Source organism: Pseudophaeobacter sp. 1A16562, from assembly GCF_041008785.1.
GTDB classification, from domain to species: domain Bacteria; phylum Pseudomonadota; class Alphaproteobacteria; order Rhodobacterales; family Rhodobacteraceae; genus Phycobacter; species Phycobacter gallaeciensis_A.
On sequence record NZ_JAXGFT010000001.1, the window covers coordinates 226,675 to 283,381 of the forward strand.

The 56,707-nt window shown below is 63.4% G+C and carries 55 protein-coding genes (2 of these 55 running past the window's edge); 18 read left to right on the plus strand and 37 right to left on the minus strand.

The features are described 5' to 3' along the window. A protein-coding gene (locus tag SM764_RS01080; RefSeq protein WP_368947223.1) for a pyridoxal-phosphate dependent enzyme crosses the window boundary here: on the minus strand, positions 1–761 show its 5' portion. The gene continues 331 nt to the left of window position 1, outside the view; the window shows 761 of its 1,092 coding nt (coding positions 1–761); its start codon is at positions 759–761; the stop codon falls past the left edge of the window. A gap of 203 nt (positions 762–964) precedes the next feature. Between SM764_RS01080 and SM764_RS01085 the strand changes: the two genes are divergently transcribed. Then, positions 965–1,450 carry an Lrp/AsnC family transcriptional regulator gene (locus SM764_RS01085; RefSeq protein WP_274827682.1) on the plus strand — a complete coding sequence of 162 codons (486 nt, stop codon included), beginning with the start codon at positions 965–967 and terminating at the stop codon, positions 1,448–1,450. Here SM764_RS01085 and SM764_RS01090 read toward each other — a convergent pair. The 4 genes from SM764_RS01090 to SM764_RS01105 are packed head-to-tail and all read right to left on the minus strand — an operon-like array spanning position 1,447 to position 5,379. After that, positions 1,447–2,220 (minus strand): SDR family NAD(P)-dependent oxidoreductase, encoded by a 774-nt coding sequence (locus tag SM764_RS01090; protein WP_369000800.1) that lies wholly within the window; start codon positions 2,218–2,220, stop codon positions 1,447–1,449. The two genes, SM764_RS01085 and SM764_RS01090, sit on opposite strands and share 4 nt — an antisense overlap. Next, complete coding sequence (locus tag SM764_RS01095; protein ID WP_369000801.1) at positions 2,217–3,167, minus strand: SDR family oxidoreductase; 951 nt, start codon at positions 3,165–3,167, stop codon at positions 2,217–2,219. Before SM764_RS01095 ends, SM764_RS01090 begins: the two co-directional genes overlap by 4 nt. After that, a complete protein-coding gene (locus SM764_RS01100; RefSeq protein ID WP_369000802.1) occupies positions 3,164–4,066 on the minus strand; it encodes a bile acid:sodium symporter family protein in 903 nt (300 codons plus the stop codon). Before SM764_RS01100 ends, SM764_RS01095 begins: the two co-directional genes overlap by 4 nt. Next, entirely contained in the window at positions 4,063–5,379 is a 1,317-nt protein-coding gene (locus SM764_RS01105) for a flavin-containing monooxygenase (protein ID WP_369000804.1), read from the minus strand. Before SM764_RS01105 ends, SM764_RS01100 begins: the two co-directional genes overlap by 4 nt. Before the next feature lie 79 nt (positions 5,380–5,458). Here SM764_RS01105 and SM764_RS01110 point away from each other — a divergent pair, with 79 nt between their 5' ends. Next, positions 5,459–6,118: a TetR/AcrR family transcriptional regulator gene (locus SM764_RS01110; RefSeq protein ID WP_368947229.1), complete on the plus strand. Its 660-nt coding sequence runs from the start codon at positions 5,459–5,461 to the stop codon at positions 6,116–6,118. 9 nt (positions 6,119–6,127) lie between these two features. On the opposite strand, the gene SM764_RS01115 is transcribed toward SM764_RS01110, so the two are convergent. Then, a complete protein-coding gene (locus SM764_RS01115) occupies positions 6,128–7,132 on the minus strand; it encodes a LacI family DNA-binding transcriptional regulator (RefSeq protein WP_065272610.1) in 1,005 nt (334 codons plus the stop codon). Between the two features lie 187 nt (positions 7,133–7,319). Between SM764_RS01115 and gap the strand changes: the two genes are divergently transcribed. After that, entirely contained in the window at positions 7,320–8,348 is a 1,029-nt protein-coding gene (gene gap, locus SM764_RS01120; RefSeq protein WP_369000805.1) for a type I glyceraldehyde-3-phosphate dehydrogenase, read from the plus strand. 106 nt (positions 8,349–8,454) lie between these two features. On the opposite strand, the gene SM764_RS01125 is transcribed toward gap, so the two are convergent. The 4 genes from SM764_RS01125 to SM764_RS01140 all read right to left on the minus strand — a co-directional run bounded on the left by SM764_RS01125 (position 8,455) and on the right by SM764_RS01140 (position 12,002). Beyond that, positions 8,455–10,176, minus strand: a complete 1,722-nt coding sequence (locus tag SM764_RS01125) for a SulP family inorganic anion transporter (RefSeq protein WP_368947231.1) — start codon at positions 10,174–10,176, stop codon at positions 8,455–8,457. A 75-nt stretch (positions 10,177–10,251) separates the two neighbouring features. Then, positions 10,252–10,512 (minus strand): helix-turn-helix domain-containing protein, encoded by a 261-nt coding sequence (locus tag SM764_RS01130; protein WP_274831365.1) that lies wholly within the window; start codon positions 10,510–10,512, stop codon positions 10,252–10,254. Positions 10,513–10,704: 192 nt separating this feature from the next. After that, positions 10,705–11,355, minus strand: a complete 651-nt coding sequence (locus SM764_RS01135) for a ChrR family anti-sigma-E factor (RefSeq protein ID WP_274827672.1) — start codon at positions 11,353–11,355, stop codon at positions 10,705–10,707. Continuing rightward, positions 11,352–12,002 (minus strand): sigma-70 family RNA polymerase sigma factor, encoded by a 651-nt coding sequence (locus SM764_RS01140; protein ID WP_065272605.1) that lies wholly within the window; start codon positions 12,000–12,002, stop codon positions 11,352–11,354. Before SM764_RS01140 ends, SM764_RS01135 begins: the two co-directional genes overlap by 4 nt. A 152-nt stretch (positions 12,003–12,154) precedes the next feature. On the opposite strand from SM764_RS01140, the gene SM764_RS01145 reads away from it, so the two are divergent. The 9 genes from SM764_RS01145 to SM764_RS01185 all read left to right on the plus strand — a co-directional run bounded on the left by SM764_RS01145 (position 12,155) and on the right by SM764_RS01185 (position 21,215). Further along, positions 12,155–13,450 carry an NAD(P)/FAD-dependent oxidoreductase gene (locus SM764_RS01145; protein WP_369000806.1) on the plus strand — a complete coding sequence of 432 codons (1,296 nt, stop codon included), beginning with the start codon at positions 12,155–12,157 and terminating at the stop codon, positions 13,448–13,450. Further along, positions 13,447–14,214 (plus strand): DUF1365 domain-containing protein, encoded by a 768-nt coding sequence (locus SM764_RS01150; RefSeq protein ID WP_369000807.1) that lies wholly within the window; start codon positions 13,447–13,449, stop codon positions 14,212–14,214. The genes SM764_RS01145 and SM764_RS01150 overlap by 4 nt, the downstream gene beginning before the upstream one ends. Then, positions 14,214–15,371 (plus strand): class I SAM-dependent methyltransferase, encoded by a 1,158-nt coding sequence (locus SM764_RS01155; RefSeq protein WP_369000808.1) that lies wholly within the window; start codon positions 14,214–14,216, stop codon positions 15,369–15,371. Before SM764_RS01150 ends, SM764_RS01155 begins: the two co-directional genes overlap by 1 nt. Next, entirely contained in the window at positions 15,364–15,891 is a 528-nt protein-coding gene (locus SM764_RS01160; protein WP_369000809.1) for a chalcone isomerase family protein, read from the plus strand. The genes SM764_RS01155 and SM764_RS01160 overlap by 8 nt, the downstream gene beginning before the upstream one ends. Beyond that, positions 15,891–17,111, plus strand: a complete 1,221-nt coding sequence (locus SM764_RS01165; protein ID WP_369000810.1) for an MFS transporter — start codon at positions 15,891–15,893, stop codon at positions 17,109–17,111. The genes SM764_RS01160 and SM764_RS01165 overlap by 1 nt, the downstream gene beginning before the upstream one ends. Then, on the plus strand, positions 17,108–17,656 hold the full coding sequence (locus SM764_RS01170) for a DUF3833 domain-containing protein (protein ID WP_369000811.1): 549 nt from the start codon (positions 17,108–17,110) through the stop codon (positions 17,654–17,656). Before SM764_RS01165 ends, SM764_RS01170 begins: the two co-directional genes overlap by 4 nt. A gap of 1 nt (position 17,657) precedes the next feature. Then, positions 17,658–18,377 carry an SDR family NAD(P)-dependent oxidoreductase gene (locus SM764_RS01175; protein ID WP_369000812.1) on the plus strand — a complete coding sequence of 240 codons (720 nt, stop codon included), beginning with the start codon at positions 17,658–17,660 and terminating at the stop codon, positions 18,375–18,377. A 10-nt stretch (positions 18,378–18,387) separates the two neighbouring features. Next, positions 18,388–19,116, plus strand: coding sequence for an SDR family NAD(P)-dependent oxidoreductase (locus SM764_RS01180; RefSeq protein WP_369000813.1), 729 nt, complete (start codon positions 18,388–18,390; stop codon positions 19,114–19,116). A gap of 146 nt (positions 19,117–19,262) precedes the next feature. Then, positions 19,263–21,215: a sensor histidine kinase gene (locus tag SM764_RS01185; RefSeq protein ID WP_065272597.1), complete on the plus strand. Its 1,953-nt coding sequence runs from the start codon at positions 19,263–19,265 to the stop codon at positions 21,213–21,215. A 31-nt stretch (positions 21,216–21,246) separates the two neighbouring features. On the opposite strand, the gene SM764_RS01190 is transcribed toward SM764_RS01185, so the two are convergent. The 10 genes from SM764_RS01190 to SM764_RS01235 form a co-directional block, all read right to left on the minus strand. After that, positions 21,247–22,608, minus strand: a complete 1,362-nt coding sequence (locus tag SM764_RS01190; RefSeq protein WP_274827663.1) for a sigma-54-dependent transcriptional regulator — start codon at positions 22,606–22,608, stop codon at positions 21,247–21,249. Next, a complete protein-coding gene (locus SM764_RS01195; protein ID WP_257784210.1) occupies positions 22,605–22,730 on the minus strand; it encodes a hypothetical protein in 126 nt (41 codons plus the stop codon). The genes SM764_RS01190 and SM764_RS01195 overlap by 4 nt, the downstream gene beginning before the upstream one ends. A 4-nt stretch (positions 22,731–22,734) precedes the next feature. Beyond that, positions 22,735–24,036, minus strand: a complete 1,302-nt coding sequence (locus SM764_RS01200; RefSeq protein WP_369000814.1) for a c-type cytochrome — start codon at positions 24,034–24,036, stop codon at positions 22,735–22,737. A 21-nt stretch (positions 24,037–24,057) separates the two neighbouring features. After that, positions 24,058–25,278 (minus strand): formate dehydrogenase subunit gamma, encoded by a 1,221-nt coding sequence (locus tag SM764_RS01205; protein ID WP_369000815.1) that lies wholly within the window; start codon positions 25,276–25,278, stop codon positions 24,058–24,060. Between the two features lie 97 nt (positions 25,279–25,375). After that, a complete protein-coding gene (fdh3B, locus tag SM764_RS01210; protein ID WP_065272593.1) occupies positions 25,376–25,969 on the minus strand; it encodes a formate dehydrogenase FDH3 subunit beta in 594 nt (197 codons plus the stop codon). Positions 25,970–25,981: 12 nt separating this feature from the next. Next, on the minus strand, positions 25,982–28,876 hold the full coding sequence (locus SM764_RS01215; protein WP_065272592.1) for a formate dehydrogenase subunit alpha: 2,895 nt from the start codon (positions 28,874–28,876) through the stop codon (positions 25,982–25,984). Positions 28,877–28,991: 115 nt separating this feature from the next. After that, entirely contained in the window at positions 28,992–29,183 is a 192-nt protein-coding gene (locus SM764_RS01220) for a twin-arginine translocation pathway signal protein (protein WP_065273715.1), read from the minus strand. A 59-nt stretch (positions 29,184–29,242) separates the two neighbouring features. Continuing rightward, positions 29,243–29,884, minus strand: a complete 642-nt coding sequence (locus tag SM764_RS01225) for a TorD/DmsD family molecular chaperone (protein WP_065272591.1) — start codon at positions 29,882–29,884, stop codon at positions 29,243–29,245. Further along, positions 29,881–30,570, minus strand: coding sequence for a DUF3306 domain-containing protein (locus tag SM764_RS01230; RefSeq protein WP_369000816.1), 690 nt, complete (start codon positions 30,568–30,570; stop codon positions 29,881–29,883). The genes SM764_RS01225 and SM764_RS01230 overlap by 4 nt, the downstream gene beginning before the upstream one ends. Beyond that, positions 30,567–31,106: a DUF3305 domain-containing protein gene (locus tag SM764_RS01235; RefSeq protein WP_065273714.1), complete on the minus strand. Its 540-nt coding sequence runs from the start codon at positions 31,104–31,106 to the stop codon at positions 30,567–30,569. The genes SM764_RS01230 and SM764_RS01235 overlap by 4 nt, the downstream gene beginning before the upstream one ends. 374 nt (positions 31,107–31,480) lie before the next feature. On the opposite strand from SM764_RS01235, the gene SM764_RS01240 reads away from it, so the two are divergent. Further along, positions 31,481–33,427 (plus strand): 4Fe-4S binding protein, encoded by a 1,947-nt coding sequence (locus SM764_RS01240; RefSeq protein WP_369000817.1) that lies wholly within the window; start codon positions 31,481–31,483, stop codon positions 33,425–33,427. Here the strand turns inward: SM764_RS01240 and SM764_RS01245 are convergent. Beyond that, positions 33,421–34,305: a hypothetical protein gene (locus SM764_RS01245; protein ID WP_274834572.1), complete on the minus strand. Its 885-nt coding sequence runs from the start codon at positions 34,303–34,305 to the stop codon at positions 33,421–33,423. The genes SM764_RS01240 and SM764_RS01245 overlap by 7 nt on opposite strands. Positions 34,306–34,388: 83 nt before the next feature. Here SM764_RS01245 and apbC point away from each other — a divergent pair, with 83 nt between their 5' ends. The 3 genes from apbC to SM764_RS01260 are packed head-to-tail and all read left to right on the plus strand — an operon-like array spanning position 34,389 to position 36,648. Beyond that, positions 34,389–35,456 carry an iron-sulfur cluster carrier protein ApbC gene (apbC, locus tag SM764_RS01250; protein WP_065272588.1) on the plus strand — a complete coding sequence of 356 codons (1,068 nt, stop codon included), beginning with the start codon at positions 34,389–34,391 and terminating at the stop codon, positions 35,454–35,456. After that, positions 35,453–36,169, plus strand: coding sequence for a biotin/lipoate--protein ligase family protein (locus tag SM764_RS01255; protein ID WP_368947244.1), 717 nt, complete (start codon positions 35,453–35,455; stop codon positions 36,167–36,169). Before apbC ends, SM764_RS01255 begins: the two co-directional genes overlap by 4 nt. Then, positions 36,169–36,648, plus strand: coding sequence for a DUF6505 family protein (locus SM764_RS01260; RefSeq protein WP_274827653.1), 480 nt, complete (start codon positions 36,169–36,171; stop codon positions 36,646–36,648). Before SM764_RS01255 ends, SM764_RS01260 begins: the two co-directional genes overlap by 1 nt. Before the next feature lie 92 nt (positions 36,649–36,740). Here the strand turns inward: SM764_RS01260 and SM764_RS01265 are convergent, their stop codons facing one another. Beyond that, on the minus strand, positions 36,741–37,205 hold the full coding sequence (locus SM764_RS01265) for an MAPEG family protein (RefSeq protein ID WP_274827652.1): 465 nt from the start codon (positions 37,203–37,205) through the stop codon (positions 36,741–36,743). A gap of 106 nt (positions 37,206–37,311) precedes the next feature. Between SM764_RS01265 and SM764_RS01270 the strand changes: the two genes are divergently transcribed. Continuing rightward, positions 37,312–37,896 carry a TetR/AcrR family transcriptional regulator gene (locus tag SM764_RS01270; protein ID WP_369000818.1) on the plus strand — a complete coding sequence of 195 codons (585 nt, stop codon included), beginning with the start codon at positions 37,312–37,314 and terminating at the stop codon, positions 37,894–37,896. Positions 37,897–38,076: 180 nt separating this feature from the next. On the opposite strand, the gene SM764_RS01275 is transcribed toward SM764_RS01270, so the two are convergent. The 5 genes from SM764_RS01275 to phnC form a co-directional block, all read right to left on the minus strand. After that, a complete protein-coding gene (locus SM764_RS01275; RefSeq protein ID WP_369000819.1) occupies positions 38,077–38,691 on the minus strand; it encodes an LbetaH domain-containing protein in 615 nt (204 codons plus the stop codon). Positions 38,692–38,723: 32 nt separating this feature from the next. Further along, positions 38,724–40,121, minus strand: coding sequence for a phosphonate ABC transporter, permease protein PhnE (gene phnE, locus SM764_RS01280; RefSeq protein WP_369000820.1), 1,398 nt, complete (start codon positions 40,119–40,121; stop codon positions 38,724–38,726). Continuing rightward, positions 40,118–40,999 (minus strand): phosphonate ABC transporter, permease protein PhnE, encoded by an 882-nt coding sequence (gene phnE, locus SM764_RS01285; protein ID WP_274827648.1) that lies wholly within the window; start codon positions 40,997–40,999, stop codon positions 40,118–40,120. The genes phnE (SM764_RS01280) and phnE (SM764_RS01285) overlap by 4 nt, the downstream gene beginning before the upstream one ends. Before the next feature lie 127 nt (positions 41,000–41,126). Then, positions 41,127–42,029: a phosphonate ABC transporter substrate-binding protein gene (gene phnD, locus SM764_RS01290; RefSeq protein WP_368998708.1), complete on the minus strand. Its 903-nt coding sequence runs from the start codon at positions 42,027–42,029 to the stop codon at positions 41,127–41,129. A gap of 68 nt (positions 42,030–42,097) precedes the next feature. Next, positions 42,098–42,922 (minus strand): phosphonate ABC transporter ATP-binding protein, encoded by an 825-nt coding sequence (gene phnC, locus SM764_RS01295; RefSeq protein ID WP_369000821.1) that lies wholly within the window; start codon positions 42,920–42,922, stop codon positions 42,098–42,100. Positions 42,923–43,187: 265 nt separating this feature from the next. Here phnC and rpe point away from each other — a divergent pair, with 265 nt between their 5' ends. Further along, positions 43,188–43,877, plus strand: a complete 690-nt coding sequence (rpe, locus tag SM764_RS01300) for a ribulose-phosphate 3-epimerase (protein WP_274827645.1) — start codon at positions 43,188–43,190, stop codon at positions 43,875–43,877. 271 nt (positions 43,878–44,148) lie between these two features. On the opposite strand, the gene SM764_RS01305 is transcribed toward rpe, so the two are convergent. The 10 genes from SM764_RS01305 to SM764_RS01350 form a co-directional block, all read right to left on the minus strand. Then, positions 44,149–45,648: a class I adenylate-forming enzyme family protein gene (locus SM764_RS01305; protein ID WP_369000822.1), complete on the minus strand. Its 1,500-nt coding sequence runs from the start codon at positions 45,646–45,648 to the stop codon at positions 44,149–44,151. A 64-nt stretch (positions 45,649–45,712) separates the two neighbouring features. Continuing rightward, on the minus strand, positions 45,713–46,492 hold the full coding sequence (locus tag SM764_RS01310; RefSeq protein WP_274831383.1) for an oxepin-CoA hydrolase, alternative type: 780 nt from the start codon (positions 46,490–46,492) through the stop codon (positions 45,713–45,715). Continuing rightward, on the minus strand, positions 46,489–46,911 hold the full coding sequence (locus SM764_RS01315; protein ID WP_347508654.1) for a PaaI family thioesterase: 423 nt from the start codon (positions 46,909–46,911) through the stop codon (positions 46,489–46,491). Before SM764_RS01315 ends, SM764_RS01310 begins: the two co-directional genes overlap by 4 nt. After that, positions 46,892–48,025 carry an acyl-CoA dehydrogenase family protein gene (locus tag SM764_RS01320; RefSeq protein WP_369000823.1) on the minus strand — a complete coding sequence of 378 codons (1,134 nt, stop codon included), beginning with the start codon at positions 48,023–48,025 and terminating at the stop codon, positions 46,892–46,894. Before SM764_RS01320 ends, SM764_RS01315 begins: the two co-directional genes overlap by 20 nt. Then, complete coding sequence (locus SM764_RS01325) at positions 48,022–49,221, minus strand: acyl-CoA dehydrogenase family protein (protein WP_369000824.1); 1,200 nt, start codon at positions 49,219–49,221, stop codon at positions 48,022–48,024. Before SM764_RS01325 ends, SM764_RS01320 begins: the two co-directional genes overlap by 4 nt. A 100-nt stretch (positions 49,222–49,321) precedes the next feature. Next, complete coding sequence (locus SM764_RS01330; RefSeq protein WP_369000825.1) at positions 49,322–50,497, minus strand: acetyl-CoA C-acyltransferase; 1,176 nt, start codon at positions 50,495–50,497, stop codon at positions 49,322–49,324. Position 50,498: 1 nt separating this feature from the next. Then, positions 50,499–52,592 carry a 3-hydroxyacyl-CoA dehydrogenase NAD-binding domain-containing protein gene (locus SM764_RS01335; protein WP_368947252.1) on the minus strand — a complete coding sequence of 698 codons (2,094 nt, stop codon included), beginning with the start codon at positions 52,590–52,592 and terminating at the stop codon, positions 50,499–50,501. A 398-nt stretch (positions 52,593–52,990) separates the two neighbouring features. After that, on the minus strand, positions 52,991–54,223 hold the full coding sequence (locus SM764_RS01340; RefSeq protein ID WP_274866958.1) for a Tm-1-like ATP-binding domain-containing protein: 1,233 nt from the start codon (positions 54,221–54,223) through the stop codon (positions 52,991–52,993). A 17-nt stretch (positions 54,224–54,240) separates the two neighbouring features. Continuing rightward, positions 54,241–55,683: an aldehyde dehydrogenase family protein gene (locus SM764_RS01345; protein WP_082996089.1), complete on the minus strand. Its 1,443-nt coding sequence runs from the start codon at positions 55,681–55,683 to the stop codon at positions 54,241–54,243. After that, a protein-coding gene (locus SM764_RS01350) for a tripartite tricarboxylate transporter permease (RefSeq protein WP_274827638.1) crosses the window boundary here: on the minus strand, positions 55,590–56,707 show its 3' portion. 502 nt of this gene lie beyond the right edge of the window; the window shows 1,118 of its 1,620 coding nt (coding positions 503–1,620); the start codon falls outside the window, past its right edge; the stop codon is at positions 55,590–55,592. The genes SM764_RS01345 and SM764_RS01350 overlap by 94 nt, the downstream gene beginning before the upstream one ends.

Genomic DNA, 56,707 nt, shown 5'->3' on the forward strand with positions numbered 1-56,707 from the left:
ACGATGATCTGTGGCGCATTCCCCCAGACCTGCCGCGCATAGGCGGCCACCGCAGCCGCCAGCCCGCCGACACCCGCCTGCAGGAAGATATGCGTCGGCACCCCGTCGATCTGGGCGACAGCCTCGGCGGCCAATTGCAGATAGCCCTCCATCACCGCGATAGCCGGGGCGCTGTAGCCGGGCCATGAGCTGTCGGAGAGCAGCGTCCAACCGTTCTCTTCGGCATCCGCCGCAGCAGCGGCCATGCTGGCCTCGTAATTATCACCGGCGCGTACCACCCGGGCGCCCTTGTCGCGCAGCCGCTGGGCAAAGGCCTCGGGCACCGCCCGCGACAGGTAGATCACCGCCTCGGCCCCGAAAAGCCGCGCCCCAGCCGCAACGGACAGCCCGTGATTGCCGGCGCTTGCCGTGGCATAGGTTTGTCCGTGCAGGGCCGTTTCCCAGACCTGAGAGGCGCCGATCTTGTCCTTCAATGCATCGGCCGCTGCGCTGGCAATGCAGTAGGCCGCGCCCAGCGCCTTAAAACTGCCAAGGCCCATGCGGGCGCGCTCGTCCTTGATCCAGATCCTGGCCACCCCGGCCTTTTTCGCCAGCTCATCCGCCTCGATCAGCGGTGTGATCGCATGACGCGGACATAGTGTCAGCAGCTTGGCCACCGCATCGGCGGCAACGCTGGGATAAAGCTGAGGCTCAGTTCCCGCAACCGGCAACGCGCCGCCCCGCCACATGTTATCGAGTGTCTTGCTCAACGCCCCATCCATGGATCGACCTCCTCTTCTTTTTGTTGTTCGATTTTTGCCCAACCTAATCTGCACCGCCATCGGTTTCTCGGAAATTTCGCCGCCCTGCAGGCCGATTTTCTGATGACTTTTCACATTTGATGCAGAATACCGGACAATGGCAGCACTCCGGCTGTGCAAGTCACGGAAAAACGGACAAACTTGCAGCCCTAAGGAGGCGTGACATGGACAGATTCGACCAGCTCATCCTTGCCGCGATCCAGGACAACAACCGGCTGACCGCCGAGGCCCTGTCGCATATCGCCGGGCTTTCCCCCGATGCCTGCCGCAAGCGGCTGACCCGGCTGCGCGCGCAGGGCTATGTCGATGCCGATATCGCGATGCTCAATCCTGAAAAACTGGGCCGAGGGCTGATGCTGATCGTCGAGGTCACCCTGCACAGCGAGCGCGCCGAGGATATCGATCGCTTCCGCCGCCGCATGGTCGAGGCGCCCGAGGTCATGCAGTGCTATTATGTGACCGGCAATGCCGATTTCATCGTCATCCTGACCGCCCGCGACATGCCCGATTTCGAAGCCTTCACCCGGCGGCATTTCTTTGACGAAGAAAATATCACCCGGTTCCGTACCTCCGTGGTGATGAACCGGGTGAAAACAGGCTTCTCGCTGCCGATCCTGCCGGACGCGGACACAGAGGGCGACGGCGCCTAGCCCTCGTGGCCGCCGATCTGCCGCTCCATCAACCGCTGGTAAAGGCGCGGCGCCAAGCTGTTCACCCACCAGGCCAGCCGCGCCACCCGTCCCACCGGGATCATCGGCTGCCGTCGGCCAAGCCCGCGCAGGATCTCCTCGGCAGCAGCCTCGGGCGTCATGTAATCCATCCCATCTGCGGCCGATCCCGGCCGCGCGATGCCGTCGATCTGACGCTGGTCGTTGCCGATATTGGTGGCCACGAAAGACGGCGCCGCGATCAGCACATCGACACCATAGGGCCGCTCTTCCGAGCGCAGGGATTTGAAGAACCCCTCCAGCGCGTGTTTTGACGCCGCATAAGAGGTACGATGATAAAGCGGCGCAAACCCCGCCACCGAAGACACCGCGATATGCGTCCCCGATGCCCGCCGGACCGCCGCCAGAAAATGCCCGGCCATGGCGACGGCGGCAAAATAGTTGATGTCGAACACCCGCCGGTGACTGGCCTCGTCGATGGTATCAAAGCCCCCGATCTGGGTGATACCGGCGTTGTAGATGACCAAATCAATCACCGGATACTGCTGCTGGATTTGCTCGGCCTTGCTGCGCAACTGGGTCGCATCGGTCAGATCGCAGCGGATCGGGATCTGGGTCTCGCTACTGTCCAGCCCCGAGATATCCAGATCCAGCAGGATCACCCGCCAGCCCCGCGCCTGCAGCGCCGTGGACAAGGCCCGGCCAAGCCCACCGGCGCCGCCCGAAATGACTGCTGTTTTCTTCTTCGTCATAGGCCTGCCTGCTGCCTCCACAGATCGAACACCTCGGCGCTGGTCAGCTCGGGCGTATAGCCGAAGTCCCGTTTCAGGGCGCTGTTGTCCAGCACCGGCCGATATTGCAGGAACCGCACCTGTTCCGGCCCATATTGGCTGAGACCAAGAGGTTTCGCGAGCGCCAGCGCCGCCCTCAGCACCCAGGCCGGCAGGCGCAGAACCGGTTTACCCAGCGCCTGCGCCAGATCGGTGACGCCCATGGCACCATCCCCGGCGACGTTGAAGACTCCCTCTGGCCCATCGGTTGCCGCGCGGGCCAGAATGCGGGCCAGATCGCGGGTCCAGATAAAGACAAAGGGGCTTTCGCTGCCCATCACCGCCAGCAGGCGCGGACGGCGGAACAGGGCGGTGATCTGGTTTTCCGTGCCCGCCCCCAGCACCGTGCCGACGCGCAGGATCACCTGCTGCAGCTGCGGCGCCGAACGGCGGTATTCGGCCAGCATTTCCTCGACCTGACGCTTGTGGTCGGAATAGGCGAACTCCGGATTGCCGCGCAGGCTGTCGTTCTCGCGCAGCGGCTGCGGGTTGTCCGCGTGATAGCCATAGGCCGCGCCAGAGGAGGTCACGACGATACGTTCCACCCCATGCGCCACGGCGGCCTCTAGCACCTTGCGCGTGCCCGCGACATCAACGGCATAAGCGAAATCGCGGCTGCTGCCCTTTGGCGGGGTCACGATGGAGGCCAGATGCACAATCACGTCGGGCTTATATTCGCCGGTGACCCGGGCGGGATCATCGGTTGTGACATCCATGCGGCAGAACTCTCCGCCCTTGGGCAGATCCGCAGGCGGCGCCAGATCCGAGGCGATCACCCGGCAGGCGGGCAGCTCCCACAGCAGGGCACGGCCCACCATGCCAGCAGCGCCGGTGATCAGAACGGTTTTGGTCTTTGCATCCTCGATCATCGCGCCGCCTCCGTCCGGGACATCAGAGCGGCCAGTGCCAACCCCGATATGGCATGCCAGATCCCCCAGAAGGCTGCCGCGACGGCCATGCCGCCCAAGCCCCCGAAGAAGGCAAAGATCAGCACCAGACCGAGACCCGAGTTCTGGATGCCAGTCTCTATCGTCACCGCACGCCGGTCATAAGGCGACAGCCGCGCCAGCGTCGCGGTGATCCAGCCCCCGCCAAGCGCCACCGTATTGTGCAGGATCACCAGCCCGGCGACCGCGCCTGCGAATTGCAGGAAGAAGCCCCAGTTGGCCGCCAGCGCCAGCACGATAAAGGCAACGAAGATCCCCATCGACAGCCATTGCAGGGGCCGCCGGATGCGTGCCGTCAGATCGGGCGCCCGCATATTCAGCTGCACCCCCAGCACAAGGGGCAGGAACAGCATCAGCCCGACGGTGATGGCGATCTGCACCGGGTCGATCTCTGTCTGCTGCAGGATCGCCCGCGTTGGCGGATAAAGCCCACCCCAGAGTCCGATATTGAGCGGCGTCAGCAGGATCGCCCCCACGGTGGCAAACCCCGTCATCGACACCGACAGGGCAGAGTTGCCGCCCGCGCGATGGGTGATGAAGTTGGAGATATTACCGCCCGGACAGGCCGCCACCAGAATGAGCCCGAGCGCAATCGAGGGACGCGGCGCAGTCAGCCAGACCAGCGCAAAGGTCAGCACCGGCAGCACGATGAACTGCGACAGCAGCCCGACGATCAGCGGCTTGGGCGCCCGTCGCAGCTGGTGAAAATCTGAAGGCTTCAGATCGATGGCGATGGAGAACATCACCACCGCGAGGATCCCATTCAGAAGCGTCAGAGAGGCGGGGCTGAAATTCAGCGTGATCTCATCAATCCCGCTCATGCGCCCGCCCCGGAGAGCCGCTTGATCCAGCCCGTGACCGCCTTGCGATAGGTCGCCTTGTCCACGTAGTAGGCCATCCGCGCCAGTTTCAGATAGGCCATACCGCCGGTTGCGCGTTCAAATCCCGCGGCCTTTTCCGCCTTCAGGGCCTTGGCCCCGGCATTGCCGGTCTCAAGCCCCTTGATATAGCGCGCGACCATCTCGGCCTGCTCGTGCCGTCCCTGCCAGCCAAGGCCGCTGGCCTCGACCATGCCGAGGACGAACAGATCGTCGCGACCAGGGTGCATCGCGTTGAGATACAGGTGCGGCGCATCGCCCTGCCAGTTCAGCAACTCCTTATCGATAAAGGGATAGTGCAGCTTGTAGCCCGTCGCAGCGAGGATCATGTCATACTCGCTGCTGCTGCCATCGGTGAAATGCACCACCTTGCCGTCGATCCGCTCGATATCAGGCCGGATCTTCAGATCGCCATGGCCCGCATGGTAGAGTACCAGCGAATTCACCACAGGATGGCTTTCGTAAAGCTGGTAATCGGGTTTCGGAAACCCGTACTTCTGCGGATCACCCACGAACCATTTCAGGATCAGGCCATCTATACGCCGCTTCAGCCACATCGGCAGCTGGATCAGCCCGCCCATGGTGTCTGCCGGTTTGCCAAAGACGTATTTCGGTACGAAGTAGTAGCCGCGCCGCATCGACAGATCGCAGCTGTTGCCATGGTGGATCGCATCCACCGCGATGTCGCAGCCCGAATTGCCCGCGCCCACCACCAGCACGCGCTTGCCGCCGAACTGCTCGGCCTTGCGGTATTGGCTGGAATGGATCAGCTCGCCCGTGAAGTCGCCTGGGAATGTCGGCATGTTCGGCTCGGACAGGGTGCCATTGGCGATCAGCACACCGGCAAATTCGGCGCTGTGCTCGCCCTCCTGATCGCGCCAGGTGACGCGCCAGCCCTCGCCCGGACCGCCCAATGGTTCGGTCTTCAGGACCTCGGCGTTGAAGCGATACCGCTCCCGCAGGCCGAAATGCTCTGCAAAATCGTGAAAATAGTTTTTCAGCTCCCGATGCGAGGGGTATTCGGCCACCTCGTCCTTCATCGGAAAATCCGCAAATTCCGTCATCCGCTTGGATGAGATCAAATGGGCGCTTTCGTACATCGTGGAGTTCGGTCCCTCGATGTCCCACAAACCGCCCACATCCGAATGCAATTCAAACCCCTGAAAGGGAATGCCCTGTTCGACCAATACCTTGGCCATGGCCAGCCCCATCGGCCCGGCGCCGATGAGGGCATACTGCCCGCGCGTTTCCGTCATAATTCCTCCCTGTCCTCCGAGATTAGATTGAACAAACGTTCAAAATAAGGCAAGATATTTTCACCAACGGGAGTTTTTCGTGGAAAAACAACGCAAACGCGCCCCTTCGGCGCGGTCACTGCAGACCAAGGCGCGGATCCTGGACGCCGCCGAAGCGCTTTTTGCCGAGCGCGGATTCGAAGGCGCCTCGCTGCGCGATATCGCAGCGCTGGCCGGAGTACAGGTCGGGCTGGTGCACCATCACGGTGGCGGCAAGGAAGAGCTGTTTCACCAGACCGTCACCCGCCGTGCCGATGAACTGGCCGACGTGCGTCTGGCAGGGCTGGAACGCCTCAGGGCCGAGGATGCCCTGTCGCTGCGCGGCCTGTTGGATGTCTTCATGCGGGCCTATGTGACGCTGGCACGCACCGGCGGCCCCCATTGGCAGCACTATGGCCGCTTGGTGGCGCATGTGTCCGCCGATCCGCGTTGGCGGCCGCTGGCGGCGCAGTGTTTCGACCCCACGGCCAACCGGTTCATCGAGGAGATTCTGGCGCTTTATCCGCAGGCTGAACGTCAGGCCGCCGCCACCGGTCAGGTTTATTCCGTGGCTGCGATGCTCGCCTTTCTCAACACCGGCTGGCGGATCGAGGCGCTGAGCCCCGGCGCCGCCGAAGCGCAGGTCGACCAGCTGATCGCCTTTTGCACCGCAGGAATGGAGGCGATCCTGACAGCGGACCCCGGCCAGTCCCAAGGCTGATAGGCAGAGCTAGAGCGACCGCCCCAGGCTGATGGTCGGGCTCAACTGCACGCAAACGGGCGGCGTTGGCTGATCCGCCTCCCGCGTCTCAAGCACGATGCGCGCAGCGCGCTCACCGATCTCGCGGCGGCAGGCATCAGTGGTGGCCAGTTCCTGCGGCAGCCCCTGCAGGATCTGCAGGTTATTGAACCCCGCCAGCGCCACGTCGCCGGGCACCGACAGCCCCTCGGCCTGGCAATGCATCAGACCGCCGACGCTCATCACGTCGCTGGAATAATAGATACACTCCAGTTCCGGCGTGCGCTCCAGCATCTGCGCGGTCAGCTGACGCCCGGTCTGGATCGAGCTTTCTCCGGCATAATGTTCCCGGTCCATCAGCGTGACACCCTGCTCTGCCAATCCTTCGACAAAGCCGTCAAAACGCTTACGGGCGCGGAAATCCTGCGGCATCTTCGTGCCGATAAAGCCGATCTGCCGATAACCCTGCGACAGGATCTGCGCCGCCATGTCGCGTCCCGCCTGCAGATGGGAAATGCCGACGCAGTGGCGCACCGGGGTGCCATCCACATCCATCACCTCCACCACCGGGCAATCCGCCTGCTCGAGCATGCGCCGGGTGGCCTCAGTGTGCTCCAGCCCCGCCACGATCAGCCCCGAGGGACGCCAGCTCAGCATTTCGCGAATCACGGCCTCTTCTTCATCGAGTTCATAGCCCGATACGCCAACCACCGGTTTCAGCTGCGTTTCCTTCAGCACGTGGGAAATCCCCGACAGCACCTCGGGAAAGACAAAACTGTTCAGAGACGGCACCACCACCGCAACCAGATTGACCGATTGCGAGGACAGCGATCCGGCGATGCGATTGGGCACATAGCCATGGGCACGGGCGATTTCCTCGACCCGCGCGCGGGTTGCCTTGGACACATCCGTGGTCCCGCGCAACGCACGAGAGGCGGTCATTTCACTGACCCCGGCCAGACGGGCGACGTCCTTGAGCAGCAGCTTCTTTGTCATGCGCGCATGGTCCAGCACTTCGCGCCCAGCCGCAAGAGGCAGCGGGCCGGGATTGGCCGATGTTTTCAGGCAGGGTTGATTTACTTGATCGTTATCGATAACGAATACACAAATGTTAGCGCCACCGCTATCGATACCGCAACCAAGGGGCGATTCTGAACACGCCCACTGCACGGAGACAGATGCCATGACCCTCAAGATCGCAATCAACGGATTTGGCCGCATCGGCCGTGGCGTCCTGCGCGCCCTGCTGGAACGCGGCGACACCGACATCGACGTGGTGGCGATCAACGATCTGGCACCCGCCGAAACCCTGCTGCATCTGCTGAAATACGATTCCGTGCATGGTCGCCTGCGCGCACCTGTCTCTCTCGCGGACGGAGTCCTGCGAGTGGGTCGCCACACCATCCGGCTCAGCGCCGAGCGCAATCCGGCGGATCTGCCTTGGGAAGGCGTCGACATCGCCTATGAATGCACCGGCCTGTTCACCAGCCGCGATGCGGCGGCGGCGCATTTGGGCAATGGTTCGAAACGCGTCCTGATCTCCGCCCCCGGCAAGGAGGTCGACCGCACCGTAGTCTATGGCGTCAACCACATGGATCTGACCGCGGACGATCTGGTGGTCTCCAACGCCTCCTGCACCACCAACTGCCTGGCGCCAGTGGCGCAGGTGCTGGATCAGGCTTTTGGAATCAAGACCGGCTACATGACCACCATTCACGCCTATACCGGCGACCAGCCGACCCACGACAGCCCGCACAAGGACCCCTATCGCGCCCGCGCCGCGGCCCTGTCGATGATCCCGACCTCCACCGGCGCCGCCCGCGCCATCGCAGAGGTGCTGCCGCATCTGAAAGGACGGCTGGAAGGCTCCGCCATCCGGGTGCCGACACCGAATGTCTCGGTTGTCGATCTCAGCTTTGTGCCCGAACGCGCCGCCACGGTCGAAGAGGTCAATGACGCCGTGCGCGCGGCCTCGGAGAACGGGCTGGCGGGCATTCTGGCCTATGAAGAGGATCCGATGGTCTCGGTCGATTTCAACCACGACCCGCATTCCTCCTGTTTTGCCGCTGCGCAGACCGCTGTCACCAGCGAAGGGCTGGTGCGGGTGGTTAGTTGGTATGACAACGAATGGGGCTTTTCCAACCGCATGCTGGACACCGGCCGCCACATGGGCCGCCTGATGAAGCCAGAAGAGATGGCGCTCGCCAGCTGAGCGCATAAGACCAAGCAATCACTGACCCACGCGGCAGATCATGGCGGGTGGGATTGCACGGGGGCCGCACGCAGCGGCCCCTTTTTCGTGCCGTATAGACCGCAGATCACCCAGCCTTGCGGGCCTCGTCGGCGGCGCCTGTGATCGTGGCCAGCGCCGCCTCCACGCTGACCGCGTCATGGATCAGCGGGTGGCTCAGCCCATGGGTGGCAAAGACGCGCCGGATATCCAGCCCCGCCCCTGTCAGCCACAGGGCGACGCCTTGCTTTTCAGCCTTATGCGCCAGTCCTTCGATCATATTGGCGCCGGTTGAATCCAGAAACGGCACCGCCGAGAAATCAACGATCAGCGCCTTGTGGCTATCCTGAATGCGGTCCAGCACCGACCCGATCGAGGCGGTGGCACCAAAGAACAGTGCCCCGGTGATGCGGTAGACCACGACATCCGGGTTCGCCGCCTGCTCTTCGTGGTATTCGCCGCGCCCATCCGCGCTATCGGCCTCGTCCCGCCCGACCAATGGCGTATGCCGCGACACCGCCGTTGCCCGGCTCATCCGCTGGATGAACAGCACCGACCCCAGGGCAAGACCGACAACGATGGCCTCGGTCAGATCGCGGAAAATGGTCAGGAAGAAGGTCGCGACCAGAACCGTCGCCTCGCCCCAGCCCGAGCGTAGCAGGATGGCGATGGCGGGCCGCTCGATCATGTTCCACGCCACCACGGCCAACACCCCGGCCAGCCCCGCCAGCGGAATGTAGGAGGCCAGCGGCGCCGCGATCAGCATGAACAGCAGCAGGAAGACCGCGTGCAACATCCCAGCGATGGGACCGTGCGCCCCGGCGCGCACGTTGGTCGCAGTGCGGGCAATGGTGCCGGTGACGCAAAAGCCACCAAACAGAGAGGAACCTATATTGGCCGCCCCCTGCGCGACCAGCTCGCAATTGGAGCGGTGACGGCGCCCGGTCATGCCATCGGCCACCACTGCCGACAGCAGCGATTCAATGGCCCCCAGCAGGGTAAAGGACACCGCAGAGGGCAGCACTGCCAGAATGTGAGCTAGCGATAGATCCGGCAGGCGCGGCGCAGGCAACGAGGCGGGAATGCCGCCGAATTTGGTGCCGATGGTCTGCACCGGCAGTGCCAGAAATGCCGTGGCCGTCGCCGCCAGCGCCACTGCGATCAGCATGCCGGGCCAATGCGGCCGCCAGCTTTTGAGGCCAAGGATCACCGCAACGGTTACAATCGACAGGCCCAGCGCCGCCGGGGTGATGCTGCCCCTCACCTCCCAAAGCGCCGGGAGTTTTTCCAGCAGCTCTCCCGGTTCATGAGGCAAGGTCAGCCCGAACAGCTCTTTGATCTGGCTGGCAAAGATGATCACCGCGATCCCCGCCGTGAAGCCCACAGTGACCGGAAAGGGAATGAACTTGATAAAGGTGCCCAGCCGCAGGAACCCCACCGCCAGCAACATCAACCCCGACAGGAAGGTCGCCAGCACCAGCCCCTCGATCCCGTGCTGCGCCACCGTTGCGGCGACCAGAACGATAAAGGCACCCGCCGGGCCGCCGATCTGGAACCGCGATCCGCCCAGCAGCGAGACCAGAAATCCGCCGACAATCGCCGTATAAAGCCCCTGCGCCGGGGTCGCCCCCGAGGCGATGGCGATGGCCATCGACAGGGGCAGCGCCACGATGGCGACCGTCAGCCCGGCAATGGCATCGCCGCGCAGCCGCGCCAGACCGTAGCCTTCGCGCAGCACGGTAATCAGTTTCGGGGTAAACAGCTCTGCAAAGCTTGGCGCTTCATGCGCACTGCTGGTCTGGTCTTTCATCTGGGCCGCACCTTTGGTTGGTGTGCGGCGGGATCGTCGGCATAACGTCGGCGGTCGCCGTCGCGGATTTGGATCTTAAGGGGTCTGGGGTGGAGATTTCAGGCGCACACCGCGCCCGCCAGCCGTGCTGGGCACGCCTTCGGCGATCAGCTCGATACCCGCCTGTTCCAGCGCAGTGACCACCTTGGTCAGGCTGTCGACAACGCCCCGGACGTTGCCCGCGCTGGCCTCCATACGCTGGATCGTCGGCACCGAAAGCCCGGCGCGTTCCGCGAGGGTTTTCTGATCAATACCAAGAAGGGCACGCGCCGCGCGCATCTGGGGGCCGGTAATCATGAAGCATACCTGAAATTACAATATGGGGAATCAATATAGGTATAGTGATATATGAAATATCAAAATCAAAGTCCAGAGGTGTACCTTCACAACAATATGCGTCGCCCTGACTGGTACACGCAAAAAGGGCCACGCGATGCGCGGCCCTTGCCTCAATCCGCCCAACCGGGCGGAGATATCTGATCTGCCCGTCTAGATCCGGAACACCGGTTGCAGCAGACGCGGGATGAAGGAACGGAACCGCAGCGCCGCGTCAGTGGCAGCCAGGCAGATACAGGCTGCGCCCTCTTCGGCCACCGGGGTATGCTCCAGATCGCTGTCTGCAATCTCCACATCGCCAACGCCAAAACGCCCCGTTTCATCGTGGAACGCGCCCTGCAGCACCAGCGTCAGCTCCAGCCCGTTGTGACCATGGTCCGGCACCGCCTGCCCCGAGGGGATATATAGCAATCGCACGCTGCCGCCCTTGCCATGAGACAAGATCGACTGGCGCACCCCCATGCCGAGCGGTTTCCACTTCGGGGGCAGCCCGCCCAGCGCCTCCATCACCGGTCCGGGAAACACACCCGAGCGGTGATAGGCCGGGGGCGCGGGCTCAACAGGGTCATCCAGCGCATCCAGAAGCCGCGCCTTCAGATCCGCCGACACAGCCACTCCGGCCTCGGTGCCACAGGCATTTTCAAGCATGGCGCCGCCAACCGCCTCATGCGCACCCAGACGGGCGCGGCACTCGTCGCACATAGAGATATGCGCCGCCAGCACCAGCGAGAAAGCCTGTTCCAGGCTCCCCGAGGCATAGGCGATCAGCAGCTCATCAGGGATATGATGGGTGATGCTGCTCATGAGGTTTCAGTTCCCTTCAATTCGTGCCGCAACCGTTCCAGTCCAAGCCGGATGCGGGATTTTATCGTGCCAAGCGGCAGCCCCGTTTCAGCGCGGATGTCCGAATGGCTCAGCTCCCCGAGGTAAGCCTTTTCCACCATCTCGCGTTGTGCGGGTTTCAGCCGCTTCAAGGCCTCCCTCAGGCGCGACGTCTCTTGCTCCAGGGCAACGATCTGCGCCGCGTCTTCCTGCACCTCTTCGGGTTGCTTCAGCTCTTCGGGTACGGGGCGGCGTTCCTTTCGGATCACATCGATCTGACGATTTCGCGCGATTTGGTAAATCCAGGACGACACCTGCGCCCGCTGAGGGTCGAACAGGTGTGCCTTGCGCCAGACCGTCAGCATCACGTCCTGCACGATGTCCTCGGCCTGACCCTGTGAAATGCCCGAGCGGCAGATCACCCCTTTGAGCCGCGGCGCAAAGTGGTCGAACAGCAAGCCAAAGGCGGCCCGGTCCCGCTGGTCCCGCACCGCAAGCATCCAGAGGGTCTGCTCAGAAAAGCTGTTGGTATCCACTTGTTTCCTTTCCCGCGCATCGGCGGTCACCTCACCTACCGTAACCGGTAGCTCGGGCGCATCAAGAGCGGGATCTGCATCAAGTTCCAACATGCCAGTGTTACGTGGCGCCGCTGCGACTGGATCAAAAGCCACCAGAATTTTTTCTGCGCGAACGCATCGCTTCGATTTCATCCCAAGAAGGCGAAAACTTTTGATCCGGCCAGGGAATGGCGGCGTACTCCCTGAAAAGAAACGGAGAACACATGTCATTTGATGTCCCACCCCTACGTCGCCAGCGCATTGCTATTGTTGGCGGTGGCATTTCTGGTCTCGCCGCCGCCTATCGTTTGGCACCCGGCCATGACGTGACCCTGTTCGAAGCCGCGCCGCGCCTTGGCGGACACGCGCGCACCGTCCAGGCGGGGATGCATGGGACCCAGCCGGTCGATACCGGCTTTATCGTGTTCAACTTTGTCAATTATCCGCATCTGACCGCGATGTTCCGCGATCTGGATGTGCCCATCATCAAAAGCGATATGACATTTGGCGCCAGCATTGACGACGGCGCCGTCGAATACGGGCTGAAAAGCCTCACATCCCTGTTCGGCCAGCGCCGCAACGTGGCCCGCCCGGCCTTTCACGGCATGGTGCGCGACATCCTGCGCTTTAACGCCCGCGCGGTCGAAACCGCCCGCAGTGACGATGTCACCATCGGTCAGCTGATGGACGAGCTGCGCCTTGGCGACTGGTTCCAGCGCTATTACCTGATGCCGATCTGCGGCGCGATCTGGTCCACCCCGATGGAGGAAATCCGCGGCTTTCCGGCCCGGTCGCTGGTGCAGTTCTTCCGCAATCACGCCTTGCTCAGCGCCACGGGGCAGCACCAGTGGTGGACGGTAAAGGGTGGCAGCATCGAATACGTCCGCAGGCTGGAGGCGCATCTGAAGGCCAATGGCTGCGCCCTGCGCCCCGGCACGCCGGTGCAGGCGGTGGACCGCACAGAGGCAGGCGTCACCATCCGCTTGCCCTATGGCGAAACGCAGGAGTTCGATCAGGTCATCATGGCCTGCCATTCCGACGATGCGTTGCGGCTGCTGTCCTCTCCCACCGCGCAGGAAGAGATGATCCTCGGCAATATGCGTTATCAGGATAACGAGGTGATCCTGCACCGCGACGCCGGGCAGATGCCGAAACGGCGGGCCTGCTGGTCCTCCTGGGTCTACAAGGCGTCGGCGCAGGACAGCCGCCCGGCGATCGGCGTGACCTACTGGATGAACCGGCTACAGAACATTCCAGAGAGTGATCCGCTGTTCATCTCGCTGAACCCAGTCAGTCCGGTGCGTGACGAGACGATCTATGACACCAACACCTTCCGCCATCCGGTGTTCGATCAGGCCGCCATCCGCGCCCAGAAACAGATCCACGACATCCAGGGCGACAACAACACCTGGTTCGCGGGCGCATATCTGCGCCACGGGTTCCACGAGGACGGATTTGCCAGCGCGGTGCGCGTCGCCCGCGGCATCGACGCCCGCAGCCTGGCGCAGGTGCTGGCATGAGCGACAGCCCCGCTCCCCTCTGGCCCGACCATATCGCGGGCCACACCAGCCACGCGCGCCGCGGCGGCATCCGCAATGCCTTCCGCTATGGTGTCGATTACGTGCTGATCGACCCGCTGTCAGAGGCGCGGCCAGGGCTGTTCTCGCGCAATGGTTTCAACCTGTCCTCGGTCAATGACCGCAACCATGGCGGCGCGCCGGGCGCCGGGCGCGGCCTACCTTGGGCGCAAGAGGTCTTTGCCGGGGCCGGTCTGGAGCTGGACGGCCTTCAGATTCTGCTGCTGACGCAACCGGGATTCCTGTGGTACACTTTCAACCCAGTCAGCTTCTGGCTGGCGATGGAGGGTGACACGCTGCGGGCGGTGATTGCCGAGGTCTCCAACACCTTTGGCGACCGTCACAGCTACCTGTGCCATCTTGACGGGTTTGCGCCGATTACGGCCGGTGACGAAATCACCGCCAGCAAGATCTTTCACGTCTCGCCCTTCCAGCAGATCGCGGGGGACTACCGGTTCCACTACGATATCCGCCCGGACCGGATCGCCATCCGCATTGCGCTGGAACATGGCGCTGAAGGCGTGATTGCCACCCTGACCGGGCGGCGGCGACAGCTCAGCAACAGCTCGATCCTTCGGGCGGCCCTGCGGCGGCCCTTTGGCGCGTTCCGCACCATCGCCCTGATCCATTGGCAGGCCCTGAAACTGAAACTCAAAGGGGCGCCGTACAGATCACGCCCCCTCCCCCCAAAGCAGGAGGTCAGCTGATGCTTTTCATTACCAACCGCGTAAAACGCGATTTTCTCGACAGCTGCGCCCAGATCCGCAAGGGCAGCCTGCGCCTGACCACCCCGGAAGGCGAAGTGCATGATTTCGGCAACGGCGCTCCGGCGGCAGACATGGTGCTGTTCGACTGGGCCGCCGTCACCGCCATGGCCGCGCGCGGCGATATCGGGCTGGGCGAAACCTACATCGAAGGCATGTGGGAGACCTCCAGCATCGAAACCCTGATCCAGGTGGCGATCCTGAACCTCGATTATTTTGGCGATTTTGCCTACCCGAGCTTCTGGAGCGGGCTGAAGTTCCGCGCCGTCGACAAGATCCTGCGCGCCAATTCGATCCGTGGTTCGGCCCGCAACATCAAGGCGCATTACGACGTCGGGAACGAGTTCTACCAACTTTGGCTCGATAGCGGCATGACCTATTCCTCGGCGCTGTTTGCCCCCGGCGACAATGATCTGGAGCGCGCCCAGAACCGCAAATACGACCGGGTGCTGAACCGGCTGACACGGGGGGAGCGGGTGCTGGAAATCGGCTGCGGCTGGGGCGGTTTCGCCGAACGCGCCGCCGATGCCGGGCGCGATGTCACCGGGCTGACCATCTCGCCCAGCCAGCACGGCTATGCCGACGCGCGGTTGGACGGGCGCGCCTCGATCGAGCTGTGCGATTACCGCAAATCCACCGGCACCTACGACAATATCGTCTCGATCGAGATGATCGAGGCCGTGGGTGAACGCTACTGGCCCAGCTATTTCCAGACCGTCAAGGCACGTCTGGCAGAGGGCGGCAAGGCAGTCATTCAGGCGATCACCGTGCAGGACAGTTATTTCGACATCTACCGCAACTCCTCGGATTATATCCGCCAGTACACCTTTCCGGGTGGCATGCTGCTGTCGGATGCGGTGATTGCCCACCAGGCGCGGCAGGCCGGGCTGCAGGTGACGAACTCCTTCGCCTTTGGGCAGGATTATGCCCGTACCTGCCGGACATGGGCCGAGCAGCTGGCGAAACGGGCGCCCCGGATCATGGAGCTGGGCTATGACGCGGCCTTCCTGCGCAACTGGCGCTATTATCTGGAGATCTGCGCCGGCTCCTTTGCCGTGGGCCAGACCGATGTAGTGCAGGTTGAGCTGACCCATGCCTGAGCACCGGTTCCCGCCTCTGGCCGCCGCGCTGTTGATCGCGGCGCTGCTGCTGCCGGGCGCGGCAGCGGCAAACCTGCGCGGCTTTGGCCTGTCGCAGCCGGTTGAGCTGGGCACCGTCATGGTGCGCTGGCTGGGTCTGCCGATCTACCGCGCCAGCCTGCACACAGAGGGGGAGTCCCGGTTTGGCTGGCGCCAGCCGCTGGCCCTGCAGATCGAATATTTCCGCAGCATCTCGCAGGACGATCTGACCAAATCCACCCGCGTCGAGATCCAGCGGATCGAAGGGCCGCGCGCGGATCAGGCCGCGATGATGCAAAAACTTGCCAGCTGTTTCCGCGATGTGGCGCGCGGTGATATCTTTACGGCTGTATCAACCCAGCCAGACAGTCTGGTTCTGCATCTCAACGGGCAGCAGACCTGCGCCATCCGTCACCCAGACCTGCGCAAACGCTTCCTTGGCATCTGGCTTTCGGACAACAGCCGCTCGGCGCGGCTGTCGGCGCGGCTGCGAGGCGATTGATGCACGCAGCCCGGATCAGTCTTTTTGCACTCATGCTGGCGGCAGCGGGCTTGCCGCTCTATATCCATTTGCCGCGCTATGCCTCGGCAGAGCTGGGGATGAGCCTTGCCACCCTTGGCGCCATTCTGGCGGTGATCCGGGTGGTGGATTTCGTGCAGGATCCAGCGCTTGGTTGGCTGATTGACCGGTATGAGCATGCGCGCGGCGCCTTTGCCGCCCTCGCCTGCCTTGGCATGGCAGCGGGGTTCCTGATGCTCTACACCCTGATACCCGCCGAGGGCGGGCTGGTCTGGCTCATCGCCGCACTGGTTCTGTTGTTCAGCGCCTACAGCCTGGGGACCATCCTGTTTTATGGCCACAGCACCAGCCTGGCGGGATCGCCTGAGGCACTGATCCGGCTGGCAGGCTGGCGCGAGGGCGGCACGCTCGCCGGGATCATCCTCGCTGCGCTGGCGCCATCGCTGTTGCAGCAGGCAGGGGCCAATGGTGGCGGCTATGCCGCCTTTGGTATCCTGCTGGCCCTGATCTGCGTTGGCGTCTGGGCATTGACCCGCCCGCTGTGGCAGATTCCCAGCAGCCCCGAGGCGCCGGTCACTTGGGCCGCCCTGCGCCGCGCCGGGGGCCTGCGCCTTCTGGTGCTTGCCCTGGTCAACAGCCTGCCTGTGGCGATGACTTCGACCCTGTTTCTGTTCTTTGTCGATGAGAAACTTGCGCTGCCGGACCTCCCCGGACCGTTCCTGATCCTGTTCTTTCTGGCGGCGGGCCTGTCGGTGCCAATCTGGACCCGGGCCAGCGCTGCCTATGGCGCCCGACAGGTACTGGTTCCGGCAATGGCGCTGGCCATCCTGTCGTTCAGCGGGGCAGCACTCCTGCCCGCAGGCGCGGCTTGGGCTTTTGCTGCGATCTGCATCGGATCGGGGGCCGCCCTTGGCGCGGATATGGTGATCCTGCCGGTGTTGTTCTCGACGGCGCTGGCGCGGGCCGGGCTACGCGGCGGGCAGGCCTTTGGCCTTTGGACATTCGCCGCCAAACTGTCCCTAGCCGCCGCGGCAGTGATCCTGCTACCCGCGCTGCAACTTAGCGGATTTGAACCCGGCGGCCCCAATGATGCCAGCGCCCTGATGGCGCTGACCCTGGCCTATGCCGTTTTGCCCTGTCTTATCAAACTGCTGGCGATCGCCCTGGTGATGCGCCTGCCGCGAGAGGTCTCCTTGTCATGAAACTGGTTCTCCTGCTTCTTGTTGCCGTGCTTGTGCTCGCCCTCTGGCGGCCCGGATTTGGCTTTCGCGCCCAGCGGCTGGCGCATTACGCAGACACCGGCCCCGCCTTTGACATTCAGGAGCGCCTTTCCGGCACACTGATCTCCGAAGGCATGATCTACGGGCCGCGCGGGCGCGTTGTGTCGCGCTTCGTTGCGCGGATGAACGGGGAATGGGACGGCGTCACCGGCACGCTGAGCGAGGATTTCGCCTATGCCAATGGCAGCACCCAGGCGCGCAAATGGTATCTGACCATGGGCGAGGACGGGCATTTCACCGCCACCGCCGACGATATCATCGGCGAGGGCAAGGGCCAGCAGATGGGCGCCACCGTGCGGCTCACCTATCGCATCCGTCTACCCGAAGATGCCGGAGGCCACGTGCTGGACGTCACCGACTGGATGTACCTGATGGACAACGGCACCATTCTGAACCGCTCGGAAATGCGCAAGTTCGGCATCAAGGTCGCCGAGCTGATCGCCATCATGCGCCCGGCGGAAGGCTGAGATGTTCGAAGGGCAGACCTGGTGGATCGTCGGCGCCAGCGAAGGGCTGGGCCGGGCCTTGGCCAAGGAGATGGACGGCGCGGGCGCCCGGCTGATCCTGTCCGCCCGCAATGCCGGGCGGCTGCAGCACCTTTGCGACGGCCTGTCGAATGCCCGGGCGCTGCCTATGGATGTGACGGACCCGGATGATGTGATCCGGGCCGCGGCGGATCTGGGGCCTGTGGACGGTGTGGTCTACTGCGCCGGGGCCTATGATCCGCTCAGCGCGCAGGACTGGCAGCCGGAGGCAGTCGAGACCATGTGCGCGGTCAATTTCACTGGCGCGTTGCGGGTACTGGGGCAGATCGTGCCGCAGTTTTGCCGCCGGGACAGTGGCCATATCGTGCTGATCGGCTCGCTGGCCGGGTTCACTGGCCTGCCGGGTGCCATCGGATATGGTGCCTCCAAGGCGGCGCTGATGCATCTGGGCGAAAACCTGCAGGCTGATCTGCGCGGCAGCAATGTGCGGGTGCAGGTGATCAACCCCGGCTTTATCCGCACCCGGCTGACGCAGAAGAACGAATTCAAGATGCCCCAGATCCTTGAGCCGGAAGACGCCGCCCGGCGCTGCCTGCGCGCCATGCAGGGGCGGCGCTTCAGCACCAGCTTTCCAGCGCCGTTTTCCTGGGTCTTCACCCTTGGCCGCCTGCTGCCGCGCCACCTGTTCCTGAAACTGATGTAGCGAGGGATTGATGCCCAACCACGCCCCCCCGAAACAGGTTGTGATCCTTGGCGCCAGTGGCGGCATCGGTGCGGCGCTGGTGCAGCATTACGCCGCCCAGCCCCATGTCGAAACCGTGCACGCCGTATCCCGTCAAGGGGACACACCCACCGCCGGGTCTGTGGTGCCCCATGCGGCCGATGTCACCGATGAGGCCAGCCTGATCGCGCTGGCTGACGCGCTGGAGGCCCCCGATCTGATCATCCTGGCCACTGGAATCCTGTCGGACGGAACCGCGCTGAGACCCGAAAAATCCCTGAAACAGCAAAGCCTGTCTGCCTTCGAACAGGTCTTCGCTGTCAATACCTTTGGTCCGGCCATGGCAGCGCGTCACCTGATCCCGCGTATGCCAAGGGACCGGCGCACCATCTTTGCGGCGCTGTCGGCGCGGGTCGGCTCGATCTCGGACAACGGGCTGGGCGGTTGGCACGCCTATCGCGCCTCCAAGGCGGCGCTGAACATGCTGCTGCGCAACTACGCCATCGAAATGGCGCGGCTCAATCCCGATTTCGTCTGCGCAGGCCTGCATCCCGGCACCGTAGACACTGAACTGTCCCGCCCCTTCAGCCGCGCGGTGCCCGAAGGCAAGCTGTTCACCCCCGCCTATGCTGCGGATTGTCTGGCCGGGGTGCTCGCGGGGCTGTCACCCGAGAACAGCGGCATGGTTTTTGACTGGGCCGGAAAACCCGTTCCGGCGTAAGATAAAAACCGACGAGCGGGCGGATCACCGCACCGTGAGCCACGCCATCATCCGGGCACGCGCCCCTTGCCCCGCTGCCCCGTGAGGTGTCACAGTGATGCGGGCATGATCCGGACAGCAATCGCCCGGCATGGGAGGGGCATACTTTGAAATCCGTTCGGCTACGCCTGTTGCTGCTGGCGCTGTTACCGCTCAGCGTGCTGATGCCGCTGATGCTTATTCTGGCGATGACCCGCTGGAATGCAGATTACGATGCCGTCCTGATTGCCAAGGTCGACAGCGACCTGCGCATCGCCGAGCAATATCTGGGCCACCTGCAGACCGGCACCGCCAACAGTATGCTGAACCTGGCGCAATCAACCGCCTTTCAGGCCGCTTTGAACGATGGCTCCGAGGCGGTGAACCGTCTTCTTGAAAGTCGCAGACAACAACTGCAGCTCGATTTCCTCGAATATCTGCCGCTTGCCGAACTGGAAGGGCCACAACAGAAATGGCCAGTGATCCGCACGGCCGCCACCGGGCAGCTGGCCTCGGAGATCGACATTTTCTCCTCTGATGATCTGTCCCTTCTCTCCCCTGCCCTGCAGGAACGCGCCAATATCACCCTGATCGAAACAGAAGCCGCCGCGCCGACCACCCGCAAGGTCGAGGATCGCGGCATGGTGGTGCACACCGCCGCCCCGGTGATCATGCCCGGCCATAACGGGGTGCTGCGCGGCGGGCTTCTGCTGAACCGCAACCTCGATTTCATCGATACGCTGAACGCGCTGGTCTATCTCAGCGACGAGGACGGCGGCAACCGGCAGGGCACAGCCACCCTGTTTCTTGAGGACACGCGGGTGTCGACCAATGTGCGCCTGTTCGAAGACGTGCGCGCCCTTGGCACAAGGGTCTCGGCGGTGGTGCGCCGCGTGGTTCTGGAGGAGGGCCGCACCTGGCTGAACCGCGCCTTTGTGGTCAACGACTGGTATATCTCGGGCTATCTGCCGCTGACCGACAGTTTCGGAGAACGGGTCGGGATGCTGTATGTCGGCTTCCTCGAAGCGCCCTATATGGCGGCCAAATCCGAGGCGTACTGGACCATTGTCGGCGCCTTCCTGATGGTTCTGGCCCTGTCAGCGCCGCTGTTCCTGTGGCTGGCCAAGGGCATCTTTTCACCGCTGGAGCGGATGACCGTGACCATGAAACGGGTGGAGCGTGGCGATCTGACCGCGCGCAACGGCGATGTGGGCAGCCGCGACGAGATCGGACAGGTGGCATCGCACCTTGATACCCTGCTGGACCAGTTGCAGGACCGCGATCAGAAGCTGCGCGAATGGGCCGGAGAGCTGAACGCCCGCGTCGATCAGCGCACCGCGGAACTGCGGGCCGCGAACCAGAAACTGGAAGACACCTACAAACAGCTGGTGATGAGCGAAAAGCTGGCCTCGATCGGGGAAATCACCGCCGGGGTCGCGCATGAAATCAACAACCCGGTCGCGGTGATCCAGGGCAATGTCGACGTGATGCGGATGACGCTGGGACCGGGTGCAGCGGAGGTGAAGACCGAGCTGGATCTCATCGACAATCAAGTCATGCGGATCGGCGCCATCGTCAGCAAGCTCTTGCAATTCGCCCGGCCTTCAGAATTCGGCACCTTCAAGGAAAGCGTCGATATCGCCAATGTGGTCACCGATTGCCTGGTGCTGGTGGATCACGTGCTCAGCAAGCATAACATCGTGGTCGATGGTCATTTCGATGTCGCCCCGGCGGTACGTATTGATCCCGGTGAGTTGCAGCAGGTGATCATCAATCTGGTGATCAATGCGGCGCAGGCGATGAAGGAAACCGGCACGCTGACCCTGACACTCAAGGCAGAAGAGCGCGATGGCACGCCGGGGGCTTGCCTGACAGTGGCCGATAGCGGCCCGGGCATCAGCGAGGATCACATTTCAGAGGTGTTCAACCCGTTTTACACCACTAAACCGGGCGAAGGCACCGGGCTGGGCCTGTCGATCAGCCAGACCCTGATCCAGCACGCAGGCGGGATCATCACGGTGCGAAACCGCGAGGAGGGCGGCGCCGCCTTTGCGATCTGGCTGCCGGAGCGCCGCGACTGAAACCGCGCTTCCGGCCAGTCCTTAAACCTCTTTACACCCCCCAGGAGGCGCATTTTCGGTCGATGGTCTTGCGCGATACGCCCAGGCGACGGGCGGCTTCGGCGCGGTTGCCATCGCAGGCGTCCAGCATGTGCATGATGTGGCGCTGGGTCACCAGATCCAGCGTTTCAATTGCTGCCGGGCCGGTGACCGATCCCTTGCCAGAGAATTCTTCCGGGAACTCCCCCAGAATGACCGAGCGTTCGATCAGGTTGCGCAGCTCACGCACGTTGCCGGGCCAGTCATAGCGGGAAAACTTCAGCAAGGTTTCCTCGTTCAGCTCGAGCGCGGGCATGCCAAGCGTCGCCGAGAATTGCTCCATGAACAGCGCTGCCAGTTCGATGATATCCTCGATCCGCTCGCGCAGCGGGGGCATCTCGATCTTCACCACATTGATGCGATGATACAGATCGGCGCGGAACCGGCCCTCGGCCACGGCCTCTTCGAGATCGGCATTGGTGGCAAAAAGGAACCGCAGGTTCAGCGGGATGTCCCTTTCGGCACCGACGGGGCGCACCCGCTGGTCCTCAAGCACCCGCAACAGCGCCGCCTGCACCTGATCGGGCATCTGCGCCACCTCATCAAGGAACAGCGTGCCGCCATCTGCGTGCAGGAACAACCCGTCTCGGCGCCGGTCCTGTTCGTCCAGAACGCCGAACAGCTCATGCGCGATCCGGTCCGGGGCGATGGCGGCGCAATTGACAGCTACAAACGGCTTCTGCGCCCGATCCGACAGCGAATGCATCGTGCGCGCTGCGATTTCCTTGCCAGTGCCGCTGGCGCCGGTGAACAACACCGGCGTTGGCAGTGGCGCCAGCCGGGTCAGCATCTCGCGCGCCTGGGTGATGGCCGCGGATTTGCCCAGCAGCCGCCCCCGCGCCGCAGACCCTTCGGCCGACAACTCGTGTTTCAGCAGGTAGTTTTCCCGGCGCAGGTATTTGCGGTCCAGCGCCCGCGCCACCGAATTGAGGATCTGATTGGCCCGGAACGGCTTCAGCACGAAATCGGCCACCCCGGCACGAAGCGCCATGATCGCGGTTTCCAGATCCGCATAGGCGGTGACCAGAATGGTATCGGCAAACAGCCCCACCCGACGCTGCTCCTGCACCCATTCAAGCCCGGTCTTGCCCGGCATGATATTGTCGAGGATCACCAGATCGAAATGCGACTGATCGAGGATTGCGGAGGCTTCCGCCGCCGATGCCGCCTGCTCGACCCGCTTGCAACGCGGGCTGAGGATCTTGGTCATGAAATTGCGCATACCCGGTTCGTCATCGATCACCAGGATCGAAGCACCGGCAAGGTTTTCGCCGTATTCATCGCGCGGGACGGCAGAGATGACGGGCTGGTTCAATCCAGGCGCACCGCTTGGCCTGCGAATTTCTCATCCGCGGCAAATCCTGCGCGATCCAGAGCCAGATCCGCTCCTACGGCGATCACGGCAATCGCCGCAAAGCCTGCAAACATCGCTTTCATCCTGTCACTTCTCCGGTTGCGTTGCGTGTTTCAGAAAACCCACCAGGTCCTTGCGGTCCTCGGCGGCGGTGATGCGCTGCATCGGCATTTTCGACCCCGGAATGTAGTGGTCCGGTCCCAGATCGAACAGCGCATCGATCGTGTCGTCGTTCCAGATGATATCAGATCCCTGCAGCACCGGCGAATACCGGTATCCCGGCAGCGTTCCGGCGCGGCGTCCGAACAGCCCGTGCAGGCTGGGTCCGGCCTTGCGGCTCTCCCCGCCGGTCAGCGCGTGGCAGATCGAACATTTGCGCATGAACTGCCGCTCGCCGTTGGGCATGCTGTCAGCCGGGCGCAGGAATGTACGATCTTGCCCCATCGCGGGGTCAAATTCATCCATCAGCGCCACCGGCCAGCCATAGACCACATCATCAAGTCCTCCGGCCCAAATGGTGTTGCCATCCGGCGAAAAGGCAAGGGCCCAGACCGGCCCCTGCCGCGTGGCACGGAAATCGCGGGCGATACGCCAGCCGTTCCCATCACTGCCAGTGTCGATCATCATGATGTAACCATGACCATCCCCCACCGCCAATTGGCCGGTGGAGGCGTGATAGGCCATCGCCAGGATCGGGCGACGGTCGAGGGTGAAATCGGCAATCGGGGCGCCGCTCTCCATGTCGATGATGCGGGTTGCCCCGTCCACCGCGCCATAGGCCAGCCAGCCCGCCCGAGTGTCGACAATCAGCCGGTTGACGCCAAATCCCTGCTGCACCAGCGGGCGCGGCGCAGAGCCCGGCTCTGCATCGAACCGCAACACCCCGCCATCCATGGTGGCGGCAAAGAGGCTGCCAGCGGGACCGAAGGCCACGTCATTCACGCCGCTGCCGAGCTTGAGGTTGCGCCCCGCGCCACCCGAAAGCGACCAGAGACCGACGCTGCCGTCCCAGCTCGCCGAGGCAACCGATTGCCCATCGGGTGAGATCGCCAGACCGCGCACCTTGCCCCTGTGCGTGCCCAACAGGCGCGCGCCACCATCCGGCTCCCACAGGCGGACGGTGAAATCATCGCTGCCTGTCACTAGGCGCCCTGCCCCGTCAAAGGCCACCGCCGTCACCGCCGCATCATGACCTTCGAGCCACAGCGGCTGCCGGTCCTGCCACAGGGCCGCGGAATTGTCGAAACTGACGCTGGCCACCTGCCCCGAAGGCGCCGTCGCCAGCCCCATCACGGGGCCGCCGTGGCCTTTGAGCGTGGTGAAGCCCTGCGCCGAAACCGCTCCGGCGCACAGACTTGCAACAAGGCTCAGGCTGGCAAGGAAACGCATGGTGCCGCAGGTCCCCAGAGGCTATTCCGCCGGTGTTGCGCCCTTGGCGCGTCCGGCATCCTTGGCCTTTTCTTCCTCCAGCACCTCGTCCAGCCAGATCGAATGGTGCTGATGGGCCCAGGCCTCATCCACCTCACCTGATCCCATGGCATCATAGGCGCCTTCCATCCCGACCGAGCCGATGTAGATATGCGCGATGATGATCGCCATCAGCACAAAGGCCATGATCGCGTGCCAGGCTTGGGCGAACTGCATTTCCTCTTGCGGAGACAACTGCTCCGGCAGGGTGCCAAGCCCGACCCACTGCGGCAGACCGATGTCGTTCAGCACCGCAAATGTCTTGGCAAAAAGCGGCAGCTCATAGGGGAACAGCAGCGACAGACCCGAGACCGAAATCGAGGCGCCGAACAGGATCACCGACCAGAAGATCACCTTTTGACCTGCGTTGAATTTCTTCGCGGGCGGGTGCTTGTTGCCGATGATGCCGCCGAACTGACGGATCCAGACCAGATCGGTGCGGTTGGGAATATTGTGCATCACCCACATCACGAAGACCAATACCAGCGCCACCATGAAGGCCCAGGCGACCGAGTTGTGCAGCCATTTGCCATAGATCAGCAGGAAGGAGTTCAGATCCTTGCCCAGATAAGGCGCGATGAAGGCGCGGCCAAACAGGGTCAGAAGGCCGGTGATCCCCAGCAGGATGAAGGATCCGGCCAATGTCCAATGCGCCATCCGTTCGATGAATTTGAATCGCGTGACGGTGCGGCCGGTCAGCTCTCCGTCGACGGGGATACGTCCGCGCAGCAGGTAGAACACCACCAGCGCCCCAAGGGTGCCCAGCAGCAGCCAGCCGCCGTAATGGCGCAGCGGCCCCTCGCGGAAAGAAAGCCAGGTCATGCCGCCATCCTGCATCAGGACGCTGGCGACCTCGCCCCCGGCAGAGACGGTAACCTCGGCCGAACCATAGCGCACCTGGCGCCAGACCTCAGGGTCGGAGACACCTCCAAGGGTGCCAAGTTGTTGGGAAATCCCTGCCGCCGCATCCGGGTCTCCGGTTGCGTCGCGGCGGAAGGAGTCATCCAGTTTCTCGCCGCGTTGCCGGGCGAGGATATCTTCAAGCGTCTGCGCACCACCTGTGGCGCTACGGTCCGCAGGCGCTGGTACAGCCGCCTCCTGGGCCTGCACCGCGCCAACCAGCAGCGTAAGTTGCAGAACAAATGCGAAAGCCATGCGCAGCATGTGCCACACTCCTTCGGGTTTGTCGTATGTATAACAGATAGGTCAGGATGGCCCGCGCACGGCAGGCCATCCCCAGCTTTACGCTGAAAAGACGGGTTTAGCCGCCCTTTTGCTCGTAAGCCGTGCCCCAGCCCCAAGCACCCGAGCCGAACCCACGCGCCACGACGCGTTCGCGGTAGACGGCAGACACCACGTCGCCGTCACCGGCGAGCAGCGCCTTGGTCGAGCACATTTCGGCGCAGATGGGCAGCTTGCCCTCGGCGATCCGGTTGCGACCGTATTTGGAGAACTCCGCGTTGGAGTGGTTCTCCTCCGGGCCACCGGCGCAGAAGGTGCATTTGTCCATCTTGCCACGGCTGCCAAAGTTGCCTGCCTGCGGATACTGCGGCGCGCCAAAGGGGCACGCGTAGAAGCAGTAGCCACAGCCGATGCAGAGGTCCTTGGAGTGCAGAACCACCCCTTCCTCGTTCTGGTAGAAGCAGTCCACCGGGCAAACGGCCATACAGGGCGCGTCCGAACAATGCATACAGGCGACCGAGATCGACCGTTCGCCGGGCTTGCCATCATTGATGGTCACAACGCGGCGGCGGTTGATCCCCCAGGGCACCTCATGCTCGTTCTTACAGGCGGTGACACAGGCGTTACATTCGATGCAGCGTTCGGCATCGCAGAGAAACTTCGCTCTTGCCATTACTCTATCTCCTTACGCTGGCATGATTTTGCAGAGAGTACACTTGGTCTCCTGCATCTGGGTCACACTGTCATACCCGTAGGTCTGAGCCGTGTTGGTGCTTTCGCCCAGCACATATGGATCAGCGCCGTCGGGATATTTGTGCCGCTGGTCCTCGCCCTGGAAATGACCGCCAAAGTGGAACGGCATGAAGGCAACGCCCTCGCCGACTCGTTCGGTGACCATGGCCATGACCTTGACCTTGCCGCCCTCGGGACCTTCGACCCAGCACTGTTCGCCATCCCGCACGCCAAGGTTATTGGCATCGCGCGGGTTGATTTCCACGAACATGTCCTGCTGAAGCTCGGCCAGCCAGGGGTTGGAGCGGGTCTCGTCGCCGCCACCCTCGTATTCGACCAGACGGCCGGATGTGAGGATGATCGGGAAGTCCTGCGAGACATCCTTCTTCTGGATCGAGGCATACATCGTCGGCAGACGATAGAATTTGCGATCCTCGTAGGTGGGATAATCCGCAACCAGATCCCGGCGGTTGGTATAGAGCGGTTCTCGGTGAACCGGCACCGGATCCGGGAAGGTCCACACGACGGCACGGGCCTTGGCGTTGCCGAAGGGCGCGCATTCGTGCTTGATCGCGACCCGCTGGATGCCGCCGGAAAGGTCGGTTTTCCAGTTGGTCTTGGGACCCGCCACAGCATCGATCGCGGCGCGTTCCTCGTCGGTCAGGTCGCTGTCCCAGCCGAGATCCATCAGCATCTGCATGGTGAATTCAGGATAGCCGTCCTGGATTTCAGAGCCCACGGAATAGACGCCTTCGGCCAGCAGGTTGTCACCGTCCCGCTCCACGCCGAAACGGGCGCGGAAGGTGAGACCACCTTCGGAGACCGGTTTGGACATGTCATAAAGGTTCGGCGTGCCCGGGTGGTTCATCTCGGGCGTTCCCCAGCAGGGCCAGGGCAGACCGTAGTAGTCGCCATCGGCCGGGCCACCCACCGCGCGCAGCGTGGTGCGGTCAAAGGTGTGCTGGTTGGCCATGTGCTTCTTCAGCCGTTCCGGGCTTTGACCGGTATAGCCGATGGTCCACAGACCCTTGTTGAACTCGCGGGTGATGCTCTCGATGTTCGGCGTTTCCGCGTCTTCCATCTCGATATTGCGGAACAGACGGTCGGCCCAGCCGAACTTGTTGGCGAATTTCGCCATGATCACGTGATCGGGCAGGCTTTCGAACAGCGGATCGACCACCTTGTCGCGCCACTGGAACGAGCGGTTCGACGCGGTGACAGAGCCACGGGTTTCGAACTGGGTACAGGCCGGCAGCAGGTAGACACCGTCTTCGCGGTCATGCAGCACGGCGGAAACGGTGGGATACGGGTCGACAACGACCAGCATGTCCAGCTTTTCCATCGCCGTCTTCATTTCCGTCATCCGGGTCTGCGAGTTGGGCGCGTGGCCCCACAGAACCATGGCCCGAACGTTGTTCGGCTGATCCATGTTTTCCTTGTCTTCAAGGATACCATCGATCCAGCGGCTGACCGGAATACCCGTCAGGTTCTGCAGGCTCTTGTCCTTGCCGTCCGCGCCTTTCAGCGTGTCGAACTGGCCTGCCAGCCATTCGGGATCCTCTTCCCAGACCCGCGCCCAATGCGCCCAGGCGCCTTTGGACAGGCCATAGTAGCCCGGCAGCGTGTGCGACAGAACGCCAAGGTCGGTTGCACCCTGCACGTTGTCATGGCCGCGGAAGATATTGGTGCCGCCACCCGATGCACCCATGTTGCCCAGCGCCAGCTGAAGCACGCAGTATGCGCGGGTGTTGTTGTTACCGGTGGTGTGCTGGGTGCCGCCCATACACCAGATCACGGTGCCGGGACGGTTGTTGGCCATGGTGCGCGCAACCCGGCGCAGCTGACTGCCGGGCGTGCCGGTGACGCGCTCGACCTCTTCGGGGGTCCACTTGGCCACTTCTTCGCGGATCTGGTCCATGCCCCAGACACGGGTGCGGATGAACTCTTTGTCTTCCCAGCCGTTCTCGAAGATGTGCCACAGGATGCCCCAAACCAGCGCCACATCGGTGCCGGGACGGAAGCGCACATATTCGTCGGCATGGGCCGCGGTGCGGGTGAAACGCGGATCGCAGACGATCAGCGGCGCGTTGTTTTGCTCCTTGGCCTTCAGCACGTGCAACAGCGAGACGGGGTGCGCCTCGGCCGGGTTGCCGCCGATGATGAAGATCGCCTTGGAGTTATGGATATCGTTGTAGCTGTTGGTCATGGCGCCGTAGCCCCATGTGTTCGCAACACCCGCAACGGTGGTGGAGTGACAGATCCGTGCCTGGTGATCCACGTTGTTCGTGCCCCAATAGGCGGCGAACTTGCGGAACAGGTAGGCCTGTTCGTTGTTATGCTTGGCCGAGCCGAGCCAGTAGACGCTGTCAGGTCCGCTTTCCTCGCGGATCTGCATCATGCCGTCGCCGATCTCGTTGATCGCCTGATCCCAGCTGATGCGCTTCCACTCGCCGTTCTCTTTCTTCATCGGGTACTTGAGACGGCGCTCGCCATGGGCGTGCTCGCGCACCGATGCACCTTTGGCGCAATGGGCGCCGAGGTTGAACGGGCTGTCCCAGCCGGGTTCCTGCCCGACCCAGACACCGTTCTGGACCTCTGCCACGACGGTACAGCCGACCGAACAGTGGGTGCAGACGGATTTTACGGTTTCAACAGCGCCCGCCGCAGCGGTGGCCGCATTGGCCTGGGTCACCGACCCGCCGGTGGCGCTGATGGCAGCCAGGCCGCCGATGGCCAGGCCGGAGCCGCGCAGAAAGGCGCGGCGGTCGACGGATGTTTCCGCGACGTTGGACAGGATACTGGTCCGCTGGGGGCGTCTCGCAACCCCGTTGGTCTTTTTCCTAAGCATTTAGAACCTCCCTTGCTTGCTTCCTCCTCAGAAAGCGCGCTGGGTTAACGAAAAACCTCTGGCGGTCGGGCGTCACGCAACCAGTTGCCGTCGGTCATGGGATGCATGCGGCGCGTTAGAACCGGACGCTTTCGTAATAGGCGCGGGTATGCGCGGTATCCTGCATCGTCTCCTTTGCAAGATCGGGTGCGGCGGCCTCGGCCTCGCCCCCGGTCGTCGCAACCGCCACCGCTGCCAACGGCGCCGTGGTTGCGGCGATCTTCAGAAAGTCGCGGCGGCTCGATGCTGCCTCTGCTTTCTTGGTCATGTGAGTCTCTCCTCCTTGGTGATCGCTCACGGTTGTGGGGCGGACCTTGCCGCCCCGGCTCATGCGGATTTCTCCGCGCTCATCCGGAACCCTTCGGCCTCGATCTCCATGAACACCCGGCCGACAGCGCCGACCGAGGCATAGAGAACCGAGTTCTTTGCCTTCTCGAGATCCGAAAAGAAGTGACCGGCCCAGGGGCCGATATGGGTGTTGAAGAAGGTCTTCTGATCGGCCAGCGAAGCAGGTTCGCCAAAGCGGCCCGCGATCAGCGCCCCCATCATTTCCATCAGCGAGGCGATATTGTCTTCGGGCTCATAGACGTTCTGCGCCCGGGTCATGCCCCGCGCCGCCATGTCCCGGCGCAGCTGGGCCAGCGGTTTTTCATTCAGGAACCCGGTCAGGTAATAACTGGCATAGGGCAGCAGCTCACCCCGGCCGAGGCCGATGAACAGCTTGTTGAACTCACGCTCTACCGCGGGCGGTTTCGACAGTTTGGCGATCTTGGCCAGCGCGTTGATCGCCACGCCCAGATCGGTGTCATCCCCCTGCAAACCAGCGGTCTGCCCCAGCAGGAACTCATCCGGCGGCGACGCCAGGATGAGACCCAGGAAATTATACAGATCCGCGCGCAGGCGGTCCTCTTCGCTTACCAACGGCGCTGCGGCATCAGCGGTGGCTGTCATGTCTTGCTCCTTGTTCATGCCGTGCCCCGGATCTCGTCCTGCGCCCCATCAAAGGAAAAGCGCATCCGGCGCGGCATCATCTCCACAGGGCCAGTATCACCGGCATCCCCGTTCAGGTCAGCCTCTGTCTGCGGCTCTTGCCGGGTGGCGTTCCAGTCGTCGGCGGTCTGTGCAGGCCCGGCAGCGACGACCTCAGAGGTCTCCGCAGCGATGTCTGTGCCCTGCTCTTCGCTTTCTGCGCCCTCTTCGGGTGCGCCTTCGGCGGGTGCAGCGGCGACTGCCGCTTCGGCCTCGGCCTTTTCTGCTGCCTGGCGGGCCAGCTCCTCGACGTGTTTGGTCATGCCCTTGCCCACCTGATAGGCGGTCTGCATGCCCTCAACGACCATGGCGCTGTCGGTGAAATCCTCACCGTAATCGACCAGCCCGTCGATATTGGCCAGCACCGGGTTCAGACGCCACAGGCGGCGCAGGGCGCGGGTGCGAATGCGGGCCGGAACCACGTCACGCAGGAAGACCTTGAAATCGTCGCCTTCCTCCAGCGTGTCGGGATCGGGCAATTCCAGCTCAGCCAGGATCTCGGCGTCGCTCTTTTCCTCCAGCGCCGCGTCGCGTTCTGCTGCCTCAACAGCAGCCTCGGCGCGGGCTTCGGCTGCGGCTTCGGCCTCTACGGCGGCCTTGCGGCGGGACCAGAAATCGCGGCTCATTGCAGGCGCCCCTTCTTGACCAGGGCGGGCGAGCGGTACACGTCGGTCAGCTGCGCGATGCGCGGATCGCCAATACCATCCTCGGCCTCCCCCACGGTGCGCTTGTCACGGCGGCGTTTCTTGAATTCCTCTTCCTTGAAATGCGCCAGCGCGAATTCCCGCACCCAGGCCACAAGACCAGAGGGCATCGGCACCTTCTCCACCAGTTCCTCGCCACTGTCGGCATAGTCCTGCGCCTCGTAAGGAGAGGCGGTGACCAGCGTCATTTCCAGCGGGCGGTCGGCATCATCGCTTTCGCGCATCACAACGTAGACACAGGGCGGTTCGGCGGTCAGCCCGTGCATATAGGCTTCGGCATCGGCGCGGTGCAGCTCCAGCGGCAGTGTCGCGGCGTGGAACTCGCTGGCGCCGTCTTCCTCGCGCAGTAATTGCCAATCTGCGGACCGGGCTGCGGGCAAGACGCCTGCCACCTTCCAAGACCATCGTGCCCAGCGGGTCACCCCCGGGGTCCGGCGAAGTACGATGCCAAGCGGCATCACGTCGGTCTTGTCCAAACTACGGCTCACTGGTTGCGCACCCTACATCTCCCTGCGTCGGACAAGTGTGCCGCAAGGTCACGCCTTCGTGAAAGCCTGCTCTGCACCCGATCTGCAAATTTCCCGCAACCCGGACAAATTGGGGCAGACGCAGGGGGGCAGAGTTCCGCCTTGGTCGAATTGTCTATGTCGACAAAAATAATCGGAATACCGCTGCACACAAAACCACGCGAATCACCCCGGTATTTTGCGCCCCATCCGGGGCCTGCTGCGGGGTGCAAACCGGTTTACGTGGCTTCAGAATCATGCCTAATCTGTGGCCCGGATGGCGGTTATCCGCCCGTCACGCCAGCCCTGATGCAAGCGAGGAAAGAATGGCCAAGCAGTTGATTCTATGCGATTGTTCTGGATCTCAGGAGATCGATTCGGAGCGACTTTCCAACGTCACGGGATTGTCATGTTCAAAGATGCATTCGGCCCTTTGCACCAGCCAGACCGACAGCGCTGCCGCTGCAATCGGTGCCGGAGACGCGGTCATTTGCTGCACTCAGGAACAGCGCCTTTTCGAGGAGATCGCGGGCGAGATCGGTGCCCCCTCTCCGGCCTTTCTTGACCTCAGGGACAGGGCCGGATGGACCGCCGATGAGGGCGATTTGCTACCCAAAATGTCCGCCCTCGTGGCCGAGGCGGCGCTAGATACCTCGGCGGCCAAGACCGTCGATGTGGTGTCCGAGGGCCTGTGCCTGATCGTCGGTTCGGGCGATGTGGCGCTGGCCGCCGCCAAACGATTGCATGACAGTCTGGCCGTGACGGTGCTGCTGACCGGTGATGACGAACCGCCGTTGAGCCGCGACTTCGACGTGGTGCGGGGACAGCTGCGGCAGGCCTCTGGCGCGCTTGGCCAGTTTCAGGTCACCATCGACGCCTTGCAGCAGCTCGACACCACCGGCCGCAGCTGGAGCTGGACAGCCCCCCGCGACGGCGGCCGCTCGGAATGCGATATCATTCTGGACCTGACCGGCGGCACGCCGCTGTTTCCCTCCCATGAAAAACGCGAAGGATATCTGCGTGCCGATCCCAAGGGCGTGCAGGCGGTGGCCGATGCAGTGCTGGAGGCCAGCCAACTGGTCGGCACCTTCGAAAAACCGCTCTACGTGCGCAGCGAACCGCTGCTCTGCGCCCATTCACGTGCCAGCCAGACCGGCTGCACCAATTGTCTTGATGTCTGCCCTACCGGCGCCATCAGCCCCAATGGCGATCACGTCAGCATCGACCCGATGATCTGCGCCGGCTGCGGCGCCTGTGCCTCGCTTTGTCCCTCTGGCTCGATCACCTATGACGCGCCGCCCACCGATACGCTGATGCGCCGCATTCAGGTGCTGGCAAAGGCCTATCTCGATGCCGGGGGCAACGCCCCGCGCCTCTTGGTGGTGAACGAACACGGCGCCGAGATGATCAGCCTTGCGGCCCGGTTCGGACGCGGGCTGCCTGCCGATGTGCTGCCGCTGGAGCTGGAAGCGATGAATACCTTTGGTCATGCCGAAATCCTCGCGGCACTGGCCGCCGGATTTGCCCATGTGTCGCTGCTGATATCGCCCAAGGTGGACCGCGCAGTGCAGGAGCGTGAGCTGACCCTGGCCCAGGCCATCGCGGGCGACAAGGCCACGCTGCTGGACCTGAACGACCCTGACGCGCTGAGCGATGCGCTGTTTGGCGCCGAAGTGCCCGCGCCGATAAATGAGCCGTTGCGCCCCATGGGCACCCGCCGCCAGATCACCCGGCAGGCCGCCCGCGCGCTGGCGTCTGAGGCCGACATGCTGCCCCTGCCGGATGATGCGCCCTATGGCGCGGTGCTGGTCGATACCGACAGCTGCACCCTGTGCCTGTCCTGCGTCTCCCTTTGCCCCTCCGGCGCGCTGGGGGACAATCCGGATCTGCCGCAGCTGCGGTTCCAAGAGGACGCCTGCCTGCAATGCGGCCTCTGCGCCAATGTCTGCCCTGAACAGGCGATCAGCTATGAACCGCGCCTGAACCTCCAGCCCGAAGCCCTAAGCCAGGTGGTGGTGCACGAAGAGGAACCTTTTGCCTGCGTCGAGTGCGGCACGCTGTTCGGGGTGAAATCCACCATCGAACGGATCACCGAAAAACTGGCCGGAAAACACGCGATGTTCGCCACCTCGGATGCGGCACGGATGATCCAGATGTGCGACGATTGCCGGGTCAACGCGCAGTTCCATCAGGAAAACAATCCCTTCGAAGGCAAGGAGCGCCCGCGCGTACGCACCACGGCCGATTACCTCAGCAAGCGCCGCGATCACTGATGTTGCAAGGGGGCTCCCAGATCTGCCGGGGTGAGGCTGGACACATAGGCCAGGATCGCCTCCAGCTCGTCCAGAGTCATGGCCACGGGCACGATAGGCGACGGGCGGTCCGCGGGGAAGGGCTCGGTCACATCGGCGACCTGGGTAAAGGAGGGGTGCGGGTTCAGCGCATAAAAGGCCTGGAACCTGTAATCCCAGTCCGGCAGCGCCCGCAGCACGAAAAAGGACGGCGTCGATCCGATATCGGTCATGCGCATGTCCTCGGCCACCGCGTGGCAACGCCCGCATTTGCTGCGCGACAGGTTCTGTCCTTTCATCGCGTCGCCTTCGAAGACGATTTCTTCCTCCACCTCGGCGGTGATCTGCGGCAGGGTGAACATCTGCACCCCATCCGGCGCATAGGCGGTGATCGTGCGCGCGCCCACGTCCGAGCCGAGCCAGTCGACAAACCGCGCCGTGCCCGGATGGGCGCCATCCAGCACCTGCATGTGCCAGAGCGCGGCCGCATCCTGAAACACCGGCGTTCCCTTGGGCACGTCGGAAAACGCGGCCTCGGCAGCTGCGCCGGGCGTGACGAGTTCGATACGCACCTGCGTTTTCAGGGAAAACCGCGGCAGCAGATGTTTCAGAAATCCGGTTTCGACCAGCGCCTGCGGCACCGCCAGCCGGACCAACCGATCCTCGGCCTGAACGGGACTGCCGACCGTCAGCAGCCAGAGCACAAGCACCGGGATCAACGCAGCCCGGCCCGCCGCCGCAGTCCTGATCCAGTGCAGCAATGCAGGCACTCCTGCAAAACTGAGCGCTGCACGCACCCCGGTAAAATTGAGCGCTGCACGCTCTGGCCGGATCGGATAGAGAAAAGACAAACGGACCATTCGAAATGCTAGGGATCAACCTACATTTCAGTCAAGTGTTCCGTACACAGACGCAAACGAACCCACCAAAGGAGTAGACCGGCGTGTCCCTCACCCGTGAAACTGTCCTCGAGGCACTGAAGACCATCACCGACCCCGTCAGCGGCAGCGACATCGTCGCCGCCGGCATCGTGCGGGCTCTGAATATCGAAGACGGCGCCGTGCGTTTCGTGCTGGAAGTCGATCCGGCCCGCGCCGAGGCCTACGCCCCCGTGCGCGACGCGGCAGAGGCCAAGGTCACCGCCCTTGCCGGGGTCGAGAAGGTCTCGGCCCTGCTGACCGCCCATTCCACCAAGGCGCCGCCGCCGGATCTGAAACCGAAGAAAGCCGCCCAGCCCCAGGGACCGCAGAAGATCCCCGGCGTGGATCGCATCATCGCGGTCGCTTCGGGCAAGGGCGGCGTTGGCAAATCCACCGTCTCGGCGAACCTCGCCTGCGCGCTGGCTGCCGAAGGCCGCCGTGTCGGTCTGCTGGATGCGGATGTCTATGGCCCCTCGCAGCCGCGCATGCTGGGCGTGTCGGGCCGTCCCGCCAGCCCCGATGGCAAGACCATCCTGCCGATGCGCAACCACGGCGTCACCATGATGTCCATCGGCCTGATGACGAACGAGGATCAGGCCGTGGTCTGGCGCGGTCCGATGCTGATGGGCGCGCTGCAGCAGATGATGATGCAGGTGCAATGGGGCGCGCTGGATGTGCTGATCGTGGACCTGCCGCCGGGCACTGGTGATGTGCAGATGACCCTGGCGCAGAAGGCCCATGTGGATGGCGCCATCGTGGTCTCCACCCCGCAGGACGTTGCCCTGATCGACGCGCGCAAGGGCATCGACATGTTCAAACAGCTACACGTGCCGATCGTCGGGCTGATCGAAAACATGTCCACCCATATCTGCTCCAACTGCGGCCATGAGGAACATATTTTTGGCCATGGGGGCGTCGCCGCCGAAGCCAAGAAGCTGAACGTGCCGCTTTTGGCCGAAATCCCGCTGCATCTGGACGTGCGCCTTGCCGCGGATGGCGGCGCGCCGGTGGTGGTCAGCAAACCCGACAGCCCGCAGGCCAAGGCATTCCAGGAGGTGGCACTCGGTCTTATCCAACGGGGCGCCGCATGAGCGAGGCCGCCCCTGCCCTGTCCTTTCCACCGCTGATGTCCGGCGAGGCGGTGACCGGCCCTGAGGACCCGTTCGAGACCGCCTGCAAACGGGCGGTCCTGGGCTGTGATGCCGGTCTGGTGGTCTATAATCTGGCGCATGACACCCTGCGTGCAGCACTGGTCTTTGCCCCCGAGGTACCTCTTTCGCACGCGATGGCGATGCTGCCCACCTGCGGCGTCGGTTTTCAGAACGCGCTTGGCGCGCTGGCCCCGCCCGAGGTCGCGGTGCATCTGGACTGGGGCGGCGCGATCCGCATCAACGGTGCCCGCTGCGGTCGCTTGCGCGCCGCCTCCAGCACCAGCGATCCGGCGGAAGAGCCCGACTGGCTGGTGATCGGGCTGGAGCTGCCGCTCTGGCCCAAAGACGAGGACGGCGGCGCCGCGCCCGAGGACACCGCGCTTTATGCCGAAGGCTGCGCCGATGTGGAGGCGCCTGCGCTCGTCGAAAGCTGGGCCCGCCACTGCCTGCACTGGATCACCCGCTGGGAAGAGGACGGCTCCAAACCGCTGCACGAAGAATGGCGCGGCCTCGCCCATGGTATCGGCGAAGAGACCCAGCAGAATGACCTCAGCGGCACCTTCCTTGGCATTGACGAGGATTTCGGCATGCTGCTGCGCGACGGCGACACCACCCATCTCATACCCCTGACAACGCTTCTGGAGACCCCGTGATGCAACTGGCCCGCGCCATCCATTTCGACGAGAGCGATCAAAACGTCTTTGCCAGCCCGGCCCGCACCGGCGAATGGTGCATCTCGGGCGGTTTCGAATTTTCCAACTGGGGCGAGGCGGATCTGACCGGCAAGCAGCGCCAGGCCTTCTCCAATGGCTGGATGGGGCTGGAAACCGGCGGGCGGGTGACCTTCGTCGCGGTGACCAAGATCGAAGAGGCCGAGTTGGAAACCCTGACCGACCTTCTGGCGCATCATTTTGTCAGCTACTACGGCGCGCCAGATGTGGCCGCCGCCCGCCCCGTGGCGGCCGAGGAGATCGCCCACATGGCCGACCTCTGCGCCGATCATGACCCGAACACCCTCCTGACGGTGATGCGCGAGCTGACCGATGCGGGCGTGCGCGAAAGCTACCGGATGATCGAGGCGCAATCGGCGGGCCTGGAACAATTCGCCATCCACGGCGATATCGAGGGCTGAGGCGAAGCACTCCCGCCCGTCGCCGGATCATGTGCATGATCCGCTCCCATTGGGCCGGGCGCCGCTGACGCGGCGCGGGTGAACGCGTGTACCTACGTGATCGCAACCCAGAGCACATGGCACGCCATGTAAATGACGATTAGGGACCCGACGGTGTAAAATGTCGCTCGGATTTCATGGGATTGCTTCGTCGTGTAGGCCCAGAAGTGCGCCAGCCGCGCCGCAACAAAACCATACATCAGGACATGCGCCAGCCAGACAGAAGGGCCGATTGCCACAAACAGAAGGCCTGCCGCCCAGAAGGCCGGTATGTTTTCCAGGTCATTCCGGTGCATCCGACGGGATCGGTCAACGTATTCATTGACGTCCAGTTGCGACGGATCGGGAGCTGTATTGAGGAGCCCTTTTTGAAGGTCTTCGGGACTCGCCCAGCCCGCCCTGACTTTCATCATTCGGTGAACTGTCATCCAACCCTGGGCCATAACCTTGAGCACCAGGAGCGCAGCGGCAATCACATAGGTGACGAAGACCGGATTTTCCAAAGTGAGTGCGGTCATCTTTCGGCTCCCCGTGTGGCGCCTTTGGTTGGCAAAGGTTCTCACCCTTCCTTACCATTGGTAAACAATGTATCTTACCATTGGTAAGCAGTCAAGGATCGTGTCGATGCCGCACAAGAATACAAGTGATCAGATTTTGGAAACCGCTCGCGACCTGTTGGCATCCGAAGGTCTGGCGGCGGTATCGTTTGATGCGATAGCCCGTCGTCTGGGGTGCACGAAGCAAGCGGTGCTCTACTGGTATCCAAGCAAGCATGACCTGCTCGCCGCGATGTTTCTTCCGTGGCTTGAGGCTGAAGCGGAGACCGCAATTCAGTCGGTGTCCGGGACCACGAAGCGCGATGAGGCCGTCGATGCATTTGTCAGAGCCATCGCCGGATTTCATTTTGAGGACCTCGACCGATTTCGGATGATGTACCTGTTGCCGCAGACCATCAAGCAAAGCGTCAAAGCCTCTCACGATGCTGCGCTGCTAGACAGGATTCACCCTGTGACCGACAGGATGTATGGCGCCCTTGCGGATAGGCTGGACGGCGATGCGAAGGGTGTGCGTCGGGAAGCCCTGGCAATACACTCGGCGGTCCTGGGATTGCTGCTCATGTTCGGGCTTGCCGACAGTGTGAGAGACCCTTTGAAACACAACGCATCCGAGATGGTCAGCGCGTTGATCGCGTCTCTTCGAGCCACATGAAGAACGGTGCCGTATGCATCGTGATCTACGCCGTGCTCAAACCCGCCCAACACACTTTGCAAACGCCTACAACGCCACCCTAATAGCCCCGGCGCCGCGCAAGCGGCGCCCGGCCCAACCGGGCCGGCCCTTCTCACAGAAGGGCCAGACACGGGCGGGACCACCCCTGCCCATCTGAAATCAGGCGTATTTCTCAAGGAACTCTTCGGCCCGCAGTGCGCGGAAATCGGGCAAAGCGGCCCTCAGGGTGGTATTGTCCCAGTCCCACCAGGCAAGATCCATCATCGCTTCGGCCACTGGTTCAGGGTAGCGACGGCGGATCAGGCGGGCAGTGTTACCGCCGACGATGGTGTAGGGCGCAACATCCTTGGTTACGACCGAACCTGACGCCACAACTGCGCCGTGGCCGATGGTGACCTCGGGCTTGATCATCGCGCCGTGGCCGATCCAGGTGTCATGGCCGATATGGGCCATGCGGCTGGCGCGATGGGCGAACCAGTCCTCATCGACCCCGGCATCATCCCAGTAATCGGCTGAGCGATAGAGGAAGTGATGCAATGACGCCTTCTCCATCGGGTGATCCGTCGCCCCGATGCGGGTGAAGCTGGCGATATTGGCGAACTTCCCCACCTCCGCATTGGCGATATCGCAGGTGCGGTCACAATAGCTGTAATCGCCAAAGCGGCTGTTCGCGATACGGCTGCCTGCGCCGATCTCTACATAGGCGCCAAAGGCACTGCCGGTGATCTGGCAATCGGGATGGATGAAGGGCTGATCTGCCTGAAGGCGGGCCATGGTCTGTTTTCCTGTTCCGGTCTCTTGCATGCTCAGGGCAGCACGAAGGGCATGTTCTTCTTCTCGCCCTTCTTCGCCTTGCCCTGGCGCGGCTTGCCGGGATCGCCCTGGATCAGGCGGCGGCGCAGCATGCCCGAGAACCAGTCCATCAGCATCACCATCACGATGATCAGCACGATGTAATAGGCCACCTCTTCCCAGTCCTTCTGGGTGATGATCGCCTGGGTCAGCAACAGACCGATACCGCCGCCGGTGATGGCGCCGATGATCGTGGCGCTGCGAGTGTTGGATTCAAGAAAGTAGAGCAGCTGCGACAGCAGAACCGGGGTCACCTGCGGGATTACCCCGAACCGATAGCGCTGCACCGGTTTGGCACCGGTCGAGGCCACGCCTTCGATCTGCTTTTCATCGACATTCTCCAGCGCCTCCGAAAAGATCTTGCCGAAGGTGCCGGTATCGGTCACCAGGATCGCCAGCGCACCGGTCAGCGGACCGGGTCCGAATGCGCGCGCCAGCACAACCGTCCAGATCAGGCTGTCCACCCCACGCACGAAATCGAACAGGCGGCGCGTGGCAAAGCGCAGGGTGCGGATCGGCATAAAGTTGCGGGTCGCAAGGAAGGCCAGCGGCAACGCCACGATGCCCGCACCGATGGTGCCGAGGAAGGCCATAAGCAGCGTTTCCCCAATGGCCCAGGCCACATCCTGATGGCGCCACATCTTGTTGGTCCAGAAATCGTTGAAGATCGCGCCTGCCTCACCCGAGGCCGCCCGCCCCAACAGCGCAGAGGCGCTCATCCCGTGATAGGGGCTGTCGAGGGTGAAGAAGAACAGCTCCCAGCCGGTGAAATAGCGGAACACTTCAGAGCGGTTGCGGGTCACTGTCAGGCGGCCTGCGTCGGTCTTGATCGCCAGACGGTTCTTCGAGGAGCTGATCCAGTCCGGTACATCGCCCGCGGGAAACTCGGCCTGCACCCCGGCGCTTCGGCTGGGGGTGGCGCGCACGGTGCCGTAGCCGGGAATGTCATATTCCACAGTTTCAGGTCCAAAGCGCACGGTATGGCCGTTTTCCAGATCGATCACCGTGGTTTCGCCAAGGCTCACCCAATCCGGCGCCTCGCCTTCGGGGTAGCTGCCCTTGCGCTCGCCTTCGATGGCGACCGAGACGGAGGCATCGCGGTTGTCGCGCGTCACATGGGTCTTGTAGCTGTAGCTGTCGCTGACAAGAGTGCGGGCGTTTTCAAGGCTGGCACGCTCCCACAGGCCCGGCACGTCAAAGGCGAAAAAGACGTAGGCCATATAGACCAGCACCACCAGCGGCACCGCAAAGGCCATCAGCTTCTTGGTGCGGAACAGCCCCGCCATCTCCTGCTTCAGCGCGGCGGCGTCACGGCGCGCGCCTGCACCCGGGTTCACATCCAGAGTCGTCATTGTTTGGCTCCATTGATCAGCCGGTCACGCAGCTTGCCAGAGATCTGATCGACCACGACGATGGTGACGAACAGGAGGATAAAGATGGCTGCGGCCTCGTCGTAGCGGCCCTTGCCCCAGGACATGGCGTTCTTCAACTCGTAGCCGATGCCACCCGCGCCGACGAAGCCAAGGATCGCCGAGGCGCGAATGTTGATTTCAAACCGCAGCAGCGCATAGCTGACATAGTTCGGCCCCACCTGCGGGATGACGCCAAGCCACATGCGCTGTGCCCAGGTGGCCCCGACCGAGGACAGGCCTTCGACCGGCTTCAAAGAGGCGTTTTCGTTCACCTCGGAAAACAGCTTGCCCAATGCACCCGCCGTATGGATGGCAATGGCGATCATGGCAGGCACCGGGCCACCGCCCAAAAGGAAGATCAGCACCAGCGCGATGACGATTTCCGGGATCGCCCGGCAGATATCCATCACCCGGCGAAAGACCGGGATCAGCGATGGCCAGAGCGCCATGCCCCGCGTCGCCAAGAGCGACAGAAGCGTGCCGAAGATGGCACCGATCAGGGTCGAGGCCGCCGCGATATTCAGCGTCTCCACCAGCGCCGGGAAGAAATGCACGACCTGGCCGGGCAGCTCTGTCACCTTCTCGGCAGCTTCGCTCAGCACCTCGGCCGGGTAGTCGAAAATACGGGTAAACCCATCAGCAAAGGACCCGGCATTGCGGTCATCTGCGGTGCGGAACCCGGCCACCATCATGGCAACAAAGACGATCAGGAGGATCGTCCCGTAAAGACGCTTGCGCCGGGTGAGGTCGACATATTCGGCGCGGATGGCCTCGGTCGAGGAGGCACCGGAAGGCGGGGCCGCTGTCAGATCTGCCATGGGGTTTCCTGGGGATATATTGGTGTTCGGATGGGCCTCTGATCGCAGGGACGCCCCTGCAAGGGCGCGCGTCAGAGGAATACGGGGCCCGGCACAAAGACCGGACCCCGCCGCGTTGGTCCTAAAATCAGTTGGACTTCAATTTGCGTGCTTCGATGATCACTTCGTAGGCGTCGTGGGTGATCGGCATGAAGCCTTTGGCTTCACCCGCGGCCACACCGTAGAAGCAATCTGCATCCATGGATTTGAGGCTTGCCATCAGCCCGGTCATCTTGACCTTGACGTTTTCGGGCAGGTCCTTGCGCAGAACAACGGGGCCTTCCGGGATCGGCTTGGACTGCCAGATTTTGACCAGGTCGTTCATGTCGACGAGACCGGCATCAACCGCCTTGCGCAGGGCGCCGGAGTTGTAGCCGTCTTCCCAGTTGCCCAGGCCGTCGGCCCAGGTCACACCGGCGTCGATATCGCCGTTGTTGACCGCAACGATGGTCTGCTCGTGACCGCCGGTGAACTTCACTTCACCAAAGTAGTCGCCCGAGGTCATGCTGGCGCCGGTTGCCTGCGGGATCTCGATCGAGGGGATCAGGAAGCCGGAGGTGGAGTTGGGATCGCCAAAGCCGAAGATCTTGCCTTTGACGTCTTCCAGCGCGGTGATGCCGCTGTCCTTGCGGGCAAAACCAACCGAGTAGTAGCCATAGCCACCGTCGTTGTTCACTTTCACCAGGATCGGCTCAACCGCTTCGGGGTCGGACAGGAAGGTCTTGGCATAGCCAGAGGCGCCCAGCCAGGCCATGTCGATGGTGCCGCCCAGCAGACCCTGGATCACGCCGTTATAATCAGCGGGGGCGAACAGCTTGGTTTCGACGCCCAGCAGATCTTCGGTCTTGGCGCGCAGGCACTCGTTGTTGTTCATGCGGTCCTGGGCGTTTTCACCGCCAAGGATGCCGATACGGAATTCCTGAATGTCCTCGGCCATGACCGGTGTGGTCAGGGCAGTTGTCATCAGGGCGGCAGCAATCAGTTTTTTCATCTCTAGGTCACTCCGGTTTGGTTTGGGCCCAAAGCCTCGTGCTTTGGGATGATGAAAGAGGGTGAAGATCAGAGCGCGGCGGCCTCGGCCTCTCGGATGGGCCTTTCGGTACGCGTCAGCGTTTCGATCTCGGTGGATGTCGCGGCTTCTGAGAAATCGGCGCCGGCGCCGTAGATCTCGCGGGCAACGCCGGTGGTCAGCTGCTCGGGCAGCCCGTCAAAGACGATGCGCCCGTCGCGCATCCCCACCACCCGGTCGCAATAGCGGCGCGCGGTATCCAGCGTATGCAGGTTGGCGATGACAGTGCGCCCGTCTTCTTCGTGGATGCGGCGCAGCGCCTCCATCACGGTCTGGGCATTCATCGGATCGAGTGAGGCAATGGGTTCATCCGCCAGGATGATCTTCGGGTCCTGCATCAGGGCGCGGGCGATGGCGACGCGCTGCTGCTGCCCGCCCGACAAGGCCTCGGCCCGCTTGGCCGCGTGTTCGGCAATGCCCAGACGGTCCAGAATATCGATCGCCCGGTGGATGTCTTCCATCGGATAAAGGTTGAACATGGTCGCCAGCGCCGAGCGGCGGTTGAGCGTGCCATGCAGCACGTTCGACACCACATCCATGCGCGGCACCAGGTTGAACTGCTGAAAGATCATCGCGCAGTCCGACTGCCAGGCGCGCTTCTCACGCCCTTTCAGCCGGGTCACATCGCGCCCTTCGAACAGGATCTGCCCTTCACTGGCATCGCCCAGACGGTTGATCATGCGCAGCAGGGTCGATTTTCCCGCACCGGAGCGGCCGATAATGCCGATCATGCAGGGCTTGTCGATGTCGAGAGTCGCGGTATCCACCGCGGTCTTGTCGCCAAAGCGTTTGGTGAGTTTTTCTATGCGCAGCACAATCGGCCCCCGTTCGTTTCCGGGACTGCCTAACGGTGCTCCTCAAATCATTTGTGTAATCGCGGTGAATTATTTGTAACGCGGACCGCCCCGCAGCCACGAAACCGTCATGCCTGCGTCACAGAACGCACCGGGGGTCACGGTCCACAGGGCAACGGGGGGAAATAGCGGGCAAGGACAAACTGCCCCCTGTAAACCGCGCCCGCGCCGGTCTATATGCGCAGAAGACCCTCCACCAGCGCCCCAGTATGCAGGAACCCCTCCCATGTCCTTTGACCGCAGTGTTAAGATCGCCCCCTCCATCCTCTCCGCCGATTTCGCCAACTTCGGCCAGGAAATCCAGGCCATCGAGGCCGAAGGCGCCGACTGGGTCCATGTGGACGTGATGGACGGGCATTTCGTGCCGAACCTCACCTTTGGCCCCGCAGCGGTCAAAGCCTTCCGCCCGCATGTAAAAACGGTGATGGATGTGCACCTGATGATCGCGCCGGTGGATCCCTATATCGACGCCTATGCCGATGCGGGCGCCGATGTTCTGACCGCCCATGTCGAGGCAGGCCCGCATATTCACCGCACCCTGCAAGCCATTCGCGCGGCAGGCATGAAGGCAGGCGTCGCATTGAACCCCGGCACCCCGGCCGAGGCTGTGGCGCATCTTCTCGACCTCACCGACCTGATCTGCGTGATGACGGTAAATCCGGGCTTTGGGGGGCAGAAATTCATCGACATGACCGGCAAGATCGCGACCCTGCGCCAGATGATCGGCGACCGGCCCGTGCATATTGAAATCGACGGCGGTGTTGATCCCAGCACCGCACCGCTGGTGACCAAGGCCGGCGCCGATGTGCTGGTGGCCGGCTCCGCGGTCTTCCGCGGCGGCTCGGTCGATAACCCGGGCGTCTATGGCGAAAACATCCGCGCCATCCGCGCCGCCGCCGAAGGCACCTGGACCTGAGGGAACCTCCCCTCCTGCCGCCGTCTCCACCGGAGACGGCATCTGAGGGAGAGCGGCGGGTCAAGGGCTGCGCCTGCAGCCGCGCCACAGGCGCGGTTTACCCTTGAGGCGGCGCTGTCCCGGCCCAACACTGGACGTCGCGCTTTCAGGGCAGACCTGCCCCTGAAACGCCTCTCAGCAGATCTTTCCCTGCGCCGCGCAGCGGCGCCACGCCCAACCCCGCACAAGGCCTGCCCCGCAGGCCGCCCGTCCGGGGACGGGAGCGCCCCGTTCACGCCTCTTCCAGACGGTCCGCAAAAGTCTCCAGCAATTTGTGCTTCAGGATCTTGCCCGTCGGGGCCGCAGGCAAGGCTTCGACCGGGATGATCAGCGTCGGGCATTTGTATCCGGCCAGCTGACCGCGCACGAAAGCCATCAGCTCTGCCGGATCCGGCGCATCCCCCGGCACCACCTGCACAAAGGCCAGAACCTCTTCATCGCTGCTGACCCTGCGCCCAACCACGGCAGATTGCACCACCTGCGGATGGGCATTCAGCGCCGCCTCCACCTCGGGCGGAAAGACATTGAAACCACCGTGGATGATCAACTCCTTCGAGCGTCCCTCGATATGCAGGAACCCGCGCGCGTCCAGACGGCCCATGTCACCAGTGTGCATCCAGCCTTCTGCGTCCAGCACCTTGGCGGTTTCCTCGGGGTTGCGATAATAGCCCAGCATGATGTTCGGCCCACGCGCCAGAACCTCTCCCAGCCCATCGCCACCGCCCGGAACGCTCTCATCGATGCGCACCTCGACCCCGGGCATCGGCGTACCGGTGGAAATGTCGGGATCCCCCAGCTGGCTGTTCTTGGTGGCGCAGACCCCGGCAGTGGTCTCGGTCATGCCATAGCCATTCTGCAGGGCCACCCCGTAAAACCCTTCGGCCTTGCGCTTCCATTCGGGATCCAGCGGCGCCGCCCCTGAGGAAACGTATTGCAGGACCTCGCTGCCAAGCCGCTCCAACCCCTGTTCCTTGGCGTATTGCATCACCAGCGCGTGCATCTGCGGCACCGCCGCCAGACGCGTTACGCCCCGGCGCAGCGCCTCATAGAGTTTCGCCGCCGAGAAACGCGCCTCCAGCCAGACCTCGGCCCCGGACAGGATCGCCGCCGTCATCACCGAGGCCAGGCCAAAGACATGGGTCATCGGCAAGACGCCATAGATCACATCCCCCGGCCCCATATCGCGCAGCTCGGCCGAGGATTTGCCGCCAAACAGAAGGTTCGCATGGGTCAGCATCACCCCTTTTGGCGCGCCGGTGGTGCCAGTGGTGTAAAGCAGAACCGCCACCTCCTCCGGGGCATCGGGGTTTGAGGCATAGGGGCAGGCCAGATGCAGAGCGCCAAAGGCGCCACTGATCTCGCGTGCCTCAATCCGCGCGGCATGGGCTTCGGCCTCGGGGGAAATTGCGGAGGTGCACAGCACAGCCGCCGGGCGCGCGTGGGACAGGATCCGGTCCACTTCCCCCGCGCTCATCCTTGCATTGACCGGCACCGCGATGGCCCCGATCCGCGAGGCGCCCAGCATCGCTGCCACCGCCGCGCAGCAGTTTTCCGACAAGACCATGACCCGGTCACGCGGCTGCACGCCAACCTTCCGCAGATGCTCGGCCACCGCCTCTACGGCTGTCGAAAGCTCGGCATAGCTCCAGGCCGTGCCGCCACTGTCGGAAAAGGCCGCAGCCTCCGGCCGCTCGGCCACCTGAGCGGTCAGTAAATCATGCCATCGTTCCATTGCCCTCTCCTCCCAAATCCGGCGCCGGTTATGTCGTGGGTGCAGGCCCTGTGCGGGCCGGACCCTAGCCGCTGAACTGCGGCGCGCGTTTTTCCAGGAAGGCCGCGATGCCCTCGCCTGCCTCCTCGCCGCCAGCCGCACGGGCCATAGCGGCGCATTCTGCATCAAGCTGTGCAGTTTCTGCCGCCTCATAGGCGCTGGAGACCAGATGCCGGATGGTGCCCTGCGCCGCGCGCGGGCCCTGGGCCAGCGCATCGGCAAGGCTGTGCGCCGCGCCAAGAACGCGCTGCGGCGCCACCACCTGATTGACCGCGCCGAGCGCAGCCATCTGTCCGGCTGTCACCGGCCGACCCAAAAGGCACATTTCCATCGCCAGCGGACGCGGCAGCATCCGCGCCAGCGAGGCCGTCAGCCCGCCATCGGGCACCAGCCCAGCCTTGACGTAGGCGGCGGTGAATTTCGCCCCATAAGAGGCCACGATCAGATCCGCTGCCAGCGCCAGCGACAGACCGGCCCCGGCCGCGCCGCCCTCGACGGCGGCGATCACCGGCACCGGGCAGTCCCGGATCCCGCGCATCAGATCATGCAGGTTGTTGACCTTGGCGCGGCGCTCGTCCTCGCTGAGGCCGCGACGTTCGATCAGCACGTTGAGATCGCCGCCCGCGCAGAAAAACCCACCTTCCGAGGTCAGCAGCACAGCACGGATGCGCGGCTCCTGCGCCAGATCCAGCGCCGCCTGAATGGCGTCGTAAAGATCCTGCGACAGGGCGCCCCGGCGGTCCGGGTTCATATTCACGACAACCGCGCGGTCGCCAAGATCGTCCATCCGTGCACGTCGGGTCATTTCCGTATCCTCTTGAAAATTCCGTTTGCCGTGGCCAGCAGGCGGCCGGTGTCATCAAACAGCTCGCCATAGATATAGGCGATGCTTTTGCCGCCCCCCGTAGGCCGGGCGCGGGCCGTAATGGCCCCGGTCCGCGTCGACCCCACATAGGAGAGGTTCAGCGAAACGGTGACCAGGTCCGCGTTTCCGTCCGGATCGAAGAACTGCATTGCAGTATTGCCGCAGACCACATCCAAAACCGTGGCCACCATGCCGCCATGGACGATGCCATGGCGGTTCATATGCCGGGGCTCCAGCTCCAGCGTCACGGTGCAGGAGCCATCCCGGGTATCGACCTCGGTCCGGTAGCCAACCATCTGCTGGCAACCGGGTTCCTCGATCAGGCGGACCTCGCCGGTATCACGCGGCGCTGAGGTCAAGAAAACGCTCCAGCTGCGTGTCCGCATCACCAAAGCGGTGCTCCGCCATGACGATCCGTTTGGCGATATGGGCCAGTTCGTATTCCTGCGTCATGGCGATACCGCCGTGCAGCTGGATCGAATCCTCGGCCACCAGACGACCTGCACGGCCAATCAGGTTGCGCGCCGCCGCCACGTTGAGATCGCGCATCCGCGCGTCGCCTTCCAGATGGCCGGCCGCGTTGATCACTGCCGAGCGCGCCTGCTCGATCTCGATCAGCAGATCCGCCACCCGGTGCTGCAGCGCCTGGAAGGTGCCGATCGGGCGGCCAAATTGGCTGCGGGTCAGCAGGTACTGACGGGTAAGCTCGGTCGCGGTTTCCATCGCGCCCAGGGTTTCGGCAGCCAGCGCCACCTCGGCGCGGGCAAAGACCCCGGCCATGGCAGACCATGCGGCGCCAGCATCGCCCAGACGGGCAGAGGCAGGCAGGCGCAGGTTATCCAGCTCGACCTCGGCAGCGCGACCACCGGCCAGCAGCGCATAGCCGCGCAGCGACAGGCCCTCGGCATCGCGGGGCACCAGGAACAACGAGATCCCATCGGTCGCATCCGCTGCGCCGCTTTCGCGCGCAGAGATCACCAGGTGATCGGCAGTCTCGGCGTTGACGACAACAGCCTTGCGCCCGTTCAGAACGATCTGATCACCCTCGGCCTGAGCCGTGGTTTCCACGCGCGACAGCTCATAGCGGCTGTTCGGCTCGCCGTGCGCAAAGGCCAGCTGCACGGCACCGCCGATCACCTCTTCCACGAGGGCCTTCTGTTCGTCATTGCCCAGTGCCGCGATCAGACCACCACCCAGCAGTGCGGTGTCCAGCAGCGGCTCAACGACGCCGGCGCGGCCCAGTTCCTCGAACACGGTGGAGATATCGAAACCGGCGCCGCCAAACCCGCCGTCCTCTTCGGAAAACAGCGCACCGATGACACCCAGTTCGGCCAGCTGGCCCCAGATGTCAGCGGAAAACCCGGTCTCGCTTTCCAGGATGTCGTTGCGCACGGATGTCGTGTAGCGGTCCGACAGGAAGCGACGCAGGCTGTCCTGCAGCATCTGCCGCTCTTCGGTCAGGTCGAAGTTCATGCCCGGCCTCCCATTTTCACTTTTGCGATGATGTTCTTCTGGATTTCGTTGGAACCGCCAAAGATCGACAGTTTGCGGTTATTGAAATACTGCGCGGCAACGGCAGCCGTGCCTTCGGGGCCGACCGGCGGTTCATTGCCGCCTTCCACCGCTTCGGAGGCAAAGGGCATCGCGTAAACGCCCGCAGCCCGGCGCGCCATATCGTTAATTTCCTGACGGATTTCGGTGCCCTTCACCTTCAGCATCGAGCTTTCGACACCCGGCGCCTGACCGGAGGCCGCCGCCGAGATGATGCGCAGGTTGGTGGTAGACATGGCCATCAGATCGATCTCCGCCTGCGCCATGCGGGCCGCGAAATAGGGGTTTTCGATCAGCGGGCGGCCCTTGTGCATCTGCACCCGCGCCAGACGTTTCACCGCATCCAGACCGGCCTGGCTGAATCCGACACCGGCGATATTGGTACGTTCATGGGTCAGGAGGTACTTGGCGTAGGTCCAGCCCTTGTTTTCCTCGCCCACCAGGTTTTCCACCGGCACTTTCACATCGGTGAACCAGACTTCGTTCACCTCGTGGGTGCCGTCCAGCAGGATGATCGGGCGCACTTCGATGCCCGGCGTGTCCATATCGATCAGAAGGAAGGAAATGCCTTCCTGCTGCTTGGCATCGGGGGCGGTGCGCACCAGGCAGAAGATCCAGTTGGCGTGCTGGCCCAGCGTGGTCCAGGTCTTCTGGCCGTTGACGATATAGTGGTCGCCTTCGCGCACCGCCTTGGTTTTCAGGCTGGCAAGGTCAGACCCTGCGCCCGGCTCGGAATAGCCCTGGCACCACCAGTGTTCGCCACTCAGGATCTTGGGCAGGTAATAGTCCTGCTGTTCCTTGGATCCGAATTTCTGCAACACCGGCGCCAGCATGGTCAGGCCAAAGGGCACGATGCGCGGTGCATGAGCGCGGCAGCATTCCTCTTCGAAGATATGGCGCTGCACGGCATTCCATTCGCAGCCGCCAAATTCGCGCGGCCAATTCGGCGCCAGCCAGCCCTGTTCGTTCAGGATGGCATGCCAGCGTTCGTGGCCTTCCTTGCCGAGGCTGCGTCCCTCGCGGACCGCATCCGACATTTCCTTGGGCAGTTTCTCGTCCAGAAAACGCTGCACCTCCTCGCGGAAGGCCTGTTCTTCGGGGGTGTAACTCAGATCCATTTCATTCTCCTCATGGCCCTTTGGCACGATCCAATCGGGCCGGGCGACATCCGGCGGGCGATGACTGCCCGCCGGGTGCCGCGTGGTCTTTGATTGCGGTTCAGTAGATTTCGAACAGGCCCGCTGCGCCCATGCCGCCGCCGACACACATGGTGACGACGCCCAGCTTGGCGCCGCGGCGCTTGCCTTCGCGCAGGATGTGGCCGGTCATACGGGCGCCGGTCATGCCAAAGGGATGGCCGATGGCGATTGAGCCGCCGTTGACGTTGCATTTCTCGTCATCGATGCCCAACCGGTCGCGGCAGTAGAGCGCCTGGCTCGCGAAGGCTTCGTTCAGCTCCCAGATATCGATGTCATCCACCGTCAGCCCGTGGCGTTCCAGCAGCCGCGGCACGGCAAAGACCGGGCCGATGCCCATCTCGTCCGGCTCGCAGCCTGCAACGCAGAAGCCTTTGAAGGCGCCCATGGCCTCAAGCCCGCGCTTCTCGGCCTCCTTGGCTTCCATCAGCACCACGGCAGCGGCGCCATCGGACAATTGGCTGGCGTTGCCTGCGGTGATGAAGTTGCCGTCACCGCGCACCGGCGCCAGACCAGCGAGACCGTCGAACGTGGTCGAGGGACGGTTGCATTCGTCGCGGTCCACGACAACGTCCTTCATCGAGATCTCGCCGGTTTCCTTGTCCTTCACCGCCATGGTGGTGGAGACGGGAATGATCTCATCCTTGAACAGACCGGCTTCCTGCGCCGCAGCGATACGCTGCTGGCTGCGCAGACCATAGGCGTCCTGATCTTCGCGGCTGATGCCGTAACGCTCCGCGACGATATCGGCGGTTTCGATCATGGTCATATAGACGGCGGGCTTATGCTCTTTCAGCCAGGCTTCCTGCACGGGGCGCAGTTTCGGCTGCACCATCGAGATGCTTTCCACCCCGCCTGCCACCATCGGGCCTGCGCCTTCGCAGATGATCTGCTGCGCCGCCAAGGCGATGGTCTGCAGACCGGAGGAGCAGAAGCGGTTCACGGTCATGCCCGATGCGGTGACCGGCAGCCCGGCGCGCAGAGCAATCTGGCGGGCGATATTGGCACCGGTTTCCCCTTCGGGAGCGCCGCAGCCCATGATGCAATCCTCGATCTCGGCGCCTTCGATCCCGGCGCGGGCCATCGCGGCCTCGACCGCGGCACCGCCCATGGTGGCGCCGTGGGTCATGTTGAAGGATCCCCTGAAGGATTTGGCCAGCCCGGTGCGGGCGGCAGAGACGATAACGACTTCTTTCATATCAGCTGTTTTCCTTGTTCAGATCGTCGAATGTGCGCCCCTCGGCAACCAACTGCTCCAGCAGCGGCGCGGGCTGCCAGAAATAATCGTCTTCTTCGGCGTAGGATTTGATGTTCGCCAGAAGCGTATCCAGCCCCTGCATGTCGGCCCATTTCAGCGGCCCGCCACGATAGCGCGGGAAGCCGTAGCCGAAGAGCAGCGTCATATCGACGTCCAGCGGACGGCGCGCGATACCTTCGCCCACCACCTTGGCGGCCTCATTGACCATGGCCGCCATGTAGCGGGTCACGATCTCTTCGTCGGTGAACTCTTTCGGGGTGATGCCCTTCTCGGCGCGCTCTGCCTCGATCAACTCGGTCACCTCGGGGTTCGGGGTGCCGCCGCGCTTGCCTGCCTCGTAGACGTAATAGCCCTTGCCGGTCTTCTGGCCAAAGTTGCCCGCCTCACAGATTTTGTCCATGTAGCTGCTGTCACGCTCGCGCGGGTCCATGCCCTCGGCGCGCTTGCGCTTGCGCACGGCCCAGCCGATGTCGAGCCCCGCCAGATCCGCCACCGCGAAAGGCCCCATGGCGAAACCGAAATCGGTCAGCGCCTTGTCAATCTGGTACGGAGAGGCACCGTCCAGAACCATGTGATCGGCCGCCTTGCGATAGGTGGCAAGGATCCGGTTGCCGATGAAACCATCGCAGACGCCGGCGCGGACCGAGATTTTCTTGAGCCGCTTGCCCAGCTCGAACCCGGTGGCAACCACGTCGAGCGCGGTCTTGTCGGCAACAACAATCTCCAAGAGCTTCATCACATGCGCCGGAGAGAAGAAGTGCAGACCGATCACATCCTCGGGACGCGAGGTGCTGGCGGCGATCTCGTTCACATCGAGATACGAAGTGTTAGAGGCCAGGATCGCGCCTTTCTTGCAGACGGCATCCAGCTTACCAAAGACCTCTTTCTTGACGCCCATTTCTTCGAAGACGGCCTCGATCACCAGATCGACATCGCTCAGTGCATCGTAATCGGTGGCGAGAGTCAGCGCCTCACCTGTCAGATGATCGAACTTCTCCTGGCTGATCTTGCCGCGCTTCAGCGCGCCCTGAAGGTTGCCCGAAATGCGGCCCTTGGCGGCTTCGGCGGCCTCGGCGGTCATCTCCAGCATTACGACAGGCAGACCGGCCAGCAGCGCTGCCGTGGCGATACCTGCCCCCATGGTACCGCCACCGATAACGCCGAGGCTGTTCAGCGCGCGCGGCTCAACGCCTTTCAGTTCCGGCAGCTTGCTGACTGCGCGTTCCGAAAAGAAGGCGTGGATCATGCCCTGCCGCTGATCGGTGCTCATTAGTTCCATGAAGAGTTCACGCTCACGCTTCATGCCCTCGTCAAAGGGCAGTTCGCAGCAGGCCTGAATGCCGCGGATTGCAACCGCAGGCGCCAGCAGGCCGCGGCCTTTTTTCAGCACAGAGTCATAAAGCGCATCGAAATCGACGGATTCGGGCGCGGGCATTTCGCTGATGGCGCGGCGCGGGGCGCCCTGATCCAGCAGCTCCTGCGCATAGGCAAGGCCGATCTCGCGTGGCTCGCCCTCTTCGACGCGGTCCAGAATGCCGAGGCTCAAAGCTTCCTTGGCACCGACCTGACGGCCCGAGGTGATCACGTCAACCGAGGCGTCAATACCAATCAGACGCGGCAGACGCTGGGTGCCACCGGCGCCCGGCATCACGCCGATCAGCACTTCCGGCAGACCGATACGCGCGGAAGGCACGGCGATGCGATAGTGCGAGCCAAGCGCGATTTCCAGCCCACCGCCCAGTGCGGTGCCATGCAGCGCCGAAATCACCAAGAGCGGCGACGATTCGATGCGGGTGCAGACATCGGGCAGAAACGGCCCCTGCGGCGGCTTGCCGAATTCGCGGATATCGGCGCCGGCGAAATAGGTGCGACCGTCACCGTAGATCAGCACCGCCTTGGCGCCTTCCGATTCGGCCCGCTCGATCCCGTCCACCAGGCCCTGGCGCACGTCCAGGCCCAGCGCATTTACCGGCGGGTTCTGCGCCTTGAGGACCGCAATATCCCCAACGCGTTCGTATCCAATGGCATCCGTCATCCGTATTTTCCTCTCCTTGGCGGGGCTGCGGGCCTCTGGCCTTTTGCACACGCCCCCTGTTCCTGTCGGGATCTAGCCACGCCCTCCTCCGCGCGCCAAGGCCGGTCTTTGCCGCCCTTGCCAGAACCCGGCGTCATCTGCGGAACCGCAGAATTCAGGCCAGCGGTCTGACTGTCAATCCCTATTCCACTATGTAGAACATTGTTCCACTAATTTGACAGCACCCTAGGCCGCGTCCCTTCGCCTGGCAAGTAATATCATTGCGCGCAGGAAGTATTTTCGGCAGCAAAACACCGAACACCTATTCTATTCCCCCTAACGCGCAACAAGGGCGCCCACTGTCGCGGGCGCCCTTGTTGCGCTTTCAAGATTTGGTGATCCGGCAGGTGCGCAGACGTCTATCCCTGCGGAATCAGTCCCTCAGCCACCCAGCCGTCGAAGATCTCAAGCGCCTTCTCAGCGAAGGCTGCGTCGTTGATATGGCAGTCCAGCGCGTGCAATGTCGCATTGCCCGGGCAGGCCGCGCGCATTTCATCGCAAAAGGCCGACAACCCCTCGGCATCGTGCAGATCGCCGCCGGGGCGGTCCCATTCGTTGCAGCCCTGCTCGGGCAGCAGCACCGCGACCGGGGCGGTGGCGCCTTGCAGCTTGTCACTGATGGTACGGGCGACAAGGCGGCGCTCGTCGGCGTCCAGAACCGCCGAGGTCAGCAGCCGGTTGTGGGCATGGCTGGGTCGCCCCTGTAGCTGCGGCGGGGTCTCCTGCCAGCCGACAAAATCCACCAGATCATAACAGCCCGGCGCCACCAGCTGCGGGGTGCCCGAAGCGCCTGCATTGGTCATCCGGTCCGCGCCTGCCGACAGACCGCCGAACAGGTGGTTGGTCACTTCCTGCGGGGCGAAATCCATCACCGCGGCAAAGGCGCCTTCGCTGGCGAGGCTTTCAAACGCCCGCCCGCCCATACCAGTGGCGTGGAAGACGGCCACCTCATAGCCGCGGTCCTCAAGCGCCGGTTTCAGCGTCACCATGTAGCGCAGCACCGTCTTGCCAAAGGAAGTCATGCCGATCAGCGGGCGTTCGCGTTTCGGCGGCTCCACCGCACGGGCCGCGCCCAGAACCGCGCCCGCCGCCTGGCTCAGCGAAGCTTTGCAGACCGAGTTCAGGCCATAAAGCCCCCCGGCCCAGAGGATCATCTGGACATCGGCCGGGATACGCTCCGGCGGCATCAGCGGTGAAAAGGACACGGTGGAGACGATATATTTCGGCACCCCCAGCGGCAGCGCCGCGCAAAGGTCCAGCGCCAGATCGGTGCCCATGGTGCCGCCCAGCACGATCACCCCGTCGATGGAACCAGCACGATAAAGCTCCAGCGCCTTGGCTGCGGAGCCTTTCGCCATGATCTGCATGGCGGTGTTTTCATCACCGCTGTCGATGGCGGCCTGGATGGAACTGCCGCCTGCCTCGGCCACCTGATGCTTGCTGATGTCGGTGGGCTGGCTCGGATCCCCCAAGACGCTGACATCCATGGTCAGGACGCCGCCGCCCTGCCCCCGGATCACATCCGCCAGATAGGCCAGCTCGGCATCCTTGGTGTCATAGGTCCCGGCGATCAGAATGGTTTTATCGGGCATCGTGTCATTGCCTCCGGTTAAAGCTGGATCCAGGCGGTTTTCAGATCGACGTATTTGTCGAGCGCATGCAGCGATTTGTCGTGGCCATTGCCGGACTGCCCGACCCCGCCCAGCGGCACCGTATTATCTGCGCCGCCATAGGTGTTCACATGGACCACCCCCGCGCGGATGCCCGCGACCATGCGATGGGCACGGGACAGGTTGGCGGTCCAGACCCCTGCGGCCAGGCCGAAATCGGTGCCATTGGCCAGCGCCAGCGCCTGTTCCTCGGTTTCGAACTTGGTCACTGACAGCACCGGTCCGAAGACCTCGCGCTGGAACAGGGCATGGTCCCGTGCAACGTGGGTCACGATGGTGGGCGCCATATAGGTGCCGCCGCTTTCCTGCAGGATCCGGTTGCCACCGGTCACCACCTGACCACCTTCGGCGCGGGCCATATCCATGAAAGACAGGTTGCGCCGCAGCTGGTCCTCGGAATTGACCGCACCGATGTGATTGCCCAGATCCAGCGGGTCGCCCACCCGCAGCGCCTCGGCCTCGTTTATCAGCATGGCGACAAATTCATCATGCACCGAGGCTTCGACCAGAAGGCGTGACCCGGCCACGCAGACCTGCCCCGAATTGCGGAAAATCCCCGCCGCCGAAACTTTTGCCGCGTGGCGCAGATCGGGGGCATCGGCAAAGACGATATTGGGGGATTTGCCGCCCAACTCCAGATAGCAGCGTTTGAGGTTGGAGCGCGCCGAGGCCTCCAGCAGTTTGCGCCCGGTGCCGCCCGATCCGGTAAAGGCCAGCACATCGACGCCCATGGATTCGGCCAGCGCCGCGCCGGTTTCCGCGCCCGCGCCGGTGACCACGTTCAGCACCCCATCCGGCAGGCCGCATTCGGCGCAGATCTCGGCCAGACGCAACAGCGACAGCGAGGCGGTCTCGGCGGGTTTCAAGACCACCGAATTGCCCATTGCCAGTGCAGGCGCCAGTTTCCAGGCGCCGATCATCAGCGGGAAATTCCACGGCACGATGGCGCCGACAACGCCCACCGGCGCGCGCTGCACCAGCCCCAGCACATCGGGGGCGGTGGGAGCGACCTCTCCCGCGACCTTGTCCAGCGCCTCGGCGTAATAACGGAAGGTGCCCGCCGCCGATCCCGGCTCGGCCTTCAGCGCCATGCCCATTTCGGTGCCATTGTCGCGCACGCCAAGAACGGCAAGCGACAGCGCCTCCGCCTCGATCCGGTCGGCGATCTTGTGCAGCACCTTCTTGCGGGCAGCAGGCGCCAGACGGGACCAACGGCCATCCTCAAACGCCGCGCGGGCGGCTGCCACCGCACGCTCCACATCCGCCGCTGACGCGCCTTCAAGCGTGGTCAGAACAGATCCGTCAATCGGCGAAGTAACTTCGCATGGCGTGCCCGAACCTGCTTGCCACGATCCTTCAAGAAAGAGTTTTTGCGGCGCCACATCAGCCCGCCGAAGTTCGTTGATGAGGTTTTGGTCTGCCATTCGGCCTCCTTCAGCTCCTTGCGGTCGCGCAGAATGCGGACGGTATGCATCACAAGGACCAGTATGATGATGGAAAACAGGATGAACGCCACCGGGCGGTCGATGAAATCAAAGGGGGTTTTGACCCGCGCCATGGCCGCGCGCAGCTTCACCTCCATGATGCCGCCCAGGACCATGCCAAGGATGATCGGCACCGCAGGCAGCGACAGGCGTTTCAACACATAGCCCACCAGACCAAATGCCGCCGCCATCACGCAGTCGGTGGCAGAGTTGCGCAGGGAATAGACCCCGACAAAGCTGAGCGTCAGGATACAGACGCCAAGGAAGCGATTGGGGATCCTGACCACCTGGATCAGGCTGCGGGTCGCAAACAGCAGGAAGATCAGCACCAGCACGTTGAGGATCAAGAGCGCGAGATAGAGCGCCACCACAAAATCCATGTCGTTCTGGAACAGCCCCGGTCCCGGCACCACGTTATGGACGTAAAAGACGCTCAGCATCATCGCCGTCAGCGCCTCACCCGGAATACCCAGCGCCAGAAGCGGCACCATTGCAGCGGCGGGCACGGCGTTATTGGCGGTTTCGGCGGCGATTAGCCCTTCGGACGACCCGCGCCCGAAATCCTGCGGTCGCTTGGAGGTCTTCTGCGCATAGGTGTAGGACATGAACTGCGCAGTGAATTCGCCGACGCCGGGAATCATCCCCATCAAGACGCCAAACCCGGCAGAGACTGACGCCACACGGGGATGGCGCGACAGCTCTCGCAGGCCCTGGAACATGCCGCCGCGCAGGCGTGTCAGACGGATCTTCTCGTCCTCATCCGTAAGCAGCACAAAAGCCTGAGAGATCGCAAACAGCCCAAGAACCACGACTATGAGGTTGATGCCACCGCCCAGGAAATCCTGCCCGAAGGTGTATCGCTGGGTGTATTTCACCGGCTCCATGCCGATGGTGTTGAGGAAAATGCCAAAGCAAGCGAGCG

Bases quoted from the DNA above. Each gene is read 5' to 3' on its own strand.
- phnE (WP_369000820.1), bottom strand. From the start codon at position 40,121: ATGACGACTCTGGATGTGAACCCGGGTGCAGGCGCGCGCCGTGACGCC.
- phnD (WP_368998708.1), bottom strand. From the start codon at position 42,029: ATGAAAAAACTGATTGCTGCCGCCCTGATGACAACTGCCCTGACCACA.
- SM764_RS01235 (WP_065273714.1), bottom strand. From the start codon at position 31,106: ATGCCGCTTGGCATCGTACTTCGCCGGACCCCGGGGGTGACCCGCTGG.
- SM764_RS01145 (WP_369000806.1), top strand. From the start codon at position 12,155: ATGTCATTTGATGTCCCACCCCTACGTCGCCAGCGCATTGCTATTGTT.
- SM764_RS01240 (WP_369000817.1), top strand. From the start codon at position 31,481: ATGGCCAAGCAGTTGATTCTATGCGATTGTTCTGGATCTCAGGAGATC.
- SM764_RS01340 (WP_274866958.1), bottom strand. From the start codon at position 54,223: ATGCCCGATAAAACCATTCTGATCGCCGGGACCTATGACACCAAGGAT.
- SM764_RS01135 (WP_274827672.1), bottom strand. From the start codon at position 11,355: ATGAGCAGCATCACCCATCATATCCCTGATGAGCTGCTGATCGCCTAT.
- rpe (WP_274827645.1), top strand. From the start codon at position 43,188: ATGTCCTTTGACCGCAGTGTTAAGATCGCCCCCTCCATCCTCTCCGCC.
- SM764_RS01100 (WP_369000802.1), bottom strand. From the start codon at position 4,066: ATGAGCGGGATTGATGAGATCACGCTGAATTTCAGCCCCGCCTCTCTG.
- SM764_RS01090 (WP_369000800.1), bottom strand. From the start codon at position 2,220: ATGACGAAGAAGAAAACAGCAGTCATTTCGGGCGGCGCCGGTGGGCTT.
- SM764_RS01230 (WP_369000816.1), bottom strand. From the start codon at position 30,570: ATGAGCCGCGATTTCTGGTCCCGCCGCAAGGCCGCCGTAGAGGCCGAA.
- SM764_RS01245 (WP_274834572.1), bottom strand. From the start codon at position 34,305: ATGGTCCGTTTGTCTTTTCTCTATCCGATCCGGCCAGAGCGTGCAGCG.
- SM764_RS01270 (WP_369000818.1), top strand. From the start codon at position 37,312: ATGCCGCACAAGAATACAAGTGATCAGATTTTGGAAACCGCTCGCGAC.
- SM764_RS01155 (WP_369000808.1), top strand. From the start codon at position 14,214: ATGCTTTTCATTACCAACCGCGTAAAACGCGATTTTCTCGACAGCTGC.
- SM764_RS01325 (WP_369000824.1), bottom strand. From the start codon at position 49,221: ATGGATCTGAGTTACACCCCCGAAGAACAGGCCTTCCGCGAGGAGGTG.
- fdh3B (WP_065272593.1), bottom strand. From the start codon at position 25,969: ATGGCAAGAGCGAAGTTTCTCTGCGATGCCGAACGCTGCATCGAATGT.
- SM764_RS01130 (WP_274831365.1), bottom strand. From the start codon at position 10,512: ATGATTACCGGCCCCCAGATGCGCGCGGCGCGTGCCCTTCTTGGTATT.
- SM764_RS01165 (WP_369000810.1), top strand. From the start codon at position 15,891: ATGCACGCAGCCCGGATCAGTCTTTTTGCACTCATGCTGGCGGCAGCG.
- SM764_RS01225 (WP_065272591.1), bottom strand. From the start codon at position 29,884: ATGAACAAGGAGCAAGACATGACAGCCACCGCTGATGCCGCAGCGCCG.
- SM764_RS01215 (WP_065272592.1), bottom strand. From the start codon at position 28,876: ATGCTTAGGAAAAAGACCAACGGGGTTGCGAGACGCCCCCAGCGGACC.
- SM764_RS01125 (WP_368947231.1), bottom strand. From the start codon at position 10,176: ATGAAAGACCAGACCAGCAGTGCGCATGAAGCGCCAAGCTTTGCAGAG.
- SM764_RS01255 (WP_368947244.1), top strand. From the start codon at position 35,453: ATGAGCGAGGCCGCCCCTGCCCTGTCCTTTCCACCGCTGATGTCCGGC.
- SM764_RS01095 (WP_369000801.1), bottom strand. From the start codon at position 3,167: ATGATCGAGGATGCAAAGACCAAAACCGTTCTGATCACCGGCGCTGCT.
- SM764_RS01335 (WP_368947252.1), bottom strand. From the start codon at position 52,592: ATGACGGATGCCATTGGATACGAACGCGTTGGGGATATTGCGGTCCTC.
- SM764_RS01160 (WP_369000809.1), top strand. From the start codon at position 15,364: ATGCCTGAGCACCGGTTCCCGCCTCTGGCCGCCGCGCTGTTGATCGCG.
- SM764_RS01310 (WP_274831383.1), bottom strand. From the start codon at position 46,492: ATGACCCGACGTGCACGGATGGACGATCTTGGCGACCGCGCGGTTGTC.
- SM764_RS01205 (WP_369000815.1), bottom strand. From the start codon at position 25,278: ATGCTGCGCATGGCTTTCGCATTTGTTCTGCAACTTACGCTGCTGGTT.
- SM764_RS01305 (WP_369000822.1), bottom strand. From the start codon at position 45,648: ATGGAACGATGGCATGATTTACTGACCGCTCAGGTGGCCGAGCGGCCG.
- SM764_RS01170 (WP_369000811.1), top strand. From the start codon at position 17,108: ATGAAACTGGTTCTCCTGCTTCTTGTTGCCGTGCTTGTGCTCGCCCTC.
- SM764_RS01195 (WP_257784210.1), bottom strand. From the start codon at position 22,730: ATGAAAGCGATGTTTGCAGGCTTTGCGGCGATTGCCGTGATCGCCGTA.
- phnE (WP_274827648.1), bottom strand. From the start codon at position 40,999: ATGGCAGATCTGACAGCGGCCCCGCCTTCCGGTGCCTCCTCGACCGAG.
- SM764_RS01085 (WP_274827682.1), top strand. From the start codon at position 965: ATGGACAGATTCGACCAGCTCATCCTTGCCGCGATCCAGGACAACAAC.
- SM764_RS01275 (WP_369000819.1), bottom strand. From the start codon at position 38,691: ATGGCCCGCCTTCAGGCAGATCAGCCCTTCATCCATCCCGATTGCCAG.
- SM764_RS01105 (WP_369000804.1), bottom strand. From the start codon at position 5,379: ATGACGGAAACGCGCGGGCAGTATGCCCTCATCGGCGCCGGGCCGATG.
- SM764_RS01140 (WP_065272605.1), bottom strand. From the start codon at position 12,002: ATGTTGGAACTTGATGCAGATCCCGCTCTTGATGCGCCCGAGCTACCG.
- SM764_RS01115 (WP_065272610.1), bottom strand. From the start codon at position 7,132: ATGACAAAGAAGCTGCTGCTCAAGGACGTCGCCCGTCTGGCCGGGGTC.
- SM764_RS01175 (WP_369000812.1), top strand. From the start codon at position 17,658: ATGTTCGAAGGGCAGACCTGGTGGATCGTCGGCGCCAGCGAAGGGCTG.
- gap (WP_369000805.1), top strand. From the start codon at position 7,320: ATGACCCTCAAGATCGCAATCAACGGATTTGGCCGCATCGGCCGTGGC.
- SM764_RS01320 (WP_369000823.1), bottom strand. From the start codon at position 48,025: ATGAACTTCGACCTGACCGAAGAGCGGCAGATGCTGCAGGACAGCCTG.
- SM764_RS01260 (WP_274827653.1), top strand. From the start codon at position 36,169: ATGCAACTGGCCCGCGCCATCCATTTCGACGAGAGCGATCAAAACGTC.
- SM764_RS01200 (WP_369000814.1), bottom strand. From the start codon at position 24,036: ATGCGTTTCCTTGCCAGCCTGAGCCTTGTTGCAAGTCTGTGCGCCGGA.
- SM764_RS01265 (WP_274827652.1), bottom strand. From the start codon at position 37,205: ATGACCGCACTCACTTTGGAAAATCCGGTCTTCGTCACCTATGTGATT.
- SM764_RS01180 (WP_369000813.1), top strand. From the start codon at position 18,388: ATGCCCAACCACGCCCCCCCGAAACAGGTTGTGATCCTTGGCGCCAGT.
- SM764_RS01150 (WP_369000807.1), top strand. From the start codon at position 13,447: ATGAGCGACAGCCCCGCTCCCCTCTGGCCCGACCATATCGCGGGCCAC.
- SM764_RS01220 (WP_065273715.1), bottom strand. From the start codon at position 29,183: ATGACCAAGAAAGCAGAGGCAGCATCGAGCCGCCGCGACTTTCTGAAG.
- SM764_RS01330 (WP_369000825.1), bottom strand. From the start codon at position 50,497: ATGAAAGAAGTCGTTATCGTCTCTGCCGCCCGCACCGGGCTGGCCAAA.